The sequence below is a fragment of the Clostridioides sp. ES-S-0123-01 genome, from assembly GCF_020658415.1.
In the GTDB taxonomy this organism is placed as follows: Bacteria; Bacillota; Clostridia; order Peptostreptococcales; family Peptostreptococcaceae; genus Clostridioides.
This window is the reverse complement of sequence record NZ_JACVWD010000002.1, coordinates 576716-634386: the sequence shown is the minus strand read 5'-3', so window position 1 is coordinate 634386 and position 57671 is coordinate 576716. Positions and strand designations below refer to the sequence as shown.

The 57671-nt window shown below is 29.6% G+C and carries 50 protein-coding genes, 1 pseudogene, 2 riboswitches and 1 other annotated feature (2 of these 54 running past the window's edge); of the genes and pseudogenes, 40 read left to right on the top strand and 11 right to left on the bottom strand.

Annotated elements, in window-relative coordinates; all coding sequences use genetic code 11:
• From IC175_RS06325 to rgaR, 11 genes are all read left to right on the top strand, one after another.
• Positions 1 to 981: the 3' end of a sensor histidine kinase gene (locus IC175_RS06325; RefSeq protein WP_227851299.1), read on the top strand. It extends 1035 nt beyond the left edge of the window; the window shows 981 of its 2016 coding nt (coding positions 1036-2016); its start codon lies beyond the left edge, outside the window; its stop codon occupies positions 979 to 981.
• A 49-nt stretch (positions 982 to 1030) separates the two neighbouring features.
• A complete protein-coding gene (locus IC175_RS06320; RefSeq protein WP_227433687.1) occupies positions 1031 to 1711 on the top strand; it encodes a response regulator transcription factor in 681 nt (226 codons plus the stop codon).
• A 339-nt stretch (positions 1712 to 2050) separates the two neighbouring features.
• Positions 2051 to 2968, top strand: coding sequence for a phosphate ABC transporter permease subunit PstC (pstC, locus tag IC175_RS06315; protein WP_227433688.1), 918 nt, complete (start codon positions 2051 to 2053; stop codon positions 2966 to 2968).
• 1 nt (position 2969) lies between these two features.
• Positions 2970 to 3794, top strand: a complete 825-nt coding sequence (gene pstA / locus IC175_RS06310; protein WP_227433689.1) for a phosphate ABC transporter permease PstA — start codon at positions 2970 to 2972, stop codon at positions 3792 to 3794.
• A gap of 18 nt (positions 3795 to 3812) precedes the next feature.
• The gene (gene pstB / locus IC175_RS06305) at positions 3813 to 4577 is read left to right on the top strand and encodes a phosphate ABC transporter ATP-binding protein PstB (RefSeq protein WP_227851298.1); all 765 of its coding nucleotides are present in this window, start codon (positions 3813 to 3815) and stop codon (positions 4575 to 4577) included.
• A 27-nt stretch (positions 4578 to 4604) separates the two neighbouring features.
• Entirely contained in the window at positions 4605 to 5258 is a 654-nt protein-coding gene (gene phoU, locus IC175_RS06300; protein WP_227433691.1) for a phosphate signaling complex protein PhoU, read from the top strand.
• A 156-nt stretch (positions 5259 to 5414) separates the two neighbouring features.
• Positions 5415 to 6287, top strand: a complete 873-nt coding sequence (locus IC175_RS06295; RefSeq protein ID WP_227433692.1) for an FUSC family protein — start codon at positions 5415 to 5417, stop codon at positions 6285 to 6287.
• An 83-nt stretch (positions 6288 to 6370) separates the two neighbouring features.
• Positions 6371 to 7807 (top strand): [Fe-Fe] hydrogenase large subunit C-terminal domain-containing protein, encoded by a 1437-nt coding sequence (locus tag IC175_RS06290; RefSeq protein WP_227851297.1) that lies wholly within the window; start codon positions 6371 to 6373, stop codon positions 7805 to 7807.
• Between the two features lie 47 nt (positions 7808 to 7854).
• Positions 7855 to 8682 carry a polysaccharide deacetylase family protein gene (locus IC175_RS06285; protein ID WP_227433694.1) on the top strand — a complete coding sequence of 276 codons (828 nt, stop codon included), beginning with the start codon at positions 7855 to 7857 and terminating at the stop codon, positions 8680 to 8682.
• Positions 8683 to 9002: 320 nt separating this feature from the next.
• Positions 9003 to 9267: a binding site (T-box leader), on the top strand.
• 76 nt (positions 9268 to 9343) lie between these two features.
• Positions 9344 to 12010, top strand: coding sequence for a valine--tRNA ligase (locus IC175_RS06280; RefSeq protein WP_227824486.1), 2667 nt, complete (start codon positions 9344 to 9346; stop codon positions 12008 to 12010).
• 419 nt (positions 12011 to 12429) lie between these two features.
• A complete protein-coding gene (gene rgaR, locus IC175_RS06275; protein ID WP_227433696.1) occupies positions 12430 to 13140 on the top strand; it encodes a two-component system response regulator RgaR in 711 nt (236 codons plus the stop codon).
• A 256-nt stretch (positions 13141 to 13396) separates the two neighbouring features.
• Here the strand turns inward: rgaR and IC175_RS06270 are convergent, their stop codons facing one another.
• Positions 13397 to 13720 carry an AzlD domain-containing protein gene (locus IC175_RS06270; RefSeq protein WP_227481865.1) on the bottom strand — a complete coding sequence of 108 codons (324 nt, stop codon included), beginning with the start codon at positions 13718 to 13720 and terminating at the stop codon, positions 13397 to 13399.
• Positions 13713 to 14426 (bottom strand): AzlC family ABC transporter permease, encoded by a 714-nt coding sequence (locus IC175_RS06265; protein WP_227433698.1) that lies wholly within the window; start codon positions 14424 to 14426, stop codon positions 13713 to 13715. Before IC175_RS06265 ends, IC175_RS06270 begins: the two co-directional genes overlap by 8 nt.
• Before the next feature lie 738 nt (positions 14427 to 15164).
• Here IC175_RS06265 and IC175_RS06260 point away from each other — a divergent pair.
• The gene (locus tag IC175_RS06260; RefSeq protein ID WP_227851296.1) at positions 15165 to 16187 is read left to right on the top strand and encodes a S8 family peptidase; all 1023 of its coding nucleotides are present in this window, start codon (positions 15165 to 15167) and stop codon (positions 16185 to 16187) included.
• 129 nt (positions 16188 to 16316) lie between these two features.
• Entirely contained in the window at positions 16317 to 17615 is a 1299-nt protein-coding gene (locus tag IC175_RS06255) for a bifunctional folylpolyglutamate synthase/dihydrofolate synthase (RefSeq protein WP_227851295.1), read from the top strand.
• Between the two features lie 140 nt (positions 17616 to 17755).
• Here the strand turns inward: IC175_RS06255 and IC175_RS06250 are convergent, their stop codons facing one another.
• Positions 17756 to 18001: a TIGR03905 family TSCPD domain-containing protein gene (locus IC175_RS06250; RefSeq protein ID WP_227433701.1), complete on the bottom strand. Its 246-nt coding sequence runs from the start codon at positions 17999 to 18001 to the stop codon at positions 17756 to 17758.
• A gap of 148 nt (positions 18002 to 18149) precedes the next feature.
• On the opposite strand from IC175_RS06250, the gene IC175_RS06245 reads away from it, so the two are divergent.
• Positions 18150 to 19016, top strand: coding sequence for a YncE family protein (locus IC175_RS06245; RefSeq protein ID WP_227433702.1), 867 nt, complete (start codon positions 18150 to 18152; stop codon positions 19014 to 19016).
• Between the two features lie 3 nt (positions 19017 to 19019).
• Here IC175_RS06245 and IC175_RS06240 read toward each other — a convergent pair whose 3' ends face one another.
• Both IC175_RS06240 and IC175_RS06235 read right to left on the bottom strand, forming a co-directional pair.
• On the bottom strand, positions 19020 to 19556 hold the full coding sequence (locus IC175_RS06240; protein WP_009891708.1) for a DUF4364 family protein: 537 nt from the start codon (positions 19554 to 19556) through the stop codon (positions 19020 to 19022).
• Between the two features lie 190 nt (positions 19557 to 19746).
• Positions 19747 to 19950, bottom strand: a complete 204-nt coding sequence (locus IC175_RS06235; RefSeq protein WP_003422115.1) for an alpha/beta-type small acid-soluble spore protein — start codon at positions 19948 to 19950, stop codon at positions 19747 to 19749.
• 290 nt (positions 19951 to 20240) lie between these two features.
• On the opposite strand from IC175_RS06235, the gene IC175_RS06230 reads away from it, so the two are divergent.
• The 21 genes and pseudogenes from IC175_RS06230 to IC175_RS06135 all read left to right on the top strand — a co-directional run bounded on the left by IC175_RS06230 (position 20241) and on the right by IC175_RS06135 (position 46370).
• A complete protein-coding gene (locus IC175_RS06230) occupies positions 20241 to 21005 on the top strand; it encodes a polysaccharide deacetylase family protein (RefSeq protein ID WP_227481869.1) in 765 nt (254 codons plus the stop codon).
• 390 nt (positions 21006 to 21395) lie between these two features.
• Positions 21396 to 22709 (top strand): proline reductase-associated electron transfer protein PrdC, encoded by a 1314-nt coding sequence (prdC, locus tag IC175_RS06225; RefSeq protein WP_227851294.1) that lies wholly within the window; start codon positions 21396 to 21398, stop codon positions 22707 to 22709.
• Between the two features lie 441 nt (positions 22710 to 23150).
• Positions 23151 to 23236, top strand: a riboswitch (cyclic di-GMP riboswitch).
• 589 nt (positions 23237 to 23825) lie between these two features.
• Entirely contained in the window at positions 23826 to 25949 is a 2124-nt protein-coding gene (locus IC175_RS06220) for a Cys-Gln thioester bond-forming surface protein (protein ID WP_227851293.1), read from the top strand.
• A gap of 355 nt (positions 25950 to 26304) precedes the next feature.
• Entirely contained in the window at positions 26305 to 28065 is a 1761-nt protein-coding gene (prdR, locus tag IC175_RS06215; RefSeq protein ID WP_227433706.1) for a sigma-54 dependent transcriptional regulator PrdR, read from the top strand.
• 442 nt (positions 28066 to 28507) lie between these two features.
• Positions 28508 to 28924: pseudogene (locus tag IC175_RS06210) on the top strand (D-proline reductase (dithiol) proprotein PrdA); the annotation flags it as partial.
• A 140-nt stretch (positions 28925 to 29064) separates the two neighbouring features.
• The gene (gene prdA / locus IC175_RS06205) at positions 29065 to 30942 is read left to right on the top strand and encodes a D-proline reductase (dithiol) proprotein PrdA (protein WP_227481872.1); all 1878 of its coding nucleotides are present in this window, start codon (positions 29065 to 29067) and stop codon (positions 30940 to 30942) included.
• 81 nt (positions 30943 to 31023) lie between these two features.
• Positions 31024 to 31317, top strand: coding sequence for a CBO2463/CBO2479 domain-containing protein (locus tag IC175_RS06200; protein WP_227433709.1), 294 nt, complete (start codon positions 31024 to 31026; stop codon positions 31315 to 31317).
• A 40-nt stretch (positions 31318 to 31357) separates the two neighbouring features.
• Positions 31358 to 32083 (top strand): D-proline reductase (dithiol) protein PrdB, encoded by a 726-nt coding sequence (prdB, locus tag IC175_RS06195; RefSeq protein ID WP_079739805.1) that lies wholly within the window; start codon positions 31358 to 31360, stop codon positions 32081 to 32083.
• Between the two features lie 79 nt (positions 32084 to 32162).
• Positions 32163 to 32921, top strand: coding sequence for a proline reductase cluster protein PrdD (gene prdD / locus IC175_RS19410; RefSeq protein WP_255287823.1), 759 nt, complete (start codon positions 32163 to 32165; stop codon positions 32919 to 32921).
• A gap of 14 nt (positions 32922 to 32935) precedes the next feature.
• Positions 32936 to 33403, top strand: a complete 468-nt coding sequence (locus tag IC175_RS19405) for a glycine/sarcosine/betaine reductase component B subunit (RefSeq protein WP_003422094.1) — start codon at positions 32936 to 32938, stop codon at positions 33401 to 33403.
• Positions 33404 to 33429: 26 nt separating this feature from the next.
• Entirely contained in the window at positions 33430 to 33903 is a 474-nt protein-coding gene (locus tag IC175_RS06185; RefSeq protein WP_255606343.1) for a glycine/sarcosine/betaine reductase component B subunit, read from the top strand.
• 19 nt (positions 33904 to 33922) lie between these two features.
• Entirely contained in the window at positions 33923 to 34930 is a 1008-nt protein-coding gene (locus IC175_RS06180) for a proline racemase (protein ID WP_021386243.1), read from the top strand.
• 118 nt (positions 34931 to 35048) lie between these two features.
• A complete protein-coding gene (locus tag IC175_RS06175; protein WP_227433711.1) occupies positions 35049 to 35930 on the top strand; it encodes a TSUP family transporter in 882 nt (293 codons plus the stop codon).
• A 647-nt stretch (positions 35931 to 36577) separates the two neighbouring features.
• The gene (locus IC175_RS06170; RefSeq protein WP_227433712.1) at positions 36578 to 37213 is read left to right on the top strand and encodes a single-stranded DNA-binding protein; all 636 of its coding nucleotides are present in this window, start codon (positions 36578 to 36580) and stop codon (positions 37211 to 37213) included.
• 183 nt (positions 37214 to 37396) lie between these two features.
• Complete coding sequence (locus IC175_RS06165) at positions 37397 to 37966, top strand: class I SAM-dependent methyltransferase (RefSeq protein ID WP_227433713.1); 570 nt, start codon at positions 37397 to 37399, stop codon at positions 37964 to 37966.
• Positions 37967 to 38177: 211 nt separating this feature from the next.
• Complete coding sequence (locus IC175_RS06160) at positions 38178 to 39953, top strand: sigma-54 interaction domain-containing protein (RefSeq protein WP_227433714.1); 1776 nt, start codon at positions 38178 to 38180, stop codon at positions 39951 to 39953.
• 409 nt (positions 39954 to 40362) lie between these two features.
• Positions 40363 to 41670 carry a serine dehydratase subunit alpha family protein gene (locus IC175_RS06155; RefSeq protein WP_227433715.1) on the top strand — a complete coding sequence of 436 codons (1308 nt, stop codon included), beginning with the start codon at positions 40363 to 40365 and terminating at the stop codon, positions 41668 to 41670.
• Positions 41671 to 41985: 315 nt separating this feature from the next.
• A complete protein-coding gene (gene hpt, locus IC175_RS06150; protein ID WP_227433716.1) occupies positions 41986 to 42525 on the top strand; it encodes a hypoxanthine phosphoribosyltransferase in 540 nt (179 codons plus the stop codon).
• Positions 42526 to 42782: 257 nt separating this feature from the next.
• Positions 42783 to 43316: a sigma-70 family RNA polymerase sigma factor gene (locus IC175_RS06145; RefSeq protein ID WP_227481874.1), complete on the top strand. Its 534-nt coding sequence runs from the start codon at positions 42783 to 42785 to the stop codon at positions 43314 to 43316.
• 56 nt (positions 43317 to 43372) lie between these two features.
• Positions 43373 to 44590, top strand: a complete 1218-nt coding sequence (locus IC175_RS06140; protein ID WP_227851291.1) for a DUF4179 domain-containing protein — start codon at positions 43373 to 43375, stop codon at positions 44588 to 44590.
• 103 nt (positions 44591 to 44693) lie between these two features.
• A complete protein-coding gene (locus tag IC175_RS06135; RefSeq protein WP_227851290.1) occupies positions 44694 to 46370 on the top strand; it encodes an exosporium protein in 1677 nt (558 codons plus the stop codon).
• A 183-nt stretch (positions 46371 to 46553) separates the two neighbouring features.
• Here the strand turns inward: IC175_RS06135 and dapB (IC175_RS06130) are convergent, their stop codons facing one another.
• On the bottom strand, positions 46554 to 47309 hold the full coding sequence (gene dapB, locus IC175_RS06130) for a 4-hydroxy-tetrahydrodipicolinate reductase (protein WP_227851289.1): 756 nt from the start codon (positions 47307 to 47309) through the stop codon (positions 46554 to 46556).
• 336 nt (positions 47310 to 47645) lie between these two features.
• Between dapB (IC175_RS06130) and IC175_RS06125 the strand changes: the two genes are divergently transcribed.
• On the top strand, positions 47646 to 48635 hold the full coding sequence (locus tag IC175_RS06125) for an SPFH domain-containing protein (RefSeq protein ID WP_227851288.1): 990 nt from the start codon (positions 47646 to 47648) through the stop codon (positions 48633 to 48635).
• Positions 48636 to 48900: 265 nt separating this feature from the next.
• Here the strand turns inward: IC175_RS06125 and dapD are convergent, their stop codons facing one another.
• The 5 genes from dapD to dapA (IC175_RS06100) all read right to left on the bottom strand — a co-directional run bounded on the left by dapD (position 48901) and on the right by dapA (IC175_RS06100) (position 53941).
• Complete coding sequence (gene dapD / locus IC175_RS06120; RefSeq protein ID WP_227851287.1) at positions 48901 to 49617, bottom strand: 2,3,4,5-tetrahydropyridine-2,6-dicarboxylate N-acetyltransferase; 717 nt, start codon at positions 49615 to 49617, stop codon at positions 48901 to 48903.
• A 195-nt stretch (positions 49618 to 49812) separates the two neighbouring features.
• Positions 49813 to 50562, bottom strand: coding sequence for a 4-hydroxy-tetrahydrodipicolinate reductase (gene dapB, locus IC175_RS06115; RefSeq protein ID WP_227851286.1), 750 nt, complete (start codon positions 50560 to 50562; stop codon positions 49813 to 49815).
• 67 nt (positions 50563 to 50629) lie between these two features.
• Positions 50630 to 51517 carry a 4-hydroxy-tetrahydrodipicolinate synthase gene (dapA, locus tag IC175_RS06110; protein WP_227433724.1) on the bottom strand — a complete coding sequence of 296 codons (888 nt, stop codon included), beginning with the start codon at positions 51515 to 51517 and terminating at the stop codon, positions 50630 to 50632.
• Between the two features lie 115 nt (positions 51518 to 51632).
• Entirely contained in the window at positions 51633 to 52634 is a 1002-nt protein-coding gene (locus IC175_RS06105) for an aspartate-semialdehyde dehydrogenase (protein WP_227851285.1), read from the bottom strand.
• Between the two features lie 173 nt (positions 52635 to 52807).
• Positions 52808 to 52982, bottom strand: a riboswitch (Lysine riboswitch).
• 77 nt (positions 52983 to 53059) lie between these two features.
• Positions 53060 to 53941, bottom strand: coding sequence for a 4-hydroxy-tetrahydrodipicolinate synthase (gene dapA / locus IC175_RS06100; protein WP_227433726.1), 882 nt, complete (start codon positions 53939 to 53941; stop codon positions 53060 to 53062).
• Positions 53942 to 54264: 323 nt separating this feature from the next.
• Here dapA (IC175_RS06100) and IC175_RS06095 point away from each other — a divergent pair, with 323 nt between their 5' ends.
• From IC175_RS06095 to IC175_RS06080, 4 genes are all read left to right on the top strand, one after another.
• The gene (locus IC175_RS06095; RefSeq protein WP_227433727.1) at positions 54265 to 55458 is read left to right on the top strand and encodes an L-serine ammonia-lyase; all 1194 of its coding nucleotides are present in this window, start codon (positions 54265 to 54267) and stop codon (positions 55456 to 55458) included.
• A gap of 206 nt (positions 55459 to 55664) precedes the next feature.
• Positions 55665 to 56783, top strand: a complete 1119-nt coding sequence (locus IC175_RS06090) for an N-acetyldiaminopimelate deacetylase (RefSeq protein ID WP_227433728.1) — start codon at positions 55665 to 55667, stop codon at positions 56781 to 56783.
• Between the two features lie 255 nt (positions 56784 to 57038).
• Positions 57039 to 57272, top strand: a complete 234-nt coding sequence (locus IC175_RS06085) for a small, acid-soluble spore protein, alpha/beta type (protein ID WP_227433989.1) — start codon at positions 57039 to 57041, stop codon at positions 57270 to 57272.
• Positions 57259 to 57671 carry the 5' portion of a class I SAM-dependent methyltransferase gene (locus IC175_RS06080; RefSeq protein WP_227851284.1) on the top strand. The gene runs 334 nt beyond the window's last position, so the window shows 413 of its 747 coding nt (coding positions 1-413); its start codon is at positions 57259 to 57261; its stop codon lies off the right edge, out of view. Before IC175_RS06085 ends, IC175_RS06080 begins: the two co-directional genes overlap by 14 nt.

The window sequence follows — 57671 nt, the reverse complement described above, 5'->3', positions numbered from 1 at the left end:
TATATATTGATGTCTTCAATAGTTTCAATTTATAAAAAAACATACTTTGAGCAATTAAGCTCCTATATTTTAGTTTCAGCAAACATAGTGTTTGGTGTCAGTATATTATTTGATGTAGTGACTAGTAATAGGTTTGAACCTATATTTACAGGATGGCAAACAGAATACTGTGGTTTTTTAATAGTTATTTTATTTTCTATTATGATGATAAATAGAAATAGAATAATAATAAAAGAAAATGAAAAACTCACACAAAATCTTGAGCATGAAGTTGAAGTAAGAACTAATGAACTTACAACACTATTAAATGAACGTAAAAAATTCTTGGCAGATGTAGCACATGATTTAAAGGCACCTGTTTCAGCTATACAGGCATTTATAGATTTAATAAAGGTGGGGAATATTCATGTAGATGAGGAGACAAGAACCTATCTTTATGCAATAAACCAAAAATCAAATGAAGTTCAAAATAGAGTACGTAGTTTACAAGAATTTACATTACAAGATAAAAAAATTGGTCTTAGTGAAAAAATATGTCTGAATGATTTTATTAAAGAGGTATATGAAAATAATTTACCAGATACACAAGCATGTGGTGTAAATTTTGAAGTTTATATATTAGATAAAAAAATATATGCAAAAGTAAATAAAGAAAGATTGGCTAGAGCATTTGAAAATTTAATTTATAATGCTTTGAGCTTTACTTCATTTGATGGGAAAATAATTTTGTCAGTGAATAAAGAAGATGGATTTGCAATTATTAAAATTTCTGATAATGGTAAAGGTATACCAGCAGAAAATATACCAAAGATATTTGACCGATTCTTTACAGAAAGGGACAATAGTACTTCAAAAGGTCAAGGGTTAGGATTATATATTGTTAAATCCATTATAAGAGAGCATGATGGAGAGATTTTTGTAGATTCAGAGTTGGGAAAAGGAACTGTTTTTACAATAAAATTAAGTTTATGTTTTTTATAATAAATAGTTATTTAATATAAAAGAATAATGATATTTAGGAGTGATTATAATGCAAACTAAGATATTAATAATAGATGGAGACAAGAATAATTGCCAGGAATTAAAAAATTTCTTGGAGCAAAAAGGAATAAATGTAGATTTGGCGTATAACTGTGAAGAAGCTATTGGAAAAATATTTAGCAATAAATACGATTTGATATTTTTAGAAATAATCTTAACTGATGGTGATGGATGGACTTTATGTAAAAAGATTAGAAATGTAACTACGTGTCCGATTGTTTATATGACTTATATAAATGAAGACCAAAGTATTTTAAATGCTTTAAATTCTGGTGGTGATGATTATTTAATCAAACCTTTAAATTTGGAAATACTATATGCAAAGGTAAAAGCAATTTTAAGAAGAGTAAATTCATATATAAATAACAATGAAAGCAATACAAGATTAGAAGAATACAATAGAACAAGTGGAGTAATAAAATTAGAAGATAAAATAATAAAATTAACTCCAACAGAAAATAAGTTGTTGAACTATTTTATAGAGAATCCAGAAAAGACCTTAACTACCAAAGAGATATATGAACATGTATGGTTAAATGATTATCTAGAGGATAATTATAGTGTAGTAGTTGCAGTGAACGGACTGAGAAAGAAAATAGAGAAAGATTACAAAAATCCTCAAAAAATCATAACAATAAGAGGAGCAGGGTATTACTTTAATAAGGAATAATAAATATATAGATTATAAAAGGTTAAATCTAGTTAACAAATTTTAATAGCAGATATAAATAATAAATTACGTGTAGTACGTATTATTACTTATATCTGCTATTTTATTGTTGCCAAATATAGTTAAATTGTAAAGTAAATGTCAAATATAGTCCAAAAAGTAAAATTAATGTTAAAAAAGTGAATATAATTTTACACTTGTTTAACTTAAACCTAATATAGATTTAACTTAAAAAAAGTAGAATAAAAATATAGAAAATTTAATAATGACGAACTTATAAAAATTTAAATTTTAAATACAGAACGAAAATAAATAGGTATATTTTAATGGGAGGATATTATGATAGTAAAATCTAGGTTAGTAGGTTTAGAAAAAAATGACAATAATGGAAATAAGACTAAATATATAGTCGAAAAAGTAGCAAAAAATATATTTCTATTAAGTGCTTTAGTAGCAGTCGCAAGTTTACTTTTGATAATAGGATTTGTATTTTATAAAGGGTTAAGACCTTTTATATTTGAGGGATACTCATTTATAGATTTTTTAACAGGTGCGGATTGGGTTCCTTCAGCTAATAAGTTTGGAATATCATCTATGATAGCAGCATCAATAGTTGCTACAATTGGTGCACTTATAATAGGAGTACCAATTGGAATATTAACATCTATATTTATAGCAGAAGTAGCACCTAAAAGATTAGCAAAAATAATGTCACCAGCAGTTGAACTTCTGGCAGGTATACCTTCAGTACTATATGGGGTGTTTGGCCTTGCAGTAATAGTTCCAATGATACAAAGTATATTTAATCTTCCAAAAGGACAGAGTTTATTAGCAATAATAATAGTATTAGCAGTAATGATGCTTCCAACAATAATATCTGTATCAGAAACAGCTATAAGAGCAGTACCAAAAGCATATAAAGAGGGTTCATTAGCACTTGGTGCATCAAAAATAGAAACAATATTTAAAGTTGTATTACCAGCTGCAAAGTCTGGAGTATTAGCAGCAGTAGTACTAGGCGTAGGAAGAGCTTTAGGAGAGACAATGGCAGTAATACTTGTTGCAGGAAATTCACCAGTTATGCCAACTTCTATAACAGATAGTGTAAGACCACTTACAACTAATATAGCACTTGAAATGGGATATGCATTTGGGACACATCAAGAAATGTTATTTGCAACTGGAGTAGTATTGTTTACATTTATATTAATTTTAAACTTAGTTTTAAATAAACTTTCAAATAAGGCGGTAAATTAAGATGAGAAAGTTCAGAGAGAATATATTGAAATTATTAGTATATCTATCAGCATTATTTACAATAGTATCACTAGTAGTTATAGTAGGATTTATATTTATAAAGGGAATCGGAAATATGAATTTTAACTTCTTATTTAGTAATTATTCAGCATCAGGTGATGGTGGTATATTCCCAATGATAATTACAACATTATATACTGTATTGGTTTCTATAATTGTAGCAACACCAATAGGAATCTTAGCAGCTATATATTTACAAGAATATGCTAAAAAAGGAAAAGCAGTTACAGCTATAAGGTTTGCCACTGAAAGTTTATCAGGAATACCATCTATAGTTTATGGATTATTTGGAGGAATTTTCTTTGTAGTTACTTTAAAAATGGGATATTCAATAGTTGCAGGGTCACTTACAGTTGCAATAATAATATTACCAGTAATAATTCGTACAACAGAAGAAGCTTTAAAGACAGTTCCTCAATCATATAGGGAATCATCTCTAGCATTAGGAGCTACTAAATTTCAAACTTTATATAAAGTAGTACTTCCAAGTGCAGTACCAGGAATTTTGTCAGGAGTAATATTGTCAGTTGGTCGTATAATTGGAGAATCAGCTGCTATACTACTTACAGCAGGTACTGTAGCTAAGATGCCAGGAGGAATATTTGATAGTGCAAGAACACTAACTGTACACTCATACTTACTAACTAAAGAGAGTGGAGACATAGCGACAGCAGCTAGTATAGGTATTGTTTTAATAGTAATTGTATTAGTATTAAATATGTTAGCAAGATTTGTTGCTAAGAAGTTAAATAAGGCTAATTATTAAATTTAAGAGGTGTGAATGATGGAATTAATCAATAAAATAAAAATGAGTGTAAAAGATTTGGATTTATTTTATGGTGACAAACAAGCTCTAAATAAAATAAATATGGATATAAAAGAAAATAAAGTTACTGCCTTAATAGGTCCATCTGGATGTGGAAAATCTACTTTTATAAGAACATTAAATAGAATGAATGACCTAATAGAAAATGTAACAATTACAGGGACTATTTCCGTTGATGGAGAAGATATCTATACTTCAGATGATGTTATAAACCTTCGTACAAAAGTAGGAATGGTATTTCAAAAACCCAATCCATTTCCTATGAGTATATATGATAATGTTGCATATGGACCTCGTACGCATGGGTTAAGAGATAAAAAGCAACTAGACAAGATAGTAGAAGAAAGTTTGAAGGGAGCAGCTATTTGGGAGGAAGTTAAAGATAGGCTTAAATCATCTGCATTAGGATTATCTGGAGGACAACAACAACGTATATGTATAGCGAGAGCAATTGCTATGAGACCAGAAGTTATACTTATGGATGAACCTACATCTGCTTTAGACCCAATTTCAACATTAAAAGTAGAAGAACTTATAGAAGATTTGAAAAATGACTATACAATAGTCATAGTTACACATAATATGCAACAAGCTGCTCGTATATCAGATGAAACAGCTTTTTTCCTAAATGGAGAGGTTATAGAATTTAGTGATACAAAAACTATGTTTACTACTCCTGTGGATAAAAGAACAGAAGACTATATAACAGGTAGATTCGGTTAAAATATATAACTATAAAGGAGTTAGACAATGGTCAATAATAGTTTAGATATAAGTATTGATACTTTAAAAGAGCAGACAGTACTTATGATGGAAAAATGTGAAGAGGCAATAGAAAAGTCTGTAACTTGTATGATAGAAAAAGATTTAGAAGGTGCAAGAAAAGTAGTGGATGATGATGAAGAAATAAATAAATTGAGAGAAGAAATAAGAGATAAAAGTATAGAATTAATAGTGCTAAAACAGCCAATGGCGAGAGACTTAAGATTTATTTATTCTTTGGGAAACATATCAATAGAATTAGAACGAATTGGAGATTATGCAGCAAATATAGCTAGAGAAATGTTGAAAATAGGTGGAGAAGCTTATATAAAAGAGTTGATAGATATACCTAAAATGGCAAAGGAATGTAAGAATATGATGTCTCAAACTAGAGAGGCTTTAATATCATTTGATGCAAGTATAGCTTATAATGTTGGAAGTAAAGATGACATTGTAGATGATTTATATGAGCAAGTACAAATTGATTGTTTAAAAATAATGCATGAAAATTCAAATACAATAGATCAAGGTGTAAAACTTTTACTTATAGGAAGATACCTTGAACGAATTGGAGACCATATAACAAATGTATGTGAAAAAATAATCTTTGCAATTGAAGGTAAAATGGTAGAGATAGGATAAAAAACTGCTTTATAGCAGTTTTTTTATTGTCTAAATTAAAAAGCAATTGTTAAAAAAATGCGATTAATGGGTAAATTTAAAAAATTGTGATATACTAGGAACATATTAAATATGAGGATGGGTATTTTATATAAGGTGCTTTTAGGAGGTGGAAATTTGAAACTTCAAAAGATGGGTATGAGGACTATAAAGACAGGAATTAGTGTAACTTTATGTATGCTTCTTGGTAATTATTTAGTTGAGAATATGTTTTATTCTCTAGTAGCATGTATAATTTCTGTTCAGGACACAGTGAAAGGTTCTTTAAAGACAGGAATCAATAGAGTAGAAGGTACTATTTTGGGTGGTATAATAGGATTTTTATTTGCTATCACCAAAGCAGGAGACCCATTTTTATGTGGTCTTGGTGTAATGTGTTCAATATATCTATGTAATCTGTTTAAAATAAAGTCAGTAGTTGTTGCCTGTGTCACTTTTCTAGCCATACATCTAGGTGTAGGAAACAATGACCCCGTATACTATTCTTTACACAGGGTATTAGATACATCTGTAGGAGTTTTATTTGGTGTACTCGTTAATTATTATGTTGCTAGACCAAACTACCTAAATAGTGTTATAGATGAGTTTAAAAAAATAGAAGAACTTTCAATGTTGCTTATTGAAGAAAAAATACTTAGAAAAGAAAATCTAGATGTAGAAAAATTTGAAGAAGAAGTAGAAAAATTGGAAGAAATATATTCAAAACTTATCGACGAGCTAGACTATAGTTTAAGTGAAACCAATATAGAAAAAATAGAAAATGCCTTAAGGATATGTAGAGAAATCCACTTTCACATGCAATCTATAGAGTTACTAGAAAATAAACTCTATTTAAAAGAGCATACATATAAATACCTTAAGAAAACATATGGTGTGGATGAACTGGATTGGAATGTAGATGAAGAAAAAAGTCCAGTGTTTAACTATCATTTAATGAAAATAATGCTTGAAATAGAATTATTGAAAAAATTAAATAAGTCATATCAATAATAGTCAATAAATAATAAATAAAAAATAGTATCTTTGTAAATATTAAACATATATAAGTTTAATTTACGGAGGTACTATTTTTTATGAATACTATAAATGATAATTCTAAAATATTAGAAAGATACAAAATGAAGCTTTTTGGAGAACTTGTAAAGGCAGTATGGAATGAGGATACAGAAGATATTGAAAACTTGCCTGAAAAAATTTTAAGTGAAGAGTTAAACGAAAATTTAGATAGTCATTCTGATAATCAATTTGACAAAGATACTATGGTGAATTTAATCAGGGTAACTATGGGATTGGATGTAACAGGAGATACAGATAAAAACCTAAAAGATGCATTGCACGAAGCTGTAAATTTGGATGAAGTAAAAAGACCAATAATATCTATAATATCAGATGCTTGTAAATATTGTGATGAAAATAATAAAGAAGATGAGTCATGCAATATAAGAAATAAGCATATTAATTGTAATGAGGAAGATACATGTAGTGCCTGTGGTGATTGTGTGTCAAGATGTAAATTAGGTGCGATATCAGATAAGATTGAATTCATACCAATGATAAAGCTATTAAAAGATATAAAGAGTCCCGTATATGCAATAGTCGCACCAGCTTTTGTAGGTCAATTTGGAAAAGATGTAAGTCCTGGTAAGTTAAGAACTGCATTAAAAAAGATAGGATTTGAAGATATGATAGAAGTTGCTTTAGCAGCAGATATGCTTACTGCAAAAGAAGCATATGACTATTATGAGCATATGAAAAAGGACGAAGAAGGATGCTTTATAACTAGTTGCTGTTGCCCTATTTGGGTTAGCTTAATACAAAATAGTTTTCCTCAAATATTAGATAAGGTATCACCATCTGTGTCACCTATGATTGCTTGTGGTAGAGCTGTAAAGATTTTAAATCCAGAGGCTAAAGTTGTATTTATAGGCCCTTGTATGGCAAAGAAGAAAGAAGCAATGTTGGAAGATATAAAGGATGCAGTTGATTTTGTACTTACGTTTAAAGAATTACAGGAAATATTTGATGCATTAGAACTAAATCCAGCAGTAATGGATGAAAGTAATAGAGTAGAAGCATCTCTTTCAGGTAGAGTTTATGCTAGAACAGGGGGTGTAAGTAAAGCAGTCAAATTATCAGTTAGAAGAATTGATAAAAACATAAAGTTTAAAGAAAAAGCATTTGAAGGAACAAAAGAATGTATGGATGGTCTGAAGAAAGTTTTAAATAAAGAGATAGAGGCTACTTTCATAGAAGGAATGGGCTGCGTAGGAGGTTGTGTGGGAGGTCCTAAGCGTATTTTAAGTGTAGAAGAAGGTACTAAGAATGTTGATGAATACAGTGAAAGTACAAATATGGAAACACCATTTGATAATTTAAATGTTCTACAATTTTTAACTTCTATGGGAATAAAGAGAGTAGAATCATTGGGAGAAAAAGAAGAAGAACAAGTAAAGAAAATATTTAGCAGAGACATAAAAAGTAATAAGAAGGACAATAAATATAAAAAATAATTTTTTTAGTTTGAGTTTATGTTTTTATAAAAAGGGAGATATGGGGGATGAAAATTAAAGATAATAAAACTGTTTTTCATGTAATTATACGTGTATTTCTTGTAGCTGTTTTAATTTTAACTGGGACATTATTAGAAGAAAAAATTAACAATGTTCCAGTTGAAAATCTCAATACAAAAGATAAAACTACATTAGAATTACTTTCTCAAAATAACACTTTAGGAGAAATTATATATAAAACATCTCAAGAAGAGAGGAAAGGACCAGGAGCTACATCTGAAAAAGTTGCATACATAACAATAGATGATGGACCATCAAAATATACAAATGCATTGCTCGATATTTTAAAAGAAAATGATGTCAAAGCGACATTTTTCATGCTTAATCAAAATATGAAAAACCACAAAGAAGAGGTGAAGAGAGTCTTAGAAGAACAAAATTCGATAGGATTTCATAGTGTAAGTCATGATATACATAAGTTGTATAAGAGTCCAGAAGTAACAGTTGGAGAATTTGACACATGTAATAAAACGCTACAGGATATAACTGGTCAAAGCTCAAAGTTAATAAGACTACCATATGGAAGTAAGCCATATATGCCAGAAGGTTCATACGATAAGCTTATGGCAAATAATTACCTAATTTGGGATTGGAATTTAGATACACAAGACTGGAAATCGTCCACAAGTCAAATAGTTAGTAATATTTTATATTATGGAAGAAAAAGAGATGAATTAGTAGTATTAATTCATGAAAAAGAACAAAGTGTAAATGCTTTAAATAATATGATAAGAATTTTAAAAGAGAGAGGATATACTATATTGCCAATTACAGAGAATGTTATGCCTAAAAACTTCTGGCAAGAAAACCTATAGTGAACTTTAAAAAATATAAAATAAAGCATTTATAAAATATAATACATAACTTAATTACATTTAAAATATTATAGTTAAAATGTCATATAGGAAAATAGCATATAAAGTGAAACTAACATAAAATTGATAAAATAGTAGTAAAAATGTCAATAAAGTAATAGAATAATTATTGACTATGTAAGACAAAATAATTTAAAAAAATAGTATAGATTATAATAATTAGCATAGAATATAAAAAATGATAATTGGGAAAATTCAGAAAAAATAAAATAAAAATAATTGACAAAGAGAATAATATTTGTATATAATAATATATAATATTAAAGACTAAGAAGAAGAGGAGTAAGTAAATACTACTAAAAGAGAGGAAAATTCACTGGCTGTAAGATTTTCTAAGTATAAGGTTTGCTGAATGTAGCTTTGGAGTTTCTAAACTGAACTATTAGTAAGTTTAGACGGTTAGAATCGTTAAATTCTTTGAGAGTCAAAGTTATTAAGATTGTCATTAACTATTAATTTAATTATGTGTTGATGAATTTTTAATCTTTGGAATTAAGGTGGTAACGCGAGCTTTTCGTCCTTTTAAAAGAGGATGAAAGGCTCTTTTTTATTCCCAAAAATATTTAAAAAATTTATTTATAAAAATATAGGAGGCAATACAATGGAAAATACGAACTTATCAAAAACTTATAATCCTAAAGATTTTGAGGCTAGGCTATATAAAAAATGGATGGATGAAGGGTATTTTAAATCTAAACCAAACCCAGATAAAAAACCATTTACAATAATGATGCCGCCTCCAAATATAACAGGTCAATTGCACATGGGACATGCTCTTGACCATACTCTTCAAGATATACTTATTAGATGGAAACGTATGGATGGATATGAAGCTTTTTGGCTTCCAGGAACTGACCATGCTTCTATAGCAACTGAAGTTAAAGTTGTTGAAAGAATAAAAAAAGAAGAAGGTAAGACTAAATACGAAATAGGAAGAGAAGAATTTTTGAAGAGAGCTTGGGCATGGAGAGACGAATTTGGAGGAAAAATAGTTAATCAGCTTAAACAATTAGGAGATTCTTGTGATTGGGATAAAGAAAGATTTACTATGGATGAAGGTTGTAATGAAGCAGTTATAGAGTTCTTTGTAAACCTATATGAAAAAGGACATATATATAGAGGGAATAGAATAATAAACTGGTGTCCAGACTGTAAAACTACTTTATCAGATGCAGAAGTTGAGCATGAAGAGCAGGATGGAAACTTTTATCATATAAAATATCCATTAAAAGATAGTGAAGACTTCTTGGAAATAGCTACTACTAGACCTGAAACAATGATAGGGGATACTGGTATAGCTGTGAATCCAGACGATGATAGATACAAACACTTAATAGGAAAAACAGCAATACTTCCATTAGTAGGAAGAGAACTTCCAATAGTTGCAGATAGTTATGTAGATTTAGAGTTTGGAACTGGTGCTGTTAAGATGACTCCAGCTCATGACCCTAACGATTTTGAAGTAGGTTTAAGACATAATCTTGAGCAATTAAATACAATGAATGAAGATGGAACTATGAACGAAGTTTGTGGAAAATATGAAGGTATGGATAGATTTGAGTGTAGAAAAGCCATCATAGCAGACTTAAAAGAACAAGGGTATCTAATCAAGATAAAAGAGCATAATCACAATGTAGGAACTTGTTATAGATGCCATACAGTAATTGAGCCTAGATTATCAGAGCAATGGTTTGTTAAGATGGAAGAACTTGCAAAACCAGCTATAGATATTCTTAAAAAAGGAGAATTAGAATTTGTTCCAGATAAATTTGATAAAACTTATTTACAATGGTTAGAAAATATAAGAGATTGGTGTATATCAAGACAATTATGGTGGGGTCATCAAATACCAGCTTACTATTGTCAAGAGTGTGGAGAAATAGTAGTTGCTAAAAAGATGCCAGATAAATGTCCTAAATGTGGAAGCACTCATTTTAAACAAGATGAAGACGCACTAGATACTTGGTTTAGTTCTGCATTATGGCCTTTCTCTACCCTAGGATGGCCAAATAAGACAGATGCATTAGATTATTATTATCCAACAAGTGTACTTGTTACAGGATACGATATAATATTCTTCTGGGTAGTTAGAATGGCATTTGCAGGTATGTTCTGTATGAATGAAAAACCATTTGACCATGTACTAGTTCATGGCTTAGTAAGAGACTCTCAAGGTAGAAAAATGAGTAAATCTTTAGGAAATGGTATCGACCCATTAGAAATAATCGAGCAATATGGAGCTGATGCACTAAGATTTACATTAACAACTGGAAATTCCCCAGGAAATGATATGAGATTCTATATGGAAAGAGTAGAATTTGCTAGAAACTTTGCTAATAAATTGTGGAATGCATCAAGATTTGTATTTATGAATATTGATGAGGAGATAATTAAGAATATAAATAGAGAAAATGTAAAAGATAATTTAACTCTAGCTGACAAATGGATAATATCAAGAGCCAATAATATTGTAAAAGAAGCTACTAATAATATGGATAAATTTGATTTAGGGATAGCATTACAAAAGATATATGATTTTACTTGGTCAGAATACTGTGACTGGTATATTGAAATGGTAAAACCTAGATTATATGGAGACGATACAGATGCTAAGTCTGCTGCTTTATATACATTAACTTATGTACTTGAAAAAATATTAAAATTACTACATCCATATATGCCATTTATAACAGAGGAAATATACACTCATCTTCCTACTGTTGAAGGTTGTATAATAGTATCTGAATGGCCAAAATATAATGAAGAAGATAATATGGTTGATGAAGAAGAAATGATGAGTTTATTAATGGAAGGTATAAGAAGTATAAGAAATGTGAGAGCAGAAATGAATGTACCACCTTCTAAGAAGGCTAAATTAATAATAGTACCAAGTGAAGATAAGATAGAAACTATTGAACTTGGTAAGGATTATTTTATAACTTTAGCATCTGCTTCAACTGTTGAGATAGCAAAAGACAAATCAAATGTACCAGAAGATGCAGTTGGTGTAGTTATTGATGGTGTTGAAATATTCATACCTCTTAATGAATTAGTTGACTTTGAAAAAGAAATTGAAAGGCTATCTAAAGAAATGAAAAAGTTAGAGGGAGAGATAAAGAGAGTTAATGGAAAACTTGCAAATCAAGGATTCTTAGCAAAAGCTCCTGAAAGCTTAATAGAAGAAGAAAAAGCTAAAAAAGAAAAATTTGAAGAAATGATTAAATCTGTTGAGGAAAGATTAGCAAATTTAAAAACTAAAGTAAAATAAATGTGTGGGATAAAAACATACAAAGAGTACTAAATATGTATTCTTTGTATGTTTTTCTTTCTATGTAGATAAATATGATGTTATAATTTTTTAGAGATATGTGATATTTTTATCTTATTATGACTGTATTAATTTTATATTTTTGAACTTTATAATCAATAAAAAATTGATATATTATAATATTTAATATAGGATAATAAATACATGTTGCGTTTGTTTTCCTATATTTTTTATGTTGTATAGTTAAAAAAAAAGATAAATATGTCAAAAAATAAGTTTATATATCAAAAATAATTGTTATGAGTAATTTAATCGACAATTTAAATTTATATCAAAATTTAAATATAAAGCTAGTTAGATACAGTTTGTAAATTGAAATAAAGTAAACTAAATGATATTTTAGATTTGGAGGTGATATTATGTTTAGGGTAGTTATATGTGATGACGAGAAAATACAAAGAAGCATACTAAAAGAGTTTGCAGAAAAACTGTTGTCTGAAAGGTGTCTAAATTATCAAATATTGGAATTTTCCTGTGGAGAAGATTTACTCTCCAAATACCCAGAAAAAATTGACATTATATTTTTGGATATCCAAATGAAAGATATTAATGGAATCGAGGTGGCTAAAAAAATAAGAAAATTTGATGAAAAGGTAGAGATTATATTTACGACAGCTTTTTCAGAGTATGCCCCACAAGGTTATGAAGTTCGTGCTTATAGGTATTTAGTAAAACCTATAGAGTATAGTAATTTCGCAATGGGTGTAAATCTTTGTATTGACAACCTTCAAAGAAAGAAGGAGCGTTATATAGTTTTGTACAATAAAAAAGGATTTAACAGAATACTGATAGATTCTATTTTGTATGTTGAAACTGTAAAGAGAGATTTAGTTGTACATACATCAGGTAGAGATTATAAAGCTAATATGAGTATGAAACAAGCGGAAAAGTTATTGTGTGAAAATGGCTTTTTTAGATGTCATACAAGTTTCATTGTTAACTTGAGAAGAATAGAAGATATTGGAGACAATATGATTACTATTAATGAAAAATTTATACCTATTAGTAAGTACAGACTTAAAGATTTAAAAGCAACTTTAACAAGCTTGTTATGTGATATAATGTATTAATTTTGAAAAAGGTAAAGAAATATAGTAAAAAATATTTAATGTCATCACAAAGCTATTGATTCAAAGCTGTCTTAATGTAGAAGAAATTTTCTATATTAAGACAGTTTCTATTATGTAAAGTGGTAATTTAGTAGTTATCAATATTGTTTTATATGTAAGGTATCCCAATTATAATCTGCATTAATTTAATTTTTAAATATTAACCTCAATATAGTATATTTTATATTTTGTACTATATCATATGTTGTATATAGTATTATAATATAATTCCAAATAAAAATATGGATATTGCACCTACAGCTATTGATACTGCAATAGATTTAAATTTATAAGCTACTAATAGTACTATTATGCTTGAAATAATCTTAGGATTAGTAAATGAAAGGTATAGATTATCTCCATTAAAGAAAATATCTTTTGCTATTAGTGAACTAAGTATAGCAATAGGTATAAATTTCATGATATCTTTAATAGATTCAGGCATATCATTTTTTGAGAATATTATCATAGGTAAAATTCTTGGAATATAAGTAACAATTGCCATGCCTAAGATAACTATAATTATGTAGTTATTATTCATAGTTGCCTTCCTTTCTATGTGTTAATTTTTGAATATAAAAACCAAATAAAGCAGATAAAATAGATGCTATTATAATAACTAAACTATTCTTAAAGAAAGTATATAAAACTACTGATAATAATATAGAAAGTATAGAAACAAGTACATATATTTTATTTTTAATTTGATTAACTATTAGAGTAATGAACATAGCTGTCAGCAGAAAGCCAGCAACAGAATCGCTTATATGAACAATCTCTCCAAGAAATGCACCCACGAAGCAACTTACAGCCCATACTATTATACAAAGGTTATTTAAGTATAAAGCATGTGTATCAGTCCAATTTCCATAAGTATATTTTTCTAAGTTTATAGCAAATGTTTCATCTGTAACACCATGACAAAAATACATTAAAAATTTCATGTTCTTATTTTTTATGTGTATATGTAAGTTAGAGCTCATTAGGAAGTTGCGAAGATTCAATATAAATGTAGTTAAAATTATTGAAGTAATACTTCCGTTTGAAGCGAGCATAGAAGCAGCTACAAATTGTGAGCTACCAGCAAATACTATAAATGACATAAACAATATATAGAAGGCTGGTAGACCTGATTTTTGAAGCATAATACCACAAATAAGTCCTAAGGGAATATATCCTAGAAATATTGGGATTGATGCTAGAAAGCTTTCCTTTAAGATTTCTCTTTTTGACATGTCTTTTTTCAAATACAATCACCCCTTAAAAATAATGAATATTTATAAAATTCTATAAATAATTGTTTCATTTTATTATAGCTATTTTAGCTAGTTATATCAATGATTAAGATGGTAGCCTGTAAGTATCAAAAATTCACTTATAGTCTGTAGAACTTATGGTAATGATTTTATAAATAGTTTAATTCTATTAAAAGATTTCCTTTTATGCAATTTATTTATTGAAATATGATATAATGTATAGATATATGGTATTATTTAACATGCAAGAGAAATTTTATTTGATTGGATTTTTTAGATACTAACAAAATATAGTTTTTTAATATTACTTACGGATATTAATTTTTAGAATAGTGCTTAAATGGGTTGTACAACATATAAAGATAATTATTCCCCTAGATAAATAGAATTAAGATATATAACATTTAAATTACAAAATATGAAATATAATTAATTGTGAATAATAAATAATAAAATATACAAGGGGATTGTCTAATAAAAAAGACAGTCCCCTTTTTACAAATAATTCTAAAATGTGATATAAATCTAAAAATTTTATCGTAATATTTAACAATTTAATGACAATAATTGATATAATTAAGATGAATTAAGTATATAGTGTACTTATTTTACGTTTTTAGCAACAAATATAGCATTTAAAAGATAAATTGTGCCACATAAATTAAAGTTTAAGATGAACTATTAATGTAGATATATTAAAAACTTTTAGTAATGGAGAATATATGTGATATGAATAATAAAGTTAAGGTTGCAGTATTAGATACAGGAATAGATAAAGAACATGATTACTTAAAAGATAACTTAGTTGGAGGAATTGCTTTTGAATGTATGCATGACTATATCTTTATATCAGACAAATTTGATGATGAGGATGGTCATGGAACTGCTTGTGCATCAATAATAAAAAAGGAGTATGAAGATGTAGAACTATTTGTGATAAAAGTTTTAGGTAAAGATAGTATTGCAAATATAAAGGTCCTTGAAGAGGCATTAAAATACCTTTTGGATACTAATATAAGACTGATTAACTTAAGTTTATCAGTTATAGGTGTAGAAAGTGTTAAAGGTTTATTTGAAGTTTGCTATGAATTGTTTAGAAAAGGAAAGATAATAGTATGTTCCTTAGCCAATAACTTTGACTTGAGTTATCCAGCTATGTTTAACAATGTTATAGGTGTAAGGGCTTCTACTTTAGATATAGAGAATTCTTTTTGGTACAATAAAAAATATGATGTTCAATGTGTTATGGATAGTAATTCATATATAAGTTGTGATATAAATAATTCTTTCAGATTGCCACCAAAATGTAATAGTTATGTAGCTGCAAAATTTACTGGGAAAATAGCTAAAATATTGTCAGAAGAACCAAACATAACAGTATCTGCGTTAAATAAAAAACTTGAGTCTCTAGCAACCAAAAATTGTTGGAGTAGTCGTGATTTAGATAATTATAGTAGGATTCCAGATTTTAAAGTGGATTTATATGATAAGGAAAATGCTCTGCTTATGGAAGTTGCGGATGTTATTAGAGAGTGTTTAAATACTGAAGCTGAGAATGAAAAATTATTTCAATGTAGTCTTTTTAATAAAGAGATAGGATTAGTTTATGATAATTGTTTTAATCTATTAGAAAAATTAGAGAAAAGATTTGATTTGAAATTTAATTATATGGATATATCAAAATATGACTTAGTTTCAATATATACATTAACTGAATTAGTAGAAAGATATAAAAATACAAAAAATAAATAAAAATTTATTAACTAAATTTAATGTAGAAGGTGTTAGATTATATGTATTCTTTGTCAGTAGATTAAAAGTTAAAAATATACTATAATTAGATAACATAAAATAAAATGCCAATACAGGGGGAATTAGATAATGAAATATGAAGAAGCATTAGAATATATATCACAAACCAATAAGTTTGGTATAAGATTAGGGTTAGAGAATATTGGAAAATTATTAGAACTGTTGGGAAATCCACAAGAAACTTTAAATATAATACATGTAGCTGGAACTAATGGAAAAGGTTCAGTGTGTTCTTTTATTTCTAATATATTAAGAGAAAGTGGATATAAGGTCGGCTTATACACATCTCCATATCTAGAAACTTTTACTGAGCGTATAAGAGTAAATGGAGAGAATATACCACAAGAAGATGTTGCTAGAATAATTGGTTTAATAAAAGAAAAGATAGAAGTCATGGTAAGCCAAGGTTATGCATATCCAACTGAATTTGAAGTGGTTACTGCAATGGCATTTTATTACTATTCCGAGCAGAAAGTAGATTTTGTAGCTTTAGAAGTTGGATTAGGTGGAAGATATGATGCTACAAATATAATAACAAAATCACTTGTAAGTGTAATAACATCTATAAGTTTAGACCATACAGGAATACTTGGAGATACAATAGAAAAAATAGCATATGAAAAAGCTGGTATAATAAAGGAAAATGGAATAGTACTTGTATATGACCAGACTGATGAAGCAAAGGATGTTATAAAGTCAGTTTGCAAAGAAAAAAATGCAAAATACATAGAAGTTAATTTTGATGATATAAATATAAAAAAATCAAACATAAACTTTCAAATATATGACTGTAATATAATGGGAGAAACTTATAAGAATCTTGAAATAATGTTGATAGGTGAACATCAAATAAATAATTCTATATTGGCAATGAGTGTACTAAAATATCTAAAAGATATAAAAAAATTAGATAATATAAGTGAAGAATCTATAAGAAAAGGTCTTATAACTACTAAATGGCCAGGAAGAATAGAAAAGATAAAAGAAAGTCCAATATTTATAATAGATGGAGCACATAACGAAGATGGAGCAAAATCTTTAGCAAAAGCACTTGATAAACATTTTAAAGACAAAAAACTAACTTTATTAATAGGCATGTTGGAAGATAAAGATATTGATGGTGTCTTGGACATACTAATGCCTAAATTTAGCAAAGTAGTGACAACAACTCCTAATAATCCAAGAGCTATAAATTCAGATATATTAAAAGAAAAAATATTAAAATATGTAAGTGATGTAACATCAAAGCATGAAATAGAAGATGCAGTTAATTATACATTGGAAACATCAAACAAAGATGATATTATAATAAGTGCAGGTTCTTTATATATGATAGGCACAGTTAGAACTTTGGTAAAGAAATTATAATCTTATAAAATAAATACATAGATATAAATATATGGATATAAATAAAAGATATATAAAGAGGAGTTGGCTAAAATAATAGACAACTCCTTTTTTAATGAAATCAGTTTTTAGATTAGCGTATCACTATATATTAGTAATATCTATATAGATTGACGAATAGCTTTAGATAATTGGTCTGGGCAAGAAGTACCCTTACCTCCACAATCAATACCATTTAATTTATCAGCAATTTCAAGAGCATTTTGACCAATTATTAAACTCTTAAGCCCTAATAAATTTCCATTACATCCGCCTATAAACTCAGCATCAACAATCACATTATTTTCATCAACTTCAAAAAACATCTCTCTACAACAAACACCACTTGGGTTAAAAGTAACCTTCATAAAAAAGACCTCCATTAATTATTATTTCATTGTGTCAACATCAATAATAATACCAAATATATGTATAATAATGCAACTATAAAGCATAATACAAGCTAATAAAATAATATATTATTGTAGTATATGTATTGTAGAGAGGAGGGGTTATGTGAAAATCTATATTTCTAACTACCTATCAAAGAGCATTAGTATAGTTGATTATTCTACACTTGAACTAGAAAAAGAAATAGTATTAGAGGATAATATATATCCACATCATTTTTGCATAGAAAAGGAAAAAAATTTGATATACATACCTAGTTCGAGCAATGGAATACTATATGTTTTAGACTTAAGTAATGATAAAATAATTGATACTGTTTCTATAGGAGGAAGTCTTAGTCAAGTTATGCTTAGTGATAATGAGCTATTTGTAGCAAATGAAGATTCAAATAGCATATATGTGTTGGATAAAAATACATTAAATCCAATAGGAATCATTGGTGTTGATAATATGCCACATGGATTTGATTTTGACAGAGAGAGTAAAAAGTTATATGTACCATGTATAAATTCGATAGTATGTATAGACACAATAAATAAAAGTATACAAAAGAAAATCAATATGGACTTTAGAGCATGGCATATAGCACTTGATAAACAAAAGAAAGAAATGTATATATCAACACTTGATGGAAAGCTTGTAATAGTTGATGAAGTAAGTATGGATATAAAAAAGGTATTATATGAATTCTTATTGCCAGTAGAAATAAGGTTTAATTATAGTGGGAAAAAAGTTTATGTTGCTGACTTGGGTTATAATAATGTAAGAATTTTGGATTATACAACAAGTAAATATATTGGAAATATTGAAATAGATGGAATTCCTCAGGGATTAGAAATATCTAAAGATGAAAAGTTATTATTTGTATCAGATACTCAAGAAAACTCAGTTAAAGTATATGAAACTGCAAATAATAAATTAATAAAAGTAATCAAGGTAGGAAAAGAGCCTACAACTATAGTTTGTTTGTAGGCCTTAATGTATGTCTCTTATAAGTAAGTCGATAACTTCAGCATACATATAAGATGCATTGTTTTTCCAATTGTTACAAATAAGTTTTGCTTGTTTCTCTGATGAAACATTTAGATTTAAATCTATTAAGTTAGATTGATTTTCTATGACTCTAAGATTGACAATAAATTCATTATCACTTTGTTTTACGAAGCTAGATTTTACTTGAGTATCTGCTAGTAAATTTTCTTTATTAGAATCTATATACTTGTCTATTTTTTCAGTAACACTAGTAGGTATTCGATTAAAAAAGTATTCTAGACTTTCTACACCTCTTTGAGTAAGAGCATAATATTCTCTGTCAGAGTCTTTATATGTAGTCAAAAACTTAGATTCCATAAGCTGAGATAAAAGCTGTTGTAATGAAAAGTAATTCATCATTTCAGTCTCTAATACTACTTGAGTTATTTGAGAATTAGTTAAATCCATTTTAATTTTTTCCAATATATACAAAATTAAAAGTTTGTGATAAGCTAATTCTTCAGATGAGTTTTCAAACATAAATATCATCCTCCGTCAAACTATTTCTATATATAATATATTAAACTAATTTATACAAAATTAAAAGAATAATTTGTATAGTATCATTAATCTTTAACAAATTATATAAAATTAATTTTATAAATGAAGACAAGAAAACAGGGCTACCAATCGGCAGCCCTGTTGATACCCAGGTGTCAAAATTTACTATCTATTTTCCAGCCATTTGTCTTTCAGCCATTTCAACTAATTTCTTAGTCATGTATCCACCAACATATCCATTTTCTCTAGCTGTTAAGTTACCTTTGTCTATGTTTTCATAGTTAGATAAACCTATTTCGTTAGCTATTTCTAATTTCATTTGATTTAAAGCTGCTTTTGCTTCTGGCACTACTGTTCTGTTTGAATTTGACATAGTAAATTTCCTCCTTAAATAATTAGTTTATGATGTCTAACAACACTTTTATTTATGTGATGTTAATACTAATTTCTCCAAAATAAAAATAATATATACAGAAAAATAAAGGTAAAAATGTAAAAAATATAAAAAAATTAAAAAAAGTAGTATTTTAAAGGATTTAATTGGCCTAATATAGAGTTTATTTTTTTATTTGTTGTCCTATAAATTAAATATTACAGTACTTTTTTGAGCTAAAAAAAAATAAATTTTAAATATAGAAGAATTTATTTAAAAGGGGGAACAGTATGAAAAGAGAAGTTAAGAGAACTAAAGCTTTAATATATAGTGTTTTATTTTTTTCATTATTATTGGTACTAATATTTGCTCTTGTTTATGGAATAAAATATGTGTGCTCTAAATCTGATAACTCAAAAATGCCTATATATAGAGTTGATACAAATGAGAAAAAGATAGCTCTGAGTTTTGATGTTGCTTGGGGAACTGATAACATGGATGATATTCTTAAAATTTTGGATAAACATAACATAAAAGCTACTTTTTTTCTAGTTGGTAGTTGGGTGGATGATAACAAAGAAATTGTTAAAGCTATAGATGAAAAAGGACATGAGATTGGAAATCATTCAAATACACATGCTAATTTAAAAGAGATATCAAAAGAGGATATAAAAGAAGAAATAGAAACTACATCGGAAAAAATATTTAGCATAACAGGTAAAAAGACTAATCTATTTAGACCACCTTTTGGAGACGTAAACAATAAAGCTATGGACATTTGTGGGGATTTAGGTTATAAAGTAATTAAGTGGGATGTAGATTCGATAGATTGGAAAGAGCTTGGCCCAAATCATGTAATTGAAAAAGTAATAAAAGAAGCTCAGCCTGGTTCAATAGTTTTATTTCATGCTAATATAAATGATGTAGATAACTATTTGGACACCATAATAAATAGACTTAAAAAAGATGGATATAGCTTAGTAAAAATATCTGATTTATTATATAAAGACAATTACATAGTTGATTCTAATGGAGTACAAAAACTAAAAAATTAATAATTAATAAATGTATATTTTTAGCAGTGTTGTGGAAAATTATATAGTATATGTTAGAAAAGTGTCGATAAAAAGACGGTGTCTGTTTTTTGACACTTTTTTATGTATGTATGTAATATCAATAATTATAGATTAAATCAGTAAAAAAAACGTCTAATAATTGACTTTTTTTTATTGGGTTTAAATGATTAAATTGAATTATAAACGCTGTAAGATAGTATTTTCAAAGGGTATAACTTTGTTTAAAAGTTGGCATAGAAATTGCTTTGATAATAAGCGATATGTTCTATAGAAATAAACAATATGTTAAAGTCTTGTAATAGAAAAACAAGATTAATATTATTTGAACAGCTTATAAAAAAAATTAATATATTTAAGGGGGCGTACTAGTTGAACAAACTATATTCTATTTTATTAAAACAACACGTTGGTGGTCCAGATAAGCCAGTAGTAAGTGTTGGAGATGTAGTAAAAAAAGGAACTCTAATCGCAGAACCAGCTGGATTAGGAGCAAATATTTATGCCAGTGTTAGTGGAAAAATAAGTGAAATAAATGACCAAGCTATAGTAATTGAAGCTGATGAAGTACAAGATGATACTTTTGAACCATTAAAAGGAGAAAGTATACTTGACTTAATCAAAGAAGCTGGAGTTGTAGGAATGGGTGGAGCAGGATTCCCTACTCATATAAAATTAAACATAGATTTAAAAGGTGGAACAATATTAGCAAATGCAGCTGAATGTGAACCTTTACTAGCTCATAACATAAAAGAAATAGAAGAAAATCCAGAAATAGTTTACAAAGGTATAAAATATGCTATGGAAGTTACTAATGCTGGAAAAGGTATGCTAGCAATAAAAAGCAAACATCCAGAAGCAATAGCAGCATTCAAAAAAGTAATAAAACCAGGAGATAATATAGAAGTTGCTGAACTAGTTGATATGTACCCAATGGGAGAAGAAAGAGCTATAGTAAGAGATGTTCTAGGAAAATTACTTGAGCCAACTCAATTACCTTCAGAAGCTAATGCAGTAGTAATAAACGTGGAAACATTAACTAGAATAGTAGAAGCTGTTGAGCAAAAAAGACCAGTTATATCTAAAAATATAACTGTAGTTGGTCAATTAAACAGTGGAAAAGAATCTATAGTATTTGAAGATGTGCCAATTGGAACTACTGTTGGAGAATTAATTGAAAGAGCTGGTGGAATAAAAGGTGAATATGGTGAAATAATCCTAGGAGGACCTTTCACAGGAAAAGCTACTACTTTAGATACTCCAATAACTAAAACTAGTGGTGGTATAATAGTTACTATGCCATTTGTTAATGAAAAGAGAAAAATGGGTCTTTTAGTCTGTGCATGTGGACCTAACGAAGAAAGAATGAGAGACATAGCAGCTAAAATGGGCGTTACTGATATAGTATCAGTTCAAAAATGTAAACAAGCTCAAGAAATAAAAGGTGCATTAAAATGTGAAAATCCAGGACACTGTCCAGGACAAGCTCAAAAATGTATAGAATTTAAAAAAGCTGGAGCAGAAGTTATATTAATAGGTAACTGTACTGACTGTAGTAATACAGTAATGGGTTCTGCACCAAAATTAAAATTAGGTGTATATCATATAACTGACCATGTAATGAGAACAGTTAATCACCCATTAATAAGAAGAATAAAAGGTGACGTAAGATTAAAAATAAAATAATTAATTAATGTAAAATCATATAATAAAAACATCTTTAGAAGTGAGTCTTAAAAATTACTTCTGAGGATGTTTTTTTATGTAATATATAAGTTAAATTTATAAAATATATAAATGAAATGGAAAAAATAGACAAAAATTAATCTATATTGTATAATAATGACAATAGCTATTAAAATTATATCAGACAAAAATAGTAAAGCTCAAGTATGTGATTTGTGTTGACATATATAAATTAAATTTAGTTAACTATCCAATAGAGTAAAAGTTTTTGTGTTATTTAAAGATACTCCATGGTATCTTTTTTAGTATAGAAACGAATTTTTGTCTTATATTAGAAAAATTATTTTGAAATATTAGTTTGTATTTTAATACATTCATAAAAAGTGCACTTAAAGAGTTAAAGCATTGAACAAAATATTAAAAAAATAAAAATTACAAAAACCTATTTATAGAAACTTTGAAGTATATCTTAAATTTGGGCACTTAAGGGATATATGGAGTTAGTAGTGCAACCTGCTATAAATATAAATAGGAGTAACTTTTAATTATCAAAAATATATAAACAGATATAATAAAGTACATAAATCATAGTAAATATAAATAAATATAAAATATATTTTTGAAATAGCTCCCTACATTCATAAAGAGTGTAGAGTGGCAGAACATCTGCCCAAAACTCCTTTAATTGCTGGAAGTTCCTAAAGCTAACTAAACCACAACATAATCATGAAATAAGGATAGATGTGATAGAGTGTCTATTTGATAGATACTTGATGGTTACGAAAGTAGAAAAAATTAGTTAGATAGCATAAGGTTAAATCCTAAGTGCCTTAAAAATGGATAATCAGCAGGTAAGCTTCGAAAAGAAGAAACTTCAACGACTAGAGAGAAATCTCGTACCTACAAGTGTGGGGAAATGGGGAGTACCTAATTATTAGGTAATGATATAGTCTGTGCTTAATAGAAATATTAAGAAGTTCATTAGAGAACTGGTTAGGATTAACGACCCTAATTGAACACGCTAAAGATGTATTGTGGAATCAAATCTATACAAGAATATAATATTTTGAATTATATTAGATAGATACAATATATATTTTTAGTATCAGGAGAATTTTGAAAGTAAAAATTAAAAAATCAAGCATAATTAGTTTAGCCATCGCTTTTAGTATGGTATTTGCTACATTTACGCCAATAGTATCTTACGCTGCTGAAATGAAGGGCAAAGATGTAGTTCTTGATGGTGAGAAGCCATCAGAGGGGCAAACTCCAGAAGGAGAACAACCATCAGAGGGGCAAACTCCAGAAGGAGAACAACCATCAGGGGGACAAACTCCAGAAGGAGAGCAACCATCAGAGGGACAAACTCCAGAAGGAGAGCAACCATCAGAGGGACAAACTCCAGAAGGGGAACAACCATCAGAGGGACAAACTCCAGAGGGTGAGCAACCATCAGAGGGGCAAACTCCAGAGGGAGAACAACCATCAGAGGGGCAAACTCCAGAGGGAGAGCAACCATCAGAGGGGCAAACTCCAGAAGGAGAACAGCCTTTAGAAGAACAAACTCCAGAGGGAGAACAACCATCGGATGAACAAACTCCAGAAGAAGAACTAGTAGTAGAAGAAATGAACTTAAAGCAAAATATTGAGAAAATTCTTGATATGACTTTATCTCAGATAACTAAAATTGTATATAATTTCTGGGAAGATGAAGAATCTGTAAAAACAGATGAACAATCAGAAATTAGACAAGTACTTACTTCAAAAGATCAAAATTTACATCTATGGTATGATAAAAAAGCAAAAGTAAAAAATACATGTTTACTAAAAGAAGATGGTTCAAATAGACCTTATTATGATATAAGATTTGATGATATTACAAAGACGTTAACTTTTGATTATATAGTAGAGGGTCTTATAGGCGCAAGTACTAAAGATAACAAATATATAATAGATGGAGAAGATGGCGAACAAACTGCATTTTGTTATAATAATCATCTAAAAGCTCCAACCAGTGATAGTAAGAGTCCATATTTACCAGCAGAAGATTTTAATGGTCAAGAAAATAAAAATGAAGATGCAATTAAATCTATAATCTATGCAGGTTCTGAATTTGATGGATTTGGATATAAACAACAGTTCAATTTAGGTGGAGAAGAAAATGAAGGTGCAGTTTATTCAGCAACTCAAAGTGCAATATGGATTATGCTTGGACAAGTGGATGAACAAGCAAAACTTAAACAATATCAAGGAAGTATAAACTTTTATGATATACTTATAGAAAGTGCAAAGACTGAAGAAGAAAAAGTTGAATATCAAAAAGGTAAAGAACAAGCAATAAATATAAAAGCTTATTTAGAAGCATTGTTAGATGCAGGTCATAAACAACTAAAACCAGATGATACAGGAAAACCTAGCCTAAGCAATGGTTCAACTGATATTAAATTTGATAAAAATGAAGATGGAACTTATGAAACAGAAGCTATAGCTTTAGTGGGTTATAGTGGTGTAGTTAAGTTAAGATTGCCAAATGGAGTAACTGCCTATGACGAAGAGGGCAATATAATAGGTACAGGTGAAGTAGAAGTTTCAACACAACATAAATTTAAACTTAAAAGTGTTGAAAAGCCAGATTCAAAGGCTAATATCTCTGCAGTATCTTATGATTATATTTTCCCTAAAGCTATTCAATATTATAAGTCAGTTTTTGATTTTGGAGAGAAAGACCATTCATCTTTATTACCAGCTAGTAAGCAAAATTTATTGAGTTATACAATAGAACAAAAGAATGGTGAAGAAGTTAACTTTAATATAGGTTTACCAACAGATGGAGGTTCAGATGTAAATCCACCAGTGCCACCAACAGATGATACTGTAAATCCACCAGTACCACCATCAGGAGGAGGAGACTCAAATGGACATAAGCCATCACCACCAACAGATGACACAGTGATAAATCCACCAGTGCCACCAGCAGATGATACTGTGATAAACCCACCAGTACCACCAACAGATGATACTGTGATAAACCCACCAGTGCCACCAACAGATGATACTGTGGTAAATCCACCAGTACCACCATCAGGTGATACTGTGGTAGATACATCAGTACCACCAACAGATGATACTGTGGTAAAATCACCAAAAACAGGTGACGAAACTCAAATAATGTCATATGTATTTATTGGCATAATTGCAATTTGTGGATTAGGGTATCATTGTAAAAGAGCAAAAAATTAATCTAGATTATTACTTATTAAGTTTAAAAATACATTGTCTCAAATTGATTTAAAAATCGTTTTGAGACATTTTTTTTGCGTAAGTATAACTTATTTTAAAGTGTACACTAACTGTTTTATGAATAGAAAAATGGTTTGAAGGTGAAAATAGTATTGAAAAAGTAATGTACTAAGTATATAATTCATTTGATTTTATTTGTATGAATTATAAGTCAATTTTAGTGATTATACAAATTTAGATATTAATCTCTTAAGAAATTTTAATATTAATTATTCAATAAATTATTATTATAATATGCTAGAATAAATATATATAAATAAGTTTTGATGAGGTACTACTATAAAGGGGGGACTTTATGTTTTCGATACCAGAAGTAAAAAAAGTAGAAGAAGTAATGGATACAAAATTTACAACTATAGACGAAGACACAAAAATAGAAAGTGCAATAAAAGAAATGATAAGAAGTAATACAAAAACTCTAATGGTAATAGATTCATCTAGTGAATTAAAAGGAATTATATCTATGACTGATATACATAATCTTTATGAGATGCATAAAAAATATGAAGGCCAACCAGTAAAACTTATAATGAAAAAAGATGTTATATATGTCAGTGAAGGCTTAACCTTAGATGAGTGTAGAGATATAATGATATTAAAAAATATAGGTATTCTTCCTGTGCTTAGAGATAATAAAATCATTGGTGTCTTGAAACAAGAGCATATTAGAGATTATTTATACATGCATTTAGAAGATTATGGATTAACTTTAAAATACATTATAGGTCAGATTAAAGAAGGAATTTGTGCTATAAATAATGAAGGTGTTGTAATTTTATGGAATAATTTTATGGAAGAAAGGTATGATATAAAGTCTGAAGACATAGTGGGTCGACCGATGAACGAGTTTTTGGAAAATACTATTTCAGAAAAAGTACTAAATAGTAAAGTCGGTATGAGTGATTTATATTTTACTGACAAAAAAGAAAACATGTATGCATTAGTTCATGCAAATCCTATATTTTATAAAGAAGAATTCATTGGTGTTGTATGTACTGAAGTAGACGTTACAGAAGCTAAGATATTAGCTCTTGAACTTGAAAAAGTAAATGATACATTAAAATATTTAAAAGATGAAGTAAAAAATTTATCTAAAGGTAGCTTTGACAAGATTTTAGGTAAAAGTTATAAATTGGAAAAATCGAAAGCGATTGCAAAACAAGTAGCTAGAACCAACAGTAGTATATTCATTTGGGGCGAAAGTGGTACAGGTAAAGAAGTATTTGCTAGAGCTATTCACGATTATAGTGAAAGAAAAGGTCAATTTATACCTGTTAACTGTAGTGCTATACCAAATGAATTATTTGAGAGCGAATTTTTTGGTTATGAATCAGGTGCATTCACTGGAGCAAGTAAAAAAGGTAGAATAGGTATATTTGAACTTGCGAAGGATGGAACAGTATTTTTGGATGAAATCGCAGATTTACCTCTTAGTATGCAAGCTAAATTGCTTAGAGTATTGCAAGAAAAAGAAATAAGACGAGTTGGTGGAGATACTACAATAAAAATAAATCCTAGAATAATATCAGCTACTAATAAAGATTTAGAAAAAATGGTAAAAGCAGAAAAATTTAGAGAAGATTTATATTATAGATTAAATGTTGTAGAAATAAAAATACCACCTCTTAGAGAGAGAAAAGAAGATATAGGATTATTAGTGCATAGTTTCTTGGAAGAAATATGCAAACAAAACAATAAGCCTGTTCTTACAATAAGTAAAGATGTAATTGATATATTTCAAAATTATAGATGGAAAGGGAATATAAGGGAATTAAAAAACACAATTGAAAATATTGTTGTCCTATCCCAAAATCCTAGAATAGAAGTAGATGATGTACCAAGCTATATGATGGATTCTAGAAATAACAATACAGAGGAAGAAGAATATCCTCTAGATTTGACGAAAGCTACTCAAAAGATTGAAGTAAAAAATATAACAAAGGCACTTAAAATGTCTAATGGAAATAAAGCTAAAGCTGCTAAAATATTAAACATACCGAGAACCACGTTATATTATAAGATAGATCAGTATAAAATAGATGTGTCTAAAATATGACACATGACTAAATTTTGACAAAATAATAATCTTTAATTTCAAACCAAGCAAAATCAATGTTTGGAGTAGTGTGATATATGTGACTGTGTTAAAAAAAAAAAAAAAGTGTTGATTAATTGACACTTTTTTTCTTTTGAGAAAATGTTTCCAAACATAAAAAACAGGGTGTTGTAAATAAATAGTTATATAATATTTGGCTAAAAATAGCGATAGAGGAAGGTTGTATTATAGAAAATATCTTTTTGTTAATAAGTTGGCATAGGAATTGCTTATATATAAAGTGACTTCAAATGAGAAAAAAATAGTATTAATTATGACGATTTATGTAAGTTGAAAAGTTTTAACACTTAGGGCTGTTAGTAGGGAACAGTAAATATGTTAATTATTAAGAGTGTTAGGGCATCAATATAAATTAAAAATCAAATGAAGGAGGCATTTTATTATGTCAATAACTTTAGAAACAGCTCAAGCCCATGCAAATGATCCAGCAGTATGCTGCTGTAGATTTGAAGAAGGAACAATAATAGCACCAGAAAACTTAGAAGACCCAGCAATATTTGGAGATTTAGAAGATTCAGGATTATTAGTTATTCCAGAAAATCATTTAACAGTTGGTCAAGTATTAGGAGCTAAATTAACAAAAACTTTAGATGCATTATCTCCAATGACTACAGATAATGTAGAAGGATATAAAGTAGCAGAAACAGATGCTGAAGAATCTGCTAAAGAAGTAGAAGCTCCAGTAGCTCAAGGTGCTACAGTTCAAGCTACAACAGGTCAAGTAATAAAAATACACATAAAAGAAGGTAAAGATATAAACTTAGAAATACCTTTGAAAATAGCTGCTCAAATGGGAGTAGTACCACAAAAATAATAGTTGAAATATAACTATTAAAGCCGGTTTTAATTTACTTGATTCCTCAGTTAAGGGGTTACCTGTTGAGGAATCGAGATTTAAAATAATAAATAAGAAAATAATGTAAGGAGGTATTTTATACTATGTCAATAACTTTAGAAACAGCTCAAGCCCATGCAAATGACCCAGCAGTATGTTGTTGTAGATTTGAAGCGGGAACAATAATAGCACCAGAAAACTTAGAAGATCCAGCAATATTTGCAGACTTAGAGGATTCTGGATTATTAACAATACCAGAAAATGGATTAACTATAGGTCAAGTACTAGGAGCTAAGTTAAAAGAAACTTTAGATGCTCTATCTCCAATGACTACAGAAAATGTAGAAGGATACAAAGCAGGAGAAGCTAAAGAAGTAGTAGAAGAAGCAGTAGTAGAAGAAGCTCCAGCAGCTTTAGAAGCAGTAGTGCCAGTAAGCACAGGAGTTTTAGGTGAAACAGTTAAAATACACATAGGTGAAGGTAAAGATATAAGCTTAGAAATACCTTTATCAGTAGCTGGTCAAGCGGGAGTTGTTGCTCCAGTAGCAAACGTTGCTGCTCCAGTAGCAGGTGCAGTAGCAGAAGTAGCTCCAAAAGCTGAAGAAAAGAAATTATTAAGAAGCTTAACTAAAAAACACTTTAAAATAGACAAAGTTGAATTTGCTGATGAAACTAAAATAGAAGGAACTACTTTATACATCAGAAATGCAGCAGAAATATGTAAGGAAGCTAATGACACTCAAGAATTAGTTGTTGATGTTAAATTAGAAATAATAACTCCTGATAAGTATGAAACTTACAGTGAGGCTGTATTAGATATACAACCAATCGCTACTAAAGAAGAAGGCGAATTAGGTTCAGGTATAACAAGAGTTATAGATGGAGCTATAATGGTATTAACTGGTACAGATGAAGATGGAGTTCAAATAGGTGAATTCGGTTCTTCAGAAGGTGAATTAAACACTACTATAATGTGGGGTAGACCAGGTGCTGCTGACAAAGGTGAAATATTCATCAAAGGTCAAGTAACAATAAAAGCTGGAACTAACATGGAAAGACCAGGACCTTTAGCTGCTCACCGTGCTTTTGATTATATAACTCAAGAGATAAGAGAAGCTTTAAAGAAAGTTGACAACTCTTTAGTAGTAGATGAAGAAGTAATCGAGCAATATAGAAGAGAAGGTAAAAAGAAAGTTGTTGTTATAAAAGAAATAATGGGACAAGGTGCAATGCATGATAACTTAATATTACCAGTTGAACCAGTTGGTACATTAGGAGCTCAACCAAACGTTGACTTAGGAAACATGCCAGTTGTATTATCTCCACTTGAAGTATTAGATGGTGGTATCCATGCATTAACTTGTATAGGACCTGCATCAAAAGAAATGTCAAGACATTACTGGAGAGAGCCATTAGTAATAAGAGCTATGCAAGATGAAGAAATAGATTTAGTAGGTGTTGTATTTGTTGGTTCTCCACAAGTAAATGCTGAGAAATTCTATGTATCTAAGAGATTAGGTATGTTAGTTGAAGCTATGGAAGTTGATGGAGCTGTAGTAACTACTGAAGGTTTCGGAAACAACCATATAGATTTCGCATCTCACATAGAGCAAATAGGTATGAGAGGTATACCAGTAGTTGGTGTAACTTATTCAGCAGTTCAAGGTGCTCTAGTTGTTGGTAATAAATACATGACTCACATGGTAGACAATAACAAGTCTAAGCAAGGTATAGAAAATGAAATATTATCAAACAATACATTAGCTCCAGAAGAGGCTATAAGAATCATGGCTATGCTTAAAAATGCTATTGCAGGTGTAGAAGTTAAAGCTCCTGAAAGAAAATGGAATCCAAATGTTAAGTTAAATAACATAGAGGCTATAGAAAAAGCTACAGGAGAAAAAATAGTATTAGAAGATAATGAGCAATCTTTACCAATGAGTAAGAAGAGAAGAGAAATATACGAAAAAGACGAAAACTAAAATTTAGATAATAACTAAGATTTAGATAACAATATAAATTTAGATCCAAGTTTAAAATAAGTATAGAGAGGTAAAATTATAATGGATAGATTAAAATATATCTCATCAGAGACTTTTTATGAGGGTGTTATAGTCGAAATCATGGGTGGTGGAGTAACTATAGACCTAAAAGGTAGACTTGGACAATTTAAAATACCTAATAGAATGCTTATAACTGACTACGAACTTAAGATAGGTCAAGAGGTTGGATTCATGCTAAGCTATCCTGAGGTATTAAGTCCAGAACCTAATCATGAGTATGTAGAAAATATTAGGAGAGAAAAAGAAAAGCAAGCAGAAATGCAAGCTAAAAAGAAGCAAGAAGAAGAAAAATAATAATAATTAATCGTTTGAAAATAGAAGGGAGAGGAAATATATGAGCCTTACAACAGTACAAGGACTTCAATCTGAAATATTTGTTCCAATAACACCTCCTCCAGTTTGGACTCCTGTAACTAAAGAATTAAAAGATATGACTATAGCTTTAGCTACAGCAGCTGGTGTTCACTTAAAATCTGACAAGAGATTCAATCTAGCAGGAGATACTACTTTTAGAGCTGTACCTAACACAGCTACAGTTGATGAAATGATGGTATCACATGGTGGATACGATAATGGAGATGTAAATAAAGATATAAACTGTATGTTCCCTATAGATAGACTACATGAATTAGCTGCAGAAGGATTTATAAAAGCAGTAGCTCCTATGCACTATGCATTCATGGGTGGTGGAGGAAACCAACATGTCTTCACTGAAGAAACTGGTCCTGCTATCGCTGCTAAACTTAAAGAAGAGGGAGTAGACGGTGTAGTCATGACAGCTGGCTGAGGTACTTGCCATAGAACTGCCGTGATCGTGCAGAGAGCAATAGAGGAAGCTGGAATACCTACAATAATAATCGCAGCTCTTCCTCCAGTAGTTAGACAAAACGGAACTCCTAGAGCAGTTGCTCCATTAGTTCCAATGGGTGCTAATGCTGGTGAACCACATAACATAGAAATGCAAACACATATATTAAGAGATACATTAGAGCAATTAGTTGCTATACCATCTGCTGGTAAGATAGTTCCATTACCATACGAATATAAAGCTCACGTTTAAAATGTAATTTATATTTGAAAATACAAAACCCTTCTCCTACATAATTAGGAGAGGGGTTTTAAGAACAAAGGTGGCTATTATGGAAGAAAAAATAATGAGAAGACTTGTTATAAAACCGTTTCATATGAATGAAGTTAATTTCGGTTCAAAAACTTCTATAAAGAAAGATGTACTTACAATTGATTTATCAAGTATAGATGAAATAAAAGCAAGAGAAGATTTAATAACAGATATAAAAGTAGATATTATAAAACCTGGAGACTATGACAGGGAAATTAATACTATTATGGACATTATACCAATATCAACCAAAGTTTTAGGCAGATTGGGAGAGGGAATTACACATACTTTAACTGGTGTATATGTAATGCTAACTGGTGCAGACGAAGATGGAAATCAAATGCATGAATTTGGTTCTTCAGAAGGAATTTTGAGTGAACAAATGGTGTTTGGGAGATATGGGACTCCATCAGTTGAAGACTATATAATCCATGTGGATGTAACTCTTAAGGGAGGTTTACCTTTTGAAAGAACACTTCCACTTGCAGCATTTAAAGCATGTGATGATTTTATACAAGAAATAAGAACGTCTTTGAAAATGGAAGACGGAAGAAATGCTACTCAAGTTCGTGAATATTTTGACAAAATTCGACCAAATGCAAAAAAGGTTGTCATAGTAAAACAAATAGCAGGTCAAGGGGCTATGTATGACAATCAGTTATTCTCAAAGGAACCTAGTGGTTTTGAAGGAGGAACATCAATTATAGATATGGGAAATGTACCTATGATTATATCTCCTAATGAATATAGAGATGGTGCCCTTAGAGCTATGACTTAAGAGAGGTGGATATTATGGGAATAGGACCTTCAACAAAAGAAACATCTCTTCATCACTTTAGAGACCCACTTTTGGATATAGTTGAAAGTGATAAAGATGTAGATTTACTTGGAGTAATAGTAGTAGGAACTCCAGATGGAAATGAAAATAAAACTTTTGTAGGACAGAGAACAGCTGCTTGGCTGGAAGCTATGAGAGTAGATGGAGCTATAGTCTCTTCAGATGGTTGGGGAAACTCACATGTTGACTATGCTAATACATTTGAAGAAATAGGAAAAAGAGATATACCTGTAGTTGGAGTAACATTTAATGGTACTCAAGCTAAGTTTGTTGTAAGCAATCAATATATGGATACCATAGTTGATATGAATAAATCAAAAGAAGGTATTGAGACAGAAGTTGTTGGAGAAAACAACACAAATGAGATTGATGCTAAAAAAGCTTTGGCATTTTTAAAATTAAAAATGAGAAAGCATGGATAAAAAATTTAAGTAAGGGGATGAGTTTTGTGGGAATTTCTACATCAATGAAAAACACATCACTTCAGATTTTTAGAGACCCATTACTTGATTTAATAGACAATGATCCTGACGTAGATTTGCTAGGAGTAGTTGTAGTTGGTACATCAGAGCACAATGAATGGAAATCCTTTTTATCAGCCAGGCTTGGAAGATGGGTTGAAGCATTGCGACCTGATGGAGTGATTATAACCTTAGATATGGCAGGAAACCAGCATATTGATTTTACAAATGCTATATCAGAGTTTGTAAAATCAGACATACCTACAGTAGGTCTTACTATTATGGGAGCAGATGGTCTAGTAGTTACCAATCAGTACTTAGATAAAGCTACCATAATTGATTATAAAAAGACAACAGGCTACATAGAAACAGAAGTAGTTGGAGACAATCACTTGGATGAAGTTGATGTAAAAAAAGCATTAGCTTTTCTAAAACTAAAAATGCGTAAAAACGCAAAATAAACCTAAGGGGGAATTTGATATGAAATTTAGCAGAAGTATACAAGCTATAGACTCTCATACAGCAGGAGAAGCAACTAGAATAGTTGTAGGTGGAATACCTAACATAAAAGGAAATTCTATGCCTGAGAAAAAAGAATATTTAGAAAAAAATCTAGATTATTTAAGAACTGCTATAATGTTAGAGCCAAGAGGACATAATGATATGTTTGGTTCTGTAATGACTCAACCTTGTTGCCCAGATGCTGACTTTGGAATAATCTTCATGGACGGTGGCGGATACCTTAACATGTGTGGCCATGGTACAATAGGAGCTATGACAGCAGCTATAGAAACAGGTGTAGTTCCAGCAGTAGAGCCTATAACTCATGTAGTTATGGAAGCTCCAGCAGGAATAATAAGAGGGGACGTTACAGTTGTAGATGGAAAAGCTAAAGAAGTATCATTCTTAAACGTACCAGCTTTCTTATATAAAGAAGGTGTTGAAGTTGACTTACCAGGTGTTGGAACAGTTAAATTTGATATATCATTTGGTGGAAGCTTCTTTGCTATAATACATGCAAGTCAATTAGGTTTAAAAATAGAACCTCAAAATGCTGGTAAATTAACTGAACTAGCTATGAAACTTAGAGATATAATAAACGAAAAAATAGAAATACAACATCCAACTTTAGCTCATATAAAAACTGTAGATTTAGTTGAAATATATGATGAGCCAACTCATCCAGAAGCTACTTACAAAAACGTAGTTATATTTGGTCAAGGTCAAGTTGACAGATCTCCATGTGGAACTGGAACAAGTGCTAAATTAGCTACTTTACATGCTAAAGGTGAATTAAAAGTAGGAGAAAAATTCGTATATGAAAGTATATTAGGAACTTTATTCAAAGGTGAAATAGTTGAAGAAACTAAAGTTGCAGATTTCAATGCTGTAGTACCTAAAATAAGTGGTTCTGCTTATATAACTGGATTTAATCACTTTGTAATAGATGAAGAAGATCCACTTAAACATGGATTTATTCTTAAATAGAAACAAATAAATTGGGAAATTAAAATAGAATAGTAACCTCTTGCTGGTTACTATTCTATAGCTTTTAGGCTATAAGATTCAGAATATATAAAAAAATAAAAAAACAGGAGGATGGATTATGGTAGCAATCTTAAAGGCATTATACGTAGTATTCGCAGCAATCTTTGCAGTTGTATTTGGTAAAGACGTAGCTAAAGCAAACAAAGAGGGGAAACTAGAAGAACAAAGTACTCCAAAAGTTGCTGTAACAGGATTTATAACAGATTTTTTTGATACATTAGGAATAGGCTCATTTGCTCCAACAATAGCAATGTCAAAAGCTTTAAAATTAAACATACCAGATAAGAAAATGCCTGGTACGTTAAACGTAGCACATACTATTCCAGTTGTTACTGAAGCATTTATATTTACATCAATCATACCAGTTGATGGTGTAACTCTAGTATCTATGGTTGTAGCAGCAGCAGTTGGTTCATATATAGGTGCAGGAATAATAGCTAAAATGGACGAAAGAAAGATACAAATGGTTATGGGTGTGACTCTAGCATTAACAGCAATATTAATGTTATTAGGTCATCCTTGGGTTAATGTATTACCAGGTGGAGGAAATGAATTAGGTCTTACTGGTGTTAAGTTAGTAATAGGTGTAGTAGGTAACTTTATACTAGGTGCTTTAATGACAGCTGGTATAGGACTATATGCTCCAGGTATGGCAATGGTTTACTTCTTAGGAATGTCTGCAAAAGTTGCGTTCCCAATAGTTATGGGTTCTTGTGCATTATTAATGCCAGTTGCAAGTATGAAATTCATAAAAGAAGATGCATATACTAAAAAAGCATCAGTTATAATAGCTATCTGTGGTTTAATAGGGGTTTTCGTAGCAGCATATATAGTAAAAACTTTACCAATGGATATATTAAAAGCATTAGTAATAATAGTTATAGCTTACACTTCTGCTACAATGATAATGGCTGCAAATAAAAATAAAAAGACTGCTTAGTATTTATTAAATATTACAGCTAACAATAAAAATTATAAACTGCTTTGGAACGTTAATATTAATGTTCTAAGGCAGTTTTTTATTTATTAGATATAATTATTATATAAAGCAATTAGTGTGCCAATTATACAATATATATATAAGTTTAGTAAATTAAGTATAAATATAGCTATATTTTCTAAAGTTAAGGTGTAAACTGAAGTTAAATATTTAAATTTAATACTAGATATAAGAAAAAAAGTTAATATATTGATGTATATTAACAAAAATATTAGTATAATAAGTCGAATATAACTTATAATTGAAGAAAATTGAGTTTATAATGACTTGATAGTTATCTGAATCATTTGAATTAATTTGAAATATTGATATTGCTTATGTGTATAAATTAGCCTTGAGTTATATATGACTTAAAAGTAGATAAGGAGTAATTTAATAATTAATTTTGATTAAAATAAATAATATATTGTATGAATCCATAATAGTTTTACAAACTTTAAATCAAAAGATTAAATGAAATTTATAAATAAATAAAAAGTTTTAAACAGCAATCAAAGATTTGTAATAAAATACATCACTCACAAATATATTTATTATATAAGCTGATACCAGAAATATAAGAATTAACAATTGTGGAGGGATAAAATATGATAGCTGTTAAAGATGAGAATAACGTAGTAAACTTAAGAGGGGAGTTAGACAATAAGCTAGAATTTAGTCATGAGATATTTGGAGAGAAATTTTATAATGTGAAAATAAAGATAAACAGACTAAGTGATTCCTTTGATACACTTCCTATGACTGTGTCAGAGAGACTTCTTCAAGATATTGATATCAATAAACAAAATTTAGTCAATGTTGTAGGTCAATTGAGATCATATAATAAAACCTTAAATAATAAAAATAGATTAGTGCTTACAGTATTTGTTAGAGAAATAAAGGCTATAGAGGAGGAAAATAAAGACCCAAACAGCATATTTCTAGATGGGTATGTATGTAAAGAGCCTGTGTATAGGAAAACTCCTTTAGGAAGGGAAATAACTGATTTATTGGTAGCTATAAACAGACCTTATAATAAATCTGATTATATACCATCAATAGTTTGGGGGAGAAATGCAAAGTTTGCAAAAAACTTAAAAGTTGGTGATAGAATACAGCTTTGGGGTAGAGTTCAAAGTAGAGAGTATGAGAAAAAAATAGATGAGGATAATGTAGTGAAAAAAATGGCATATGAAGTATCTATATCAAAAATAAAAAAATTAGATGAAAATAATAATGATTAAATATTAAAAATATATTGTTTTTTCATTAAAAAAACTAATAAATTTGCTATAATAATATATTAAAAATAAATAAAGATTGTTTAAAAAAATACTAATGAAATATCTCTTGAATAGTTGCTCGCCATTTATTATAATGTAATCTGTACATAATTTATAATTGAGAAAATGAAGAGGTGAAGCATTGTGAAAAGCATATTATATCAGATAAATAGACAGCCAGTTAAAGCTAAATATACATCTGATGAATTAGAATGTTTTTTGGATACAATTGAGTATAATGTAGGGGATAAAATATTGCTTGTTGGCCATATAGGAAACCTAGGCAAGAGATTAAGAGGTCTTGGTACTTCTGTAACTATACTAGAGAATAGTAACTATGAAGATGTATGTTATTCTTTAGTATATAATGAAAATTGCAATGTAGTTAAAGGTAAGTTAGAGTTTTTGCCGTTTGATGATAATCAGTTCAACAAGATAATAATAGTAGACCAATTTAATGTTATTACAGATTGTGAAAAAGCTTCATCTGAAATACAAAGAGTTTTAAAAGGTAATGGAGAGGTTATATTAGAAGATTTAAACTTAAAAAATTTAAAAGTTAAACTAAACTATCTTAAGCATAAATTTTGTGGTTCTGTAGCAAAGATTCACTATCCACATGAAGTATTTAATATATTTTCAAGATTAAATTTTGATGGTATGATTAAAGAGTCAAATAAATTAAAATATATTTATGTGGGAAAAAGAAGATAAATGAGTTAAAATATAAATATGGATATAATATAAAAGACTAGGTTAAGCCTAGTCTTTTGTTATAAGGAGATGTAGATATGGAAATAAATTATGAGTTAATAATAATTGTTATGCTCTTTGTAATCCTAATGTCAATTCAATTTACTTTAAATAAGATATATTTAATCCTTAAGGAAATAAGACAAATACTTATGTTAAGAAAAAATAAGGAATGATAACTATGATAGATTTAGAATATATAAAATCTGATATTCAGAACATAGCTGAAGCTATAGTTTCAGTACTCAATATAGATGTAACTATAGTAAATAGAGACTTATTTAGGATTGCGGGTACAGGTATATATGTAGATAAAATAGGTGAAAAAGTAGATAAATATACAGCTTTTAAAAAGTCACTTACAGAACAAATTACAATACTAATTGATGACCCAAAGAGCAGTGATATATGTAGAGAATGTTATAAAAATAATGTCTGTGTGGAGTTTGCAGAAGTATGTTGCCCAATTATATGTGATGGAGAGTCTCATGGTGTTATAGGTCTTATAGCATTTACGAAAGAACAAGCACAGATTATAGAAAATAATAAAAGTGGACTTATAAACTTTTTATGTAAGATGGCAGACTTGATATCCAATAAACTAAAAGCTCAAATTAAAACGTACGAACTGGAATTAGAAAAGAAAAAATTAGAGACTTTATTAAACAATATGGATAAAGCTGTTGTGTCCATTGATGTAGATGGTAAGATTGATAAATATAATTCAAAGTTTAAAGAACTTTTCAATCTAAAGGACAATATAACTGGGAAAGATATATTCACTGAGTTAGATTTTATAAAGAAACCTTCTATAAATAACTTTAAGAAGGACAAATCATGTAGCTTTTTTTATAGGAGATACGGATATGATTCAAAAGGGATATATAACATCAATAAAATAGTATTAAAAAATGAACTAAAAGGATATGTTATTGACTTTATAGATAAAAGAGATGCTATAAAAAACTACAATAAGATGAATAAAGATTATAAGATAAAACTGGAAAATATAATTGGAGAGAGTATGGCTATAAGAAATTCAAAAAAAGAAGCCTTAATGGCTTCTAAATCTACTTCAACAGTACTTATTACTGGTGAAAGTGGAACAGGTAAAGAGCTATTTGCAAGAGCTATACACAACCATAGTAATAGGGTAGATAATCCTTTTATAGCTGTAAACTGTGCAGCGATACCAGATAATTTATTAGAGAGTGAATTATTTGGATATGAAGAAGGTGCTTTTACAGGGGCTAAAAAAGGTGGAAAACTTGGTATGTTTGAAATAGCCCATAAAGGAAGCATATTTTTAGATGAAATAGGAGATATGAGCTTGCATTTACAGTCAAAGTTGTTGAGGGTATTACAAGAAAAAGAGCTCAACAAGATTGGTAGTAAATCTAATGTTCTTATAGATGTAAGAATTATTGCTGCGACAAATAAAGATTTAGAAAAAATGGTTCAGAATGAAACTTTTAGAGAAGATTTATATTATAGATTAAATGTCATACCAATAAAGCTCCCAAGTTTAAGAGAAAGAAAAGATGATATACCACTTATAATAAAGCATATGATTAGAGAATACTCAAAAAAACTAGATAAAAATGTTATCGATATAGATACTAGGGTTGTCGATGCTATGATTGAATATAGGTGGCCAGGGAATATAAGAGAATTGCAGAATATTATTGAATACAGTGTGAATATGTCTTCATCTCCAATAATTACGATGAATGTAATTCCTCAGAAGATTAAAAATACATCAATAGAAGAATTAGAAGTTAGAAGTGATAAGATAATTCCATTAGAAGAACTTGAGAAAATTGAGATAATAAAAGCTTTAAATAAATACAAAGATTATAAAAGAGATAAAGAATTAACAGCCAAGGCACTTGGAATATCAAGAGCCACATTATATAGAAAAATTGAAAAATACAATATAATTTCTTAGTGATATAAAGTAATATAAGAATACAATAAAAAGTGATATAAAATTTAAATGTAAACAAATAACAATAGTCTATAAAGAGTAGTGGATGCTTAAATCCTGAGAATCTAAAAAATAGTAACTATTAAAATAATAATCGTCTCAAAATGATATAGAATCTCATTTTGAGATTTTTTTTTGTCTTTTTGCGAAATTGTCGTCTATTTAGCGAGTAAAAAAAAAATAAAATCTATATCTGAGTAAAAAAAAATATAATTAAAAGCAGTTATTTCAATGGATATACAATATCAAAGTGAAAAAATTGAAAAAAACAAAAAATGTGGCATGTATTTTGCTATAAATATAGATAAGAAATTATTTAATAAAATTATTTAAGTACTAAAATTAAACTTAATTGGGAGGTTTATATATAATGAGAGATATAAGAAAAGAATTAGTGGAAATGTTAAAAGCAGAGGTTAAACCAGCAGTAGGATGTACTGAGCCAGTAGCTTTAGCTCTAGCATGTGCAAAGGCAAAAGAATTACTAGGAGAAGAAATAGTAGAAAATCACATGTTAGTTAGCCCTAGTATCTATAAAAATGGTATGTGTGTAGGTATACCAGGAACTGAAAGATTAGGATTAAAAATAGCAGCAGCTCTAGGGATAATAGGAGGACATTCTGAAAACGGATTAAGTGTATTAGAAACTTTAACAAAGGAAGAAGTTAAAATAGCAGAAGATTATATGGACAATACTCCTTTATCAATAACACCTGCTGATACAAGAGAGAAAGTTTTTATAGAAGTTGCATTAAAAGGAGCAAATCATAATGCTAAAGTTAGAATAAGAACTAAACATGATAACTTTACATTTTTAGAAAAAGATGGAGAAGTATTATTGGATAATGAACCAAAAGTATCAGTTTCAAATGCTTCAGCAGAAAAAGTTGAGAGCTTAATGGATACTGTAACTATACAAGAATTAATAAAGAATGTAGAAGGCATTGATTTTAAAGATATAGAGTTTTTACTAGATGGAGTAAAAATGAATGAAGAAATGGCTGAATATGGATTGAAACAAAAGACTGGAATTGGTGTTGGATACGGAATCAAAAAGTCTATGGAAGAAGGTCTTTTAGGTAATGATGTTATAAACTATGCAATGATGTTAACTGCTGGAGCTTCAGATGCAAGAATGGCAGGAGTAAAAATGCCTGTTATGAGTTCAAATGGTAGTGGAAATCACGGATTAACAGCAATTCTTCCAATTGTTGCTTACAACAAAAAATTCCCACAATCTGATGAAAGACTAGCAAAAGCTTTAGCTATATCTCATTTAGTAACTGGTTATATTAAGAATTATACAGGTAGATTATCTGCTGTATGTGGCTGTGGAGTTGCAGCATCTACTGGAGCAACTGCTGGTATATCTTGGCTTATGGATGGAAGCGAAAAACAAATAGAAGGTGCAATAGAAAATATGATAGCTGACTTAAGTGGAATGATATGCGACGGAGCAAAAGCTGGTTGTGCATTAAAATTATCATCTGCTGCATCTGCTGCAATACAAAGTGCTATAATAGCTAAGCAAGACTGTTTTGTACCACCATTAAATGGTATAGTTGGTTCAAGTGTTGAGCAAAGTATACAAAACTTAGGAAGAGTAAGTGATAAAGGTATGTCTATAACAGATGAGATAATATTAAATGTAATGAATGACATGAATAAAGTTGATTAATATATTACAATATTTCTTATATTGCAATATATAGTAAAGCTGATATAAATAAATTTAATTAGTACCCTCTAATAAATTATGATTATGTATAAATGGGAAAAACTTGCTAGTGCAAGTTTTTTCTTTTTTGTCTAAAATATATAGTATATGATTTAGTAGAGATATATGATTTACTTAAAATAGATAATATCTTGTTAATAATTGTTGAATATACTTAAAAACTCAATAATATTGGCTAATATTGAATAAGAGTATTGAAAAAGTGAGCAATCTCTTATAAAATTAAGAAGGATTATTACAATTGGAGGTCTTTTTATGGATATAGAAACAAAAAAATGGGAAGTATTGTATTCAGAAGAAAAAATTAATGATAAATTAAAAGAATTAGGAGCAATTATAGAGAAGGACTACAAAGATAAAAATCTTATGATTGTGTCTCTATTAAAAGGAAGTTTTATATTTTGTGCAGATTTAGTTAGAAATATAAACTTACCTCTTAGAGTCAACTTTATGACTACTTCTAGTTATGGAAACAGTGAAGAAAGCACTGGAACAGTTAAGGTTGTTTCAGATGTAACTACTGATATAAAAGGATATGATGTATTGGTTGTAGACGATATTACTGACTCTGCCTTAACTATGGATTTTGTTTTAAAGCATCTAAAAGCTAAAAATCCTGCTAGTTTAAAATGTTGTGTACTTTTAGACAAGCCAAGCAGAAGAAAGGTTGATTTAGTACCAGATTATTGTGGGTTTGAGATAGAAGACAAATTCGTAGTAGGATATGGATTTGATTTTGGGGATTACTATAGGAATGTTCCTTATATATTTAATGTAACTGATGAAGATAGATAAGCAATTATTTAATTTTATAGGTATCTCGATATGATTTTGATAAATTATATTGAGGTACCTTTTTATTTTTAGGTCTGATTTGGAATTATCTTCTATTTATATCAAGCTATAAGTCCAACATAGTAAAATTGTTTTGATAGTTTTATCCAAGTTTTAATTCTGTGTTTGGAAATATAAAAAATTTTAAAAATTTGATAGGAAATACGATTTTTAATTGTATTAGTAGTTGTAGAAGCTTTTACAAAGGAGGAGTTAACTTGGAGGATAAATTGATAATTAAAAATATAATAAAGAAAAAAGAAAAGGGTATGGAAATGCTTATAGATGAGTATGGGAATTTTATAGCATCTATAGTTAGAAGGACTCTTATGAATGCTAAAATTTATGAGGAAGAATGTATTGATGATGTGCTTTTGGCAATTTGGAATAACATAGAAAAATTTGATAATGAAAAAAACTCTTTTAAAAACTGGATAGGTTCTATTTCTAAATACAGAGCGATTAATTATAGGAAAAAGTATATAAGTAGTAACACTTATTTAAATATAGAACATGAAGAAATACCATATATAGATAAAGAGTTGAGTATGAGAGAAATTGAAGAGGAAATAAATGACCTTATAGGCACATTAAATGATAAAGATGCAGAAATTTTTAGAAGATATTATTTAGAAGATATATCACTAAAGGATATAGCTATACAAAATGAAACCAGCGTTGAAAACTTACATAATAGATTATCAAGAGGAAGAAAGAAGTTGAGGCTGCATTTAAATAAAAAGAAAGTTTAGAGATAAGATAATTAAGAATTTAAATATAGAAAATATAGAATAAAAGGAGAATTTTTATGAAAGATAAATTTGATTTATTTAATGAAACAAATATAGATATAGAAAAATACGATGATGTTGTATTAAGTAATAAAGAAAAAGATGAAATGAAGAAGAGAATGAAATATAAGGTTCAATATAGTAAAAAGAATAATTTTAAGAGATATGCTTTAGTAGGAGGATTATCAGTGGTTATTTTAGGTTCAACTGCATTTACTAATGAAACTACATTAGCATATATGCAACATCTTGGAAAGCAGATAGAATATTTCTTTAATAAGGATACTGAAGAACTTAAACCTTATAAAAATATTGTAGATAATATTGCTACAGATAAAGGAATAGATATAAAGTTAAATGAGATTATGCTTGGCGATGGAGAATTATTTTTAAATATAAGTGTTGATGATAGCAAACTTGATAAAGATGCTTTGGGATTAAAGAAACAAGAAGGATTTTTAGGAATTGATGATATCAAAATAAAGGTTGGAGATATGAATTTTGTTTCAATAACAGGTCCTTCCACATCAGAAAAAAATAAAGATGGTACTACTAATATGGTTATGACTTGTAAGCTTGATAATCTGGATAAAGATGGAGATGGAAAAGGCGATATTGAAAATTTTGATTTACTAAAAAATGTGGATTTAAATAAAGACTATGATATAAATATAAGTATAAATAAAGTTGAGTATGAATTAAATAAAGATATAAAAACATCAAAAGAGATAGAGATAGGAAATATGGGAGGAGTAGAGGGTGAACACCTAAATGGCTATCTTAGCGGGAATTGGACATTTAATACAAGTATAAATGGTTCAAATATAGTCAAAGATACAAGAGTTTATAATGTAGATAAAAATGTAAAATTAAAAAATAAAAATATTGATGTGGATTTAGTCTTAAAAGAAGTAAGAGTCTCTCCTACGAAAATCAGAGTGATTTATGGATTTAAAACTAACAAATATAATTTCAATAAAGGTGATGATACACCAAAGATACTTGAGTTTGCACTTAAAGATGGAAGAGGAAAAGATTTAGAATTACTTAGTGGAGCAGGAGGTTATGACTTAAGTTACTCTAAGGGTAATTATATTGAATCTTCTTTAGAGTATGAAATTAAGAAAGATGTTAAAAACCTAAAAATAACGCCAACAATAGAAGATTGGAGTAAAGAAATTAATAATATAATAGAATTTAAAAATCAAAGTATAGATGTTGATATAAGTAAATAGATGTATTATCACATAATAAATTGTCTGTTCATATAATTATATAGAGCAATGTTAGATACTTGTATAATATTGCTCTAATTTTAAAATAGAGAGGATTTATTATATGGATGATTACAAAGACAATTTAGGTCCAAGTTTATATCAAGATGTAGGGCCAACGGGACCAACAGGACCAACAGGTCCGACAGGTCCTAAGGGAGCAACAGGGGCAACAGGAGCAAATGGAATAACAGGCCCAACAGGAAATACAGGAGCAACAGGAGCAAATGGAATAACAGGCCCAACAGGAAACACAGGAGCAACAGGAGCAAATGGAGCAACAGGAGAAACAGGACCTAGAGGGGCAACAGGGGCAACAGGAGCAAATGGAATAACAGGTCCAACAGGAAATACAGGAGCAACAGGGGCAAATGGAATAACAGGTCCAACAGGAAACAAAGGAGCAACAGGAGCAAATGGAGTAACAGGAGCAACAGGTCCAGCAGGAGCAACAGGAGCAACAGGCCCAACAGGAATAACAGGAGCAACAGGAGCAACAGGGGCAAATGGAATAACAGGTCCAACAGGAAATACAGGAGCAACAGGAGCAACAGGGGCAAATGGAATAACAGGCCCAACAGGAAACACAGGAGCAACAGGAGCAAATGGAGTAACAGGAGCAACGGGTCCAGATGGAGCAACAGGAGCAACAGGCCCAACAGGAAATACAGGAGCAACAGGAGCAGATGGAGTAACAGGAGCAACAGGGGCAATAGGGGCAACAGGTCCAACAGGTGCAGATGGAGAGGTAGGTCCAACAGGAGCAGTAGGAGCAACAGGTCCAGATGGAGCAATAGGTCCAACAGGAGTAGATGGGGCAACAGGCCCAACAGGAGCAGATGGAGCAGCAGGTCCAACAGGAGCAACAGGTCCAACAGGAGCAGATGGAGAGGTAGGTCCAACAGGAAATACAGGAGCGACAGGAGCAGATGGAGCAGTAGGCCCAACAGGAGCAGTAGGAGCAACAGGTCCAACAGGAGCAGATGGAGAGGTAGGTCCAACAGGAAATACAGGAGCAACAGGAGCAGATGGAGCAGTAGGTCCAACAGGAGCGACAGGAGCAACAGGAGAAACAGGAGCAACAGGAGCAGTGGGAGCAACAGGCCCAACAGGAGCAGATGGAGTAGCTGGAGCAACAGGTCCAACAGGAGCAACAGGAGAAAATGGAGCAGTAGGTCCAACAGGGGCAATAGGAGCAACAGGTCCAACAGGAGCAGCAGGGGCAATAGGTCCAACAGGGGCAACAGGGGCAAATGGAGCAACAGGGGCAACAGGAAATACAGGAGCAACAGGAGCAGATGGAGCAACAGGTCCAACAGGAGCAACAGGAGCAACAGGAGTGTTGGCGTCAAATAATGCACAGTTTGTAGTGTCTTCTACAACCTTAACAAATAACTCATTAGTTACATTTAACTCATCATTTATAAATGGAACTAATATAACTTTACCAACAAGTAGTACTATAAATCTTGCAGTGGGAGGTATATACAATGTATCTTTTGGTGTGCGTGCGACACTTTCACTTGCAGGATATATGTCAATCACTACTAACTTTAATGGAACTGCTCAAAGTAACTTTATTGCAAAAGCAGTAAATACACTTACATCATCAGATGTAAGTGTAGGGTTAGATTTCTTAGTCGATGCCAGAGCAGCAGCTGTTACTTTAAGCTTTACTTTTAATTCAACTACATCAGGGACTTCAGCGGCTGGATTTGTCTCAGTATATAGAATACAATAATTTGCCATAGGGGAAAAAATATAAAATAGCAAATATAGTAATGTATAACAGTAGGTAAAATATTAACTGAAAAGTGCTGTTAACAAGAAAGAAAATGATGTAGAGGTTATAATTTTTTAGAAAGTATATTAAAAAATCTCAATCTATTTATAAATAGATTGAGATTTATTATGTATAAAAAAATTATCCTAATATATCTGACATTTTATAAAGCCCAGACTTTCTACCAACTAAAAATTTAGCGGCAACTATAGAACCATCTGCAAAGACTTCATCAGATTGAGAATGGTGACTTAATGTAAGAACTTCATTATCACCTGCAAATATAACATCATGGTCACTGATTATATTACCACCTCTTATAGAGTGTATTCCAATTTCATTTGATTTCCTTTTACAATCTCTACCATATCTTCCATGTTTATTTTCACTTTCAGGTAAGACCTCTTTAATTGCATTGGCTATCATATTAGCAGTACCACTAGGAGCATCTTCCTTTCTGTTATGATGTTTTTCTATGATTTCAATATCAAAGCCTTCTAACATTTTTGATGCATCTTTAACTAATTTTATTAAAATATTTACACCTAGAGATGTATTTGAGGATAATAATATAGGAATATTTTTTGATGCTTTTTCTATTTTACTTAATTCATCCTCATCATATCCAGTAGTAGCTAATACTACAGAGGTATTGTTTTTTAGTGCGTATGATAAGATTGGGTTCAAAGTTTCATGATGTGAGAAATCTATTATAACATCAGCTTTTTCAGTTACATCAGTCATTGTCTTAAAAAGTTTCGTATCACCATGATAAGTATTTTCATCAGCAGACCTAGCTACACCACAAACTAACTCTAATTCACTATCTTTTTTTACACATTCTGCTAACACTCTTCCCATCGTTCCATTATAACCGCTAATTATAACTTTTAACATAAAATCCTCCTATGAAATTAATAAAAATTTGTTATATTTCTATAAGTTTATTTTATCACTAATATAATTTATATAAAATAATATTAGTCATAATAAACTTATAATTTGCTGGATATTAAAAAATTTTATTTATATTTAACATATATTAAATATAAGTTTGTATATCTTAAAATTTACTTAAAAATCAATATTAATATATTAAAATCAATAAAGATACATCTTTAAAAATATATAAATTTAGAGTATTAATTTTAAACCCAACAATTTGAGCATTAAAAGTGATATTATTAAATTAGAAGTATCTTAACTTAATATAATAAGATGGGAGAGGTGGCTATGTTAAATGAAGAAAAAACTTATCAAGAAAAGGATGCTAAAGCATTTAATGGAGTAGTAGCTTTGATAATGATTATCTTGTTTTTAGTAGTTTCAATAGGTGTTATGGTTTTTGGAATAATAAAACTTGACAATGGATTCACTGGAATAGGTTCGTTTATGTTAGTTTTAAGTATTTTATTTATAGTGATAGATTTTATACTGTGCTTTGGACTAAAAATGATTAACCCAAAAGAAGCTATAGTTCTAGTTTTATTTGGGAACTACTATGGAACTATAAAAAAAGAAGGATACTATTGGGTAAATCCATTTTGTTCAGCAGTAAATCCAACATCATCAGGAATTAATGTATCAAAATCTTCATCTACTGAAAAAGTAGATATATCCTCTAATCCAAGAGGAAAGAAAGTATCTTTAAAAACAATGACTCTTAATAATGAAAAACAAAAAGTTAATGACTTATTAGGAAATCCTATTATAATAGGTGTTGTTGTAATTTGGAAAGTTATAGATGCAACTAAAGCTGTATTTAATGTTGATAATTATAATACTTTTTTATCAATTCAATGTGATTCAACTATTCGTAATGTTTCAAGACTTTATCCATATGATGTGTCTGAAGATGGTGATGAAAAATCTCTTCGTGGTAGTAGTCAAGAGATAGCAGATAAATTACAAAAAGAATTACAATCTAGGGTAGATATTGCAGGAATTGAAGTATGTGAAGTAAGAATTACTCACCTTTCTTATGCACCAGAGATTGCAGCGGCTATGTTACAACGCCAACAAGCAGAAGATATAATAGCAGCACGTAAAAAGATTGTTGAGGGGGCTGTAAGTATGGTAGAGATGGCATTAACTAATTTAAGTGAGAATAATGTCGTGACTTTAGATGAGGAACATAAAGCAGCTATGGTGAGCAATTTATTGGTTGTTCTTTGTGGTAATAAAGATGCACAACCAGTAGTAAATAGTGGCTCAATTTATTAGTATAAAAGTAATATCATTAAATTAAGAGTATTTAATTAATATGTAATAAAGTCAAGAGTGCTTAGCTTGTATATAAGAAAATCAGTAAATTAAGGATATTTTAATTAGAGTGTAAGAAAATCAATAAATTAAAAATGTTTAAATTGCATGCAAGTAAATTAAGGGGATGTAACAAAGATAAATTAAATAGCTATAAAAAAGAGGGTGTCTCTAATGAATTAAATTCATATAGAGACACCTTTTAATCAATAATATTATTTTATAATTAGTCTAAGCTTCTAAGGTCTTCCATAAGTTTAGTCTTGTCAGCCGTTTTTTCGTCTTTCATTTTTATAACTTTAGCAGGAGAACCAGCAACAACAGCACCAGCTTCTACATCAGTAGTTACAACAGCACCAGCTGCAACAACAGCACCTTTACCGATTCTAACACCTTCAAGAACAACTGCATTAGCTCCTATTAAAACATCATCTTCAACTATAACAGGAGTAGCAGAAGGTGGCTCTAAAACACCAGCAACAACAGCACCAGCGCCTAAATGAACATTTTTACCAAGAGTACCTCTAGCACCAATAACAGCATTCATATCTACCATAGAACCTTCACCGATAACAGCTCCTATATTTATAACAGCTCCCATCATTACAACAGCATTTTTTTCTATAGTAACCATATCTCTTATTATTGCACCTGGTTCGATTCTTGCATGTTCACTTAAAGTATTTTTTAGAGGAATAGCAGAATTTCTTCTATCATATTCCACATGAGTATCTATTATATCGTTACCATGTTTATCTAATACTTCCATTATATCTTCATAGTCACCTACAAATACATAAGAACCATTGTTTCCAAATACTTTAAATTTATCAGTTGATTGGAAATGTAAAGAGTTAGTATTTACATATACTTTAGCAGGTGTTTTCTTTTTAACTTCTTTTATATATCTTGCTATTTCATAAGCATCGTTTAAATTTACCATTTGTTAATTCTCCTTGTATTTCATTATATTTCTTTTATTATATACTCAGATATACTAATTTATCAACTTTAGTATATACTTACTATTATTTATTTTTTAATAGCATTATTATTTTAGCATAATATTGAGTAAATTTATTTGTTATATCATATATTTTTACTTGTTTATATTTTTTACTTGTGATATAGATTTTTACTATCCTAACATGCTATCCATGTTATAAAATCCTGGTTTTTGTTTAACCAAGTATTTAGCAGCAGCTATAGAACCACTTGCAAAAATACCACGAGATTGAGCTTGATGACTTATTGTAAGGACTTCATTATCTCCAGCAAATAGAGCATCATGTGCACCAACGATATTTCCACCTCTTATAGCGTGGATACCAACCTCATTTGGTTGTCTTTTTGCACTACGCCCATATCTACCATAATTATTTTCAACGTTTGGTAAAACCTCTTTTATAGCGTTAGCAATCATAACAGCTGTACCACTTGGGGCATCTACTTTTCTGTTGTGATGTTTTTCTATTATTTCTATATCGAATCCTTCTAATAATTTAGCTGCATCTTTAACCAATTTCACTAATACATTTACACCAAGAGACATATTATATGATTGGAATACAGGAATAACTTTAGCCGCTTCATGTATTCTATTAATTTCTTCATCATTATATCCAGTAGTAGCAATTACTAAAGGAGTTTTAGTTTTTAAAACATAAGATAAAATATTATCTAAATTAGAGTGATGAGAAAAATCTATAACTACATCAGCTTCTTCAACTATAGTATTCATATCTTCATAAATTTTAAGATTGCCTTCACAGCTATCCATACCTCTAGCTGCAACACAAACTAATTCTAGTTCACTATCATCTCTTATAGTATCGGCTAAAATCTTGCCCATTTTTCCATCATAACCAGTTGCTATAACTTTTAACATAATTTCCTCCTATGATTAAGGGCTAACTTTTGACCAAACTTAGTCTTTTATCATGCATTAATTTGTACTATGCATTAACTTTTAGTCCAAAGTTAACTAATTCTTTCTTTAATACCTCTAAGTTTGCTGGGTCCATTTCTGCTAGAGGAAGTCTTAAATCTCCAACATTGAATCCTAATAAATTCATTGCAGTCTTAACTGGTATAGGATTTACTTCTATAAATAAAGCAGCGATTAAAGCATCCATACCAAGTTGTAATTTTCTAGAACCTTCTATATCGCCTTCAAAGAATTTAGCTACTAAATCGTGTGTTTCTTGAGGGCAAACATTAGCAAGTACTGATATAACTCCTTGACCTCCTAAAGACAATAAAGGAAGTATAGTATCATCATTACCAGAGTAGATAGCAAAGTCGTCTGGAACTAAGCTAGCTATTTCTGCAACTTGTCCTAAGTCCCCACTAGCTTCCTTTACAGCAACTATATTATCTATCTTAGCAAGTTCAACTATGAGACTAGGGCTTATATTAACACAAGTTCTTCCAGGTACATTGTAAAGTATAATTGGAAGTTTAACACTGTTAGCGATTGTTTCAAAATGACGTTTAAGTCCAGCTTTATTGGCTTTATTGTAATAAGGAGTTATTATTAATAGAGCATCTACTCCTAATTTTTCAGCTTCTTGACTTAAATTAACTGAGTGCATAGTATCATTAGAACCACTTCCTGCGATAACAGGAACTCTTTTATTAACTTTTTCAACAACATACTTAATAGTAGCAAGTTGTTCTTCATCAGTCATAGTATTAGCTTCACCAGTAGTACCACAAGCTACTATAGCATCAGTACCGTTAGCTATCTGGTATTCAACTAATTCACCTAATTTGTCAAAATCAACTTTGCTATCCTTTGTAAATGGAGTAACTAGAGCAACAGCAGAACCTTTAAATATCATAAAAAATCAATCCCCTCTTTTTTAGTTTTGTGTTTTATATTACAGTTACTTCTAATGCTTATCTTTACTTATTATTAATATTTTACAAAATCATATATTTATACAAATTTGTATACTATACTAAATCATATGATATAGCCATTTCAGCTATTTGGATTGCATTAGTTGCAGCACCTTTTCTTATATTGTCAGCAACAACCCAAAGGTTTACACCATTATCAACACTAAAGTCTCTTCTAATTCTTCCAACAAACACTTCATCTCTATCATCAAATTCTACAGCAGTTGGATATTCATTTTTAGCAGGATTATCAACTACTACAACTCCTGGAGCTTCTTCAAGTGTTTTTACTAAGTCTTCTAATTCAAATGGATTATTAAACTCAATGTTTATAGATTCACTATGACCATTTTTTACTGGAACTCTTACAGTAGTTGCAGTTATTTTTAAGTCGTAGTTATCAAGTATTTTCATAGTTTCGTTTACCATTTTCATTTCTTCCTTAGTATATCCATTTTCAGTAAATGAATCTATATGAGGAAGACAGTTATAAGAAATTTGATGTGGATAGAATCCAGTAGGATTACCAGTCATTCCTTTTTCTAAATCTTCAACCCCTTTAACACCAGAACCAGATACAGCTTGGTAAGTAGAGTAAACAACTCTCTTAATTTTGTATTTGTCATCAAGAGGTTTAAGAGGAACCATAGCTTGTATAGTAGAGCAGTTTGGATTAGCTATTATACCTTTATGTTTTTTTATAGCTTCTGGATTTACCTCAGGAACAACCAAAGGAACATCTGGATTCATTCTCCATTGACTAGAGTTATCTACTACCAAGATTCCATTTGATGCAGCTATTGGAGCATATTTTTCACTAATGCTTCCTCCAGCAGAGAATAACGCTATTTGTATTCCTCTATCAGTAAATGAAGTTTTTTTTAATTCTTCTACTATATATTCTTTACCACAAAACATTACTTTAGAACCAGCAGATTTAGAAGAAGAGAATAAAAATAGATTTTCTATTGGAAAATTTCTTTCTTCTAATACTTTTAAAAATGTTCTACCTACCATTCCAGTAGCACCAACTATTGCCACATTTACTTTTTTCATATTAAATTCACCCCAATTTTTAATTATTAAAACATTATTTGATTTTAGCTATACAAGTAAGATATGTTAATATTTTTATATGTCTAAAAACTTTAATATTATATTAACAACTTTAATTATATACAAAAAACGTACAAAGGTATACTTTGTACGTCTAGTTTATCACTCAAAGTAAACCCTGTAGCTCATCACCTATACAAATAAGTGACAGTATTACACATCTTATGTGTAATCCCAGAAAATATTATTGCAAGAAATATTTTCTTCGGCTATAAATCCTTTTTCCAATCATTAACGCTTGCCAGCTCCTATTGGATACTCTTATTTACAGCTACCTCTACCCTAGGTTAATAGGATATTAAAATTTGATTATTCTAATAATAATACATATTTTAGAAAAAATCAACTTATTTATAGAAATATTGCTAAAATTTAAATCCAAAATTTGTCAATTCTTGTTTTAAGACATTAAGATTAGCTTCTTCCATTTCAGCTAAAGGAAGTCTTAAATCTCCAACATTAAAACCTAAAATATTCATAGCAGTTTTAACTGGAACTGGATTTACTTCTATAAATAAGGCGTCAATTAAAGTATCCATATCAAGTTGTAATTTTTTAGAGCCTTCAATGTCACCTTCAAAGAATTTAGTTACTAAATCATGGGTTTCTTTAGGGCATATATTAGCAAGTACAGAGATAACACCACTTCCACCTAATGATAATAGAGGTAGTATAGTATCATCATTACCGGAGTATATAGCGAAGTCTTTAGGCACTAATTTAGCTATTTCTGCAACCTGAGCTAAATCTCCACTAGCTTCCTTCACAGCAACTATATTATCTATTTTAGCAAGCTCAGCCACAACAGATGGCTTTATATTTACCTTAGTTCTTCCTGGTACATTATATAAAATAATTGGTAATTTAACGCTTTTTGCTATTGTTTCAAAGTGAAGTTTAAGACCTTTTTCATTAGTCTTATTATAGTAAGGAGTTATGATTAAAAGACCATCCACTCCCAATTTTTCAGCTTCTTGGCTCATATGAACAGACAACATAGTATTGTTTGAACCAGTACCTGCTATAACTGGTATTCTCTTGTTGACTTTTTCAACTGTATATTTTATTACAGCAAAAATCTCAGATTCACTCATAGTAGTAGCTTCACCTGTTGTTCCACAAACAACTAGTGCATCTGTGTCATTTTCAATATGGTATTCGATTAATTCACCTAATTTTTCAAAGTTGACATTGTTATCCTCCATAAATGGGGTAACTAAAGCAACAGCAGAACCTTTAAATAACATATAATCAAATCTCCTTTTTTATTTAAATTTAATTTTTTAAGTACAATAATAATTATAGTACAAATTAATTAATTTTAATAGGTATAGTTAATATCTTAACTGTATAAAGTAAGATATTTATATTATATTAATATTAAAAAAATTTAAAATAAATGTTTTATTCTCAAAATATGCATATTAATTTAATAAAATATACCAAAATGGAAATAAAAAATAAATTTTATGCGAATTTAATAACTAATAATTAATATATTTAGGTTATAATAAATATGTGCGTAAAAATAAATAATAAGCATTAACATAGAAAATTTAGGAGGAATAATATGGATACTTTAAAGGAACTTTTTAAAATAGGAAGTGGACCTTCAAGTTCTCATACTATGGGGCCACAAAGAGCAGCGGAAAGATTTAAAAATGAAAATCCAGATGCAGAAAGTTTTAGAGCAATATTATATGGTAGTTTAGCTGCTACAGGAAAAGGTCACTTAACAGATTATATAATTGAAAAAACTATAGCTCCAAAGAAAGTTGAAATCGTTTGGGAGGAAGATATAATAAAAGATTTTCATCCAAATGGAATGAAGTTTGAAGCTTTAGATAAAGATGGAAATGTGACAGCTGAATGGACTGTATATTCTGTTGGTGGAGGAACTATAGCAGAAGAAGGTCAAAGAAACAGTAAAAGCAATAGTATATATCACTTAGACACTATGGATGAAATAGTGAAATGGTGTAAAGAAAATAATAAAACTTTAGTTGATTTTGTGTTAGAATGTGAACCATCTGATATAAAAGACTATATAAAAACTATAAAAGATGCTATGAGAAAATCTATTGATGATGGACTAAGCACAGATGAAGTAATACCAGGTAAATTATTATTAAAAAGAAGAGCAAATAATTTTTATAAAGCGTATCAAGAAGATAAAAGTTTTTCAACACTTGTATATGCATATGCACTAGCAGCTTCAGAGCAAAATGCTTCTGGTAATATAATAGTTACAGCACCGACTTGTGGTTCTGCTGGGGTAATACCAGGAATATTCTTTGCAATGCAAGATTTTTATAAATACGATGATGAAAAAATAATTGAAGCATTACTTGTAGCTGGAATAATTGGAAATATAATAAAAACTAATGCATCAATATCTGGTGCAGAAGTAGGATGTCAAGGTGAGGTTGGAGCAGCTTGTTCGATGGCAGCAGCGGCAGTAGCGTATTTAAAGGGTGGTACTATAGACCATATTGAATATGCAGCAGAGATAGCACTTGAACATCATCTAGGAATGACTTGTGACCCTGTATATGGATATGTCCAAATTCCATGTATAGAAAGAAATGCAATGGCAGCTCAAAGAGCTTATGATGCAGCTAAGTATGCATTATTAACTGATGGCTCACATTCTGTCTCCTTGGACCAAGTCGTTGAAACAATGAAAGAAACTGGTATCGATATGATGGATAAATACAAAGAAACTGCAAAAGGTGGACTTGCTAAACACTTCTTCTCTTGCTAAAATTAAAAATTTTTCAATAATAATTCCCCTGTTTTGATTTATGAAACAGGGGAATTATTATTAATGGTGAATTATTTAATAATGCAAAATATTTTTATATTCAATTTAGTTTTTTATTTTTAAATATGAAAGTATATTATATAATATTTTAATTATAAGAGATATAGAAATATTTTTATAATAAATTATAATTTGGAGGAGATTACATGAGAGAGGCATCGTATTTACAAGAACAACTTTACAAGCATAGGAATGCATTAAATCCTATTGCAGAAATTGGAAGAAAAGAGTATAAGACTTCAAAATATATAAGGGATTATCTTGATAAAATAGGAGTTGAATATGAAGTTTATTTAGAAACAGGAATAGTAGGTGTGATAGAAGGTAAAAGACCAAGAAAAGATATAGCTTTTAGAGCTGATATAGATGGTCTTCGTAGTGAAGAAGGTGTAAAACACTTATGTGGCCATGATGGACATGCTACTATATTGCTTGGATTAATTGAGTATTTAAATGATAATAAAGAAGATTTAAATGATAATGTTGTATTTATATTCCAACCAGCAGAAGAAGGGCCAGGTGGAGCAAAAGCATTGATAGATGCAGGTGTGCTTAGAAAATACAATGTGGATGAGATATATGGGCTTCATATATACCCAGAATTACCAGAAGGTTATGTAGGTACAAGAGAAGGATACTTCATGGCTCAAATAGGAGATATTGATATAGAAATAGTATCTAAAAGTGGACATGGAGCTATGCCACAAAATGGAATTGATGGTATAGTGATAGCTTCAAACTTTATAAGTTCACTTCAAACTATAGTATCAAGAAATATAAGTCCAATAGACAATGCAGTGTTGACTATAGGTAGAATTGAAGGAGGGGCTAGAAGAAATATAATAGCTGAAAATATAAAGATGGAAGGCACTATTAGATGTTTTAATCCAGAAGTGTATGAGAGAATGAAACTTAGAGTTAAAGAACTTGCTAGAGGCTTTGAATTGTCTTATAACTGTAAGGTAAATATAAATATTATGGATGATTATATAGCTGTTAAAAATGATAAGGACTTGTATAAAGAGTTTGTAGAAGCTGTTGGAAAGGATACGGCTATAGAATTAGACCCACTTATGATATCAGAAGATTTCTCTTATTATCAAAAAGAAGTTCCAGGACTGTTCTTTATGTTGGGCTCAAGAAATGAAAAAAAAGGATTTGTAAATGGACTTCATAATATAAACTTTAACTTTGATGAAAAAATATGTGTGAATGCACTAAATGTCTATGCAAAACTATTAAAATATAAAAAAGCAATAGATTAAAATATATTCAGTTTTGTAATGAATAAGTTGTAGATAGCTTAGAGAAAAAGGTCAATTTTTTGGTAAGACTGTAAATAACATATATTAAAATTATAAATAACACATACTTAGAAAGAATAATTTTAAAAAGTCATAAATTTAAAATACTTACATTTAAAAACATATGAATTGATAAATACCCCTTACTTATTTGTATAAATTTCTTTTAATTGACAAAAATACAAATAAGAAGGGGTGATTTTTTTGAAAGAAAATATGAAAAGAGAAAAGAAGATAACTAATGGCAAGAATACTAAAATATTGACAAATGATGATATAATGAAATATGAGATAGCCTCTGAACTAGGTCTTATGGACAAAGTTGGAGAACGTGGGTGGGCAGGACTTACAGCTAAAGAAGCTGGAAGAATTGGAGGTATGCTTACATCACGCAAAAAGAGGCTGAGAAAGATTGTGGAGGGGCAGAATAAAAAGGATGAGTCAATATAGTGATTTTGCGTTTGTATATGATGAACTTATGAATGAAGTTGATTATGATGGATGGGTTAAATATATAGAAGATATAATAGCTAATGAAGGTGTAAAAGTAAAAAATATATTGGAATTAGCATGTGGTACAGGTAATCTCACAATTCCATTAACTAAAAAGAGCTATGATATAGCTGGAATTGATATATCTGATGAAATGCTTAGTGTAGCAAGAGAAAAGGCAGAAAAAGAAGGCGTAGAGTTAGTTTTACTTCAACAAGATATATCAGAGCTGGACTTTGATATATCCGATTTGGATTGTGTACTTTGTGCTTGTGATGGATTTAATTATATAACTTATGATGATGATTTAGAAAATGTATTTTCAAAAACATATGAATTATTAAAGCAAGATGGAAT

Coding starts and splice junctions, on each gene's coding strand:
- IC175_RS06320 (WP_227433687.1), top strand. CDS start 1,031: ATGCAAACTAAGATATTAATAATAGATGGAGACAAGAATAATTGCCAG.
- pstC (WP_227433688.1), top strand. CDS start 2,051: ATGATAGTAAAATCTAGGTTAGTAGGTTTAGAAAAAAATGACAATAAT.
- pstA (WP_227433689.1), top strand. CDS start 2,970: ATGAGAAAGTTCAGAGAGAATATATTGAAATTATTAGTATATCTATCA.
- pstB (WP_227851298.1), top strand. CDS start 3,813: ATGGAATTAATCAATAAAATAAAAATGAGTGTAAAAGATTTGGATTTA.
- phoU (WP_227433691.1), top strand. CDS start 4,605: ATGGTCAATAATAGTTTAGATATAAGTATTGATACTTTAAAAGAGCAG.
- IC175_RS06290 (WP_227851297.1), top strand. CDS start 6,371: ATGAATACTATAAATGATAATTCTAAAATATTAGAAAGATACAAAATG.
- IC175_RS06285 (WP_227433694.1), top strand. CDS start 7,855: ATGAAAATTAAAGATAATAAAACTGTTTTTCATGTAATTATACGTGTA.
- IC175_RS06280 (WP_227824486.1), top strand. CDS start 9,344: ATGGAAAATACGAACTTATCAAAAACTTATAATCCTAAAGATTTTGAG.
- rgaR (WP_227433696.1), top strand. CDS start 12,430: ATGTTTAGGGTAGTTATATGTGATGACGAGAAAATACAAAGAAGCATA.
- IC175_RS06270 (WP_227481865.1), bottom strand. CDS start 13,720: ATGAATAATAACTACATAATTATAGTTATCTTAGGCATGGCAATTGTT.
- IC175_RS06260 (WP_227851296.1), top strand. CDS start 15,165: ATGAATAATAAAGTTAAGGTTGCAGTATTAGATACAGGAATAGATAAA.
- IC175_RS06255 (WP_227851295.1), top strand. CDS start 16,317: ATGAAATATGAAGAAGCATTAGAATATATATCACAAACCAATAAGTTT.
- IC175_RS06250 (WP_227433701.1), bottom strand. CDS start 18,001: ATGAAGGTTACTTTTAACCCAAGTGGTGTTTGTTGTAGAGAGATGTTT.
- IC175_RS06240 (WP_009891708.1), bottom strand. CDS start 19,556: ATGTTTGAAAACTCATCTGAAGAATTAGCTTATCACAAACTTTTAATT.
- IC175_RS06235 (WP_003422115.1), bottom strand. CDS start 19,950: ATGTCAAATTCAAACAGAACAGTAGTGCCAGAAGCAAAAGCAGCTTTA.
- IC175_RS06230 (WP_227481869.1), top strand. CDS start 20,241: ATGAAAAGAGAAGTTAAGAGAACTAAAGCTTTAATATATAGTGTTTTA.
- prdR (WP_227433706.1), top strand. CDS start 26,305: ATGTTTTCGATACCAGAAGTAAAAAAAGTAGAAGAAGTAATGGATACA.
- prdA (WP_227481872.1), top strand. CDS start 29,065: ATGTCAATAACTTTAGAAACAGCTCAAGCCCATGCAAATGACCCAGCA.
- IC175_RS06200 (WP_227433709.1), top strand. CDS start 31,024: ATGGATAGATTAAAATATATCTCATCAGAGACTTTTTATGAGGGTGTT.
- prdD (WP_255287823.1), top strand. CDS start 32,163: ATGGAAGAAAAAATAATGAGAAGACTTGTTATAAAACCGTTTCATATG.
- IC175_RS19405 (WP_003422094.1), top strand. CDS start 32,936: ATGGGAATAGGACCTTCAACAAAAGAAACATCTCTTCATCACTTTAGA.
- IC175_RS06180 (WP_021386243.1), top strand. CDS start 33,923: ATGAAATTTAGCAGAAGTATACAAGCTATAGACTCTCATACAGCAGGA.
- IC175_RS06175 (WP_227433711.1), top strand. CDS start 35,049: ATGGTAGCAATCTTAAAGGCATTATACGTAGTATTCGCAGCAATCTTT.
- IC175_RS06170 (WP_227433712.1), top strand. CDS start 36,578: ATGATAGCTGTTAAAGATGAGAATAACGTAGTAAACTTAAGAGGGGAG.
- IC175_RS06160 (WP_227433714.1), top strand. CDS start 38,178: ATGATAACTATGATAGATTTAGAATATATAAAATCTGATATTCAGAAC.
- IC175_RS06155 (WP_227433715.1), top strand. CDS start 40,363: ATGAGAGATATAAGAAAAGAATTAGTGGAAATGTTAAAAGCAGAGGTT.
- hpt (WP_227433716.1), top strand. CDS start 41,986: ATGGATATAGAAACAAAAAAATGGGAAGTATTGTATTCAGAAGAAAAA.
- IC175_RS06140 (WP_227851291.1), top strand. CDS start 43,373: ATGAAAGATAAATTTGATTTATTTAATGAAACAAATATAGATATAGAA.
- IC175_RS06135 (WP_227851290.1), top strand. CDS start 44,694: ATGGATGATTACAAAGACAATTTAGGTCCAAGTTTATATCAAGATGTA.
- dapB (WP_227851289.1), bottom strand. CDS start 47,309: ATGTTAAAAGTTATAATTAGCGGTTATAATGGAACGATGGGAAGAGTG.
- IC175_RS06125 (WP_227851288.1), top strand. CDS start 47,646: ATGTTAAATGAAGAAAAAACTTATCAAGAAAAGGATGCTAAAGCATTT.
- dapD (WP_227851287.1), bottom strand. CDS start 49,617: ATGGTAAATTTAAACGATGCTTATGAAATAGCAAGATATATAAAAGAA.
- dapB (WP_227851286.1), bottom strand. CDS start 50,562: ATGTTAAAAGTTATAGCAACTGGTTATGATGGAAAAATGGGCAAGATT.
- dapA (WP_227433724.1), bottom strand. CDS start 51,517: ATGATATTTAAAGGTTCTGCTGTTGCTCTAGTTACTCCATTTACAAAG.
- IC175_RS06105 (WP_227851285.1), bottom strand. CDS start 52,634: ATGAAAAAAGTAAATGTGGCAATAGTTGGTGCTACTGGAATGGTAGGT.
- dapA (WP_227433726.1), bottom strand. CDS start 53,941: ATGTTATTTAAAGGTTCTGCTGTTGCTTTAGTTACCCCATTTATGGAG.
- IC175_RS06095 (WP_227433727.1), top strand. CDS start 54,265: ATGGATACTTTAAAGGAACTTTTTAAAATAGGAAGTGGACCTTCAAGT.
- IC175_RS06090 (WP_227433728.1), top strand. CDS start 55,665: ATGAGAGAGGCATCGTATTTACAAGAACAACTTTACAAGCATAGGAAT.
- IC175_RS06085 (WP_227433989.1), top strand. CDS start 57,039: ATGAAAAGAGAAAAGAAGATAACTAATGGCAAGAATACTAAAATATTG.